Here is a 57,671-nt window from a genome sequence, read left to right on the forward strand (position 1 = left end):
GAAACACTGGAAGTCCCGCGAGTTCCTGATGCTGAATCTGGCATTGCTGTGTTTTATAGATCAGCTATACGTCACCTACCGCGCACAGGTGCCCCTGAACAACATCATGACCACCTGGAAGCAAAGCCATCAGTTGCCACCTAACTGGGAACACCTGCGCACAGAATGGCTTGCCATGATGAAGTATCACCTGGCACTCAGCGTGGTCGCATTTGTACTTCTGCTGACGGCCCACCATCGTCGTCATAAAACAGAATCAATTTAGTTTTCTTACTGATCTAAAATTTGCCATCGCCTGCCTCTGTGCTGACAATAAACACGATGGCCCAACTCCCGTTGCGAATTTGCATTTTTATCTGCGTTCTAAGCATCGGATTGTTCGCCGGATTCGTGCTGTACTTTGCAACGTTCGCCAGTCAGGTTCTGGCGCGCATGCCCTTGGAACAATATCTGGAATTCTATCGTGTGGCAGAGCCCTTGTTTGAACCCAAGGTGCGGCTGATCTATCTGACGATGATCGGTTCAGCCATCTGCTGGCTGATTCTCCGGAGCAGGAAATGGCGTTCGTTTGAATTTATCTGTGTGGTCTCGGCCCTTTTCTGCCTGCTGGACGAAATCATCCTGTCCTATCAGGGCCACTATAAAATCAATGTCATTTTACGCGAAGCGGGACGCACCGGAACCATTCCATCTCAATGGCTGTCGCTGCGTGAAGAATGGACTCAGTTTATGTTCATACATCTGCTGATTGTCACGGCGGGGTTCATTCTGATTTTGATGGCTTTGTACTTTTATATTGAAGGTGAAAGAAAGACTTCTGTAGAAACAAAAAACCCCGGGGGACACCCGGGGCTGAATAGTTTATTCCACCGTCACTGACTTGGCCAGGTTGCGTGGCTGATCCACGTCGTAACCCAGATTGCTTGCCAGATGATAAGACATCAACTGCAAAGGAATCACCGCCAGAATTGCGTTCACCGTCCAGTGGGCCTTCGGAATCGCCAGATAGTGTTCGCTGATCTCGCGCAGTTTTTCATTGTCACCAGTGCCGATAGAAATCACCTTGCCACCACGGGCACGGGCTTCTTCCAAATTGCTGATGGTTTTTTCGTACAGATGATCCGTCGGAGCCACCATGACAATCGCCATGCGCTCGTCAATCAATGCCAAAGGACCGTGCTTCATCTCGCCGGCGGCATAACCTTCCGCGTGCATGTAAGCCAGTTCTTTCAGCTTCAAAGCCCCTTCCATTGCAATCGGGAAGCTGGTGCCACGGCCCATGTACAGGAATCCGCGGAAAAGCTTCAGACTGGAGGCTGCTTCTTCAAAGTATTTATCGTAAGACAAAACACCTTCCATCTGACTTGGCACTGCCAGAAGGGATTTAACCAGCTCTTTTTCTTCCGCTTCGCTCATCACACCGCGAGTGCGCGCAATCGCGATCGCCAACGTATTCAAAACCGCCATGGTGCTGGTGAACGCTTTGGTGGAAGCCACCCCGATTTCAGGACCCGAGTTCATGTACAAGTGTCCATGAGCTTCACGGTCGATCGTGGAGTTTTTCACGTTACAGATACTCAAAGTCGTCGCACCCATTTCTTTGGCCATGCGAATCGCAGCCAAAGTGTCGGCCGTCTCTCCGGATTGAGAGATCGTGATCACCAGGCTCTTTGCCGGGATTACCGGATTGCGGTAACGGAATTCACTGGCGATGTCGCATTCAACAGGAACCTTGGCCAGCTGTTCGATCAGATACTTACCTACGTTGCCGGCATAGTTACTGGTGCCGCAGGCGATGATGAACACACGCTCAATGCTTTTGAAAACTTCCTGGGTTTTTGCCCAGTCAGCCTTGGCATCAAGCTCTTCCAGCTTTTGCACGGACTGCCCGCCGAAGCCCACGTTTTTCAAAGCGACCGAGAAGGTCTCTGGATTCACGTGGGGTTCGATCGCCGCCGCTACGGCGCGCGGCTGTTCGTAGATTTCTTTCAGCATGAAGTGGGCATAACCCTGCTTTTCCACCATTTCCGGATTCCAGTTCAGCTCGACAATTTTTTTCTGGATCGGGAAACCGTTGGCAGAGAAGAACTTAACATCAGCACCCTTGATAGAAGCCACTTCACGGTCTTCAAGATACACGAAGTGCTTCGTGTACTGAATCAGGGCCTGTACGTCGCTGGCAACAAAGACTTCGTCCTTGCCCATGCCCACAACCAGCGGCGGGCCGTCTTTGAAGGCCACCAGACGATCCGGCTCCTGCTCCCACATCACCAGGATCGAGAACGCACCACGGATCTTTTCAAGCACGTTCTGAACAGCTTTGAACAGATCCTTGGTCACTTCCACTTCATTGGCGATCAGATGAGCCACCAGCTCAGAATCCGTGTCTGACGTGATGTCAGCACCCTGGGCTTTCAGTTCTTCGCGGATATCCAGATAGTTTTCAATGATGCCGTTGTGAACCAGGCTGATCCCACGCACCTGATGCGGATGGGCGTTGCGCTCGGAAGGTTTGCCGTGAGTCGCCCAGCGAGTGTGCCCGATGCCGATATGACCGTCGAACTTTTCAGTCGCCAGTTTGTCTTCCAGGGCTTTCAGCTTTCCTTGTGCGCGCACGCGTTTGGTTTTGCCATGATCCAGAATGGCCACCCCGGCACTGTCATAGCCGCGGTATTCAAGTTTTTTCAAACCACTGACAATAATATCTTTAGGACTTTGTGGACCCAAGTAACCGACAATTCCACACATCTTACACCTGCTCTTTTTCTTCAGTTTCCGCAGTTTTCGCGGAGTAGTTTTCTTTTATAAATTGTTTTCCACGGGCCACGGCCAAAGCTTTCGCCGGCACGTTTTTGGTGATCGTGGAGCCGGAACCGATGATGGCATCATCACCCACTTCGATAGGCGCCACAAACTGAGTGTCGCTGCCCACGAAGACGCGGTTTCCGATTTTGGTTTTATATTTCTTTTTATCAGCAGCGTAATTGCACGTGATAGTTCCGCAGCCCACATTCACCTCTTCGCCGATTTCAGCATCCCCCAGATAAGTCAGATGACCGGCTTTGGACTTTTTCCCGAACTTCACTTTTTTCATCTCGACGAAGTTGCCAACGTGGGCTTCTTCGAAGATCTCAGTTTCCGGGCGCAGGCGCGCGTAAGGTCCCGCAGACACCTTGTTGTGCAATTTTGAGCTTTCCAGATAACTGCCGCCACGGATCTGCACACTGTCGCCGATTTCGCAGTCCGAAATAAAGGCGTTGGATTCAATCACAGTGAACGAACCGATTTTGGTGCGACCACGAATAAAGACATTCGGATAGATCACGGTGCCCGCACCGATCTCAACACTTTCTTCCACATACACGGTGCGTGGATCGATCATCAGCACGCCGTCTTCCATCAGACGCAAAGCCTTGCGCTTGAACAGCAGACGGGTGGCGCGCGCCAGCTCCAGTTGATTGTTCACGCCCACGGCCACTTTCGGAGTGGACTGAATCGCCTGGACACGGCACTTGTCCTGAATGCACAAAGCAATCAGATCGGTGATGTAGTATTCTTTTTTGGCGTTGTTATTGGAGATCTGCGGCAGGTACTCGGAAAGCACGGATGCTTTCACGATGTAAATGCCGGTATTGATCTCGCGGATTTTCAGAGCTTCAGCGGAAGCGTCTTTGGCTTCCACGATCGCGGCAAGGTCGCCCTTGTGGCGCACGATCCGGCCGAATTCGCCTGGGTTTTTCAGAACTGCCGTCACCACCGCCAGATCACATTTTTCGTCGCGGAAGATGCGCACGAAATCCTTGATGTCGGAAGCTTCGATCAACGGGTGATCCCCGTTCATGATAACCACAACACCTTCGATGGTTTCTGGTTTCGCACAACGAACCGCGTGGGCCGTGCCCAGCTGTTCATCCTGCACGTAACAGGCAACACCCATGGGTTCAACAACCTGACGAACCAGATTCTGACCATGACCAACAATCACGCGCACTTCGGCAGCGCCGGCTTGTTTGGAGGCTTGAATCACTTTTTCAATCATCGGACGGCCCGCTACAGGATGAAGGACTTTCGGGAGGGGGGACTTCATACGAGTTCCCTTGCCTGCCGCAAGAGCGATAACCGTCAACTTCTCAGATGCATTTGCTGACATTTCGAAACTTCCTTTTAAAAGCTTTTCTTATCTGAAAAAAACAGGCTTAATTGTCTCATGCAAGCAAAAATTTTTCACCAAACTTCTTGGGCCACCACCTCTCAGGGAACTTCCATTGAGCTGTATAAAAAATCACACAGCCTCAGTGACTTTTCCGAACGCCCGATTCTGTTTATTGGCGGTGTGCATGGCGACGAACCCGAGGGGGTCCGCCTGGCAGAAGAATTTTTGCACTGGCTAAAGCAGGAGGAAAGCGCCAACAGCGGTCGCCTGCGCCCCTGGATCCTCATCCCCTGCATCAATCCCGACGGCTACGGCAAGAATCAGCGCACCAACGCCAATGGCGTGGACCTGAATCGCAACTTCCCATCCCGCGACTGGAGCCCCGAAAGCAAAGCTCCCCGATACTATCCTGGCCCTTCGCCTGGGAGTGAGAGGGAAGTTCAGGCTCTGGTAAAACTCATTGAGGACGAAAAGCCACAGCTTATAGTACACTTTCATTCGTGGGAGCCTTGCGTTGTCTATACGGGAGCTCCGGGCAAACAGGCGGCCGAAACTCTGGCCACCGGGACCGGCTATGAAGCCCGCGAGGACATTGGCTATCCGACACCGGGCAGCCTTGGACAGTATGGATGGATTGAACATCAAATTCCTGTGATCTGCATCGAAGAGCAAGAGCACATCGATCTGAATCTGGTCTGGCCCCATTTCAAACCAGGCTTGGAACTTCTGATCACGGGACGGAATGCATAAATGACAAAGTACAAAAGCATCGCCTTCGATTTGGATGACACTCTGCTAGATACCTCGGGTTTGCTGGTGCCTCGTGCCTCCCAGCGGGCCTGCGAAGCTATGCTGGCAGCCGGTTTGCGATGCACCTTGGATGAATGCATGAGCGCCCGCGAAGAGCTGGCCAAGGAACTGTCCCACACCGAAATTTTCACACAGATTGCCAATCGCTTCGGAACCAACCAAAAAGGCAAAGCCATCCACGACGCGCTGGAAGAGTTTTACAATCCCCAGGTGCCGGAATCTCTGCCCCTGCTGGAAGGCTCTTTGCAAAATCTGGAAACCTTGCGCGGACGCTATAAGTTATTTCTAGTGACGATGGGTTCACGTCCGTCTCAGGAAAGAAAGATCAAAGCCCTGAACATCGCCGGTTTCTTTGACGGCATTTATATTCTGAACGGCTTTATCGGGGAAAAGAAAGACAGTGCCTTCCGTGAAATTCTGCGCACTCAAGGTCATGACCCGAAACATCTGCTGAGCATCGGCAACCGTCTGTCCAGCGAGATTCGCGACGGCAAACGTGTGGGGGCTGACACCTGCTATTTCGCCTATGGCGAACACACCGGCGAAAAACCGATGTATCCGGAAGATCATCCGGACTTTACCATCACTCACCACAAGGACCTGATCCCGACATGCGGACTTTGAAAGCCGGATTTCTGCTTATCGGCCCCTGGGATGCGCGCCTGCAAGAGCTGGGTGCCCACATCGCCACGGACTTAAATCAGGCCTGGCACTGGATCCAGGATTCCACCTATGATGTGGTGGCTTTGTCTGTGACCTTGATTCTGGGGAAAAAATTTCCGGAATTTTACGAAGAGGTCAAACGCGCCCATCCGGCCACGCAGTTTATCGCCGTGGTTCCAGCGGATTTTTCCGCCAACCAGCTGGCGCTGCTGCATGAGGAATTCACATTCCTGCGTGTGATGGAAAGCTTTCAAGATCCGGATCTGGAAACCCATCTGTTTTCCGCTTTGGAAGAAGCCAATCAGCGCAAGCAGGATGAAAATCTCGCCCTTTTGATTCGCGAACAGACAGCGCAACTCAAGCGGCTGCAAATCGAGCTGGAAGAACGGGTTCAGAAAAGAACCAAGTTCCTGACCGAAGCCCGCCGCAAACTTTTCCTGACCAATTCGCGCATTGAAGGCTTCAAACGCGCGCTGATGGCCGTGCACGAGGCCAGCTCGGTTGTTGAAATCGAACAGCTGCTGAATGATTCGCTGGCGGCCACGGTACAGACTTCGTGGATTCGCCTGTTCTTCCATCCACAGGACGAACTTTTTGCCAAACAAGTCCAGACCCAACTGAGTTTCACCCAGTTTCAGGTGCCGCTGTTCCGGCAGCATGAAAAAGTCGGTTCGATCTTTTTCTTGCGCGCCCCCGACCATCCTTTTTCCAAGGATGAAAGCGACTTTTTGACCCGCGTGGCCGAAGCTGTCGCCCTGGCGCTGGATCGCATCCAAAAGCTGAAAGAGTCTGAATCCATGAAAGAACAATGGGAGGCGACATTCAACTCGATGTCCGACCCTGTCGTTCTGATCGATACGAATTACGACATCATTCAGTCCAACAAAGCCCTGAATGAGCGCCTGAGTGAAAACAAGGAAGAGACCTCGCGCAAGTGCTTCAAGGTTTTATACAACCGCGAAGAGCCCTGCCCGGGTTGCCAGCGGGGTTCAAACTTCCGCGTCCAGTCGCGCAGTTCCGCGCGCACCTTTGAGGTCTATTCTCAAAGCCTGGTGCTGGATTCTGAAAAGCCACCGGTCTTTGTGAATCTGTATCACGACGTCACCCAGCAACTGAAGATGGAACGCCAGATCCTGGAATCCGCCAAAATGGCCGAACTGGGCACCATCGGATCGAGCATCGCCCACGAACTGAACAATCCCCTGGGTGGGATCTTGTCCTTTACTCAGCTGATCAAGATGGACATGGATCCGAAACATCCACTTTATCCAGACGTGGTGGAGATGGAAGCCGGCGTTCAGCGCTGCAAAGAAATCGTCCAGAATCTGCTGGGCTTCACCCGCGATCCCAATGCCGATCGCGAAGGCGCTGTCAGCCTGAAAGAAGTCTGCTTAAGGTCCCTGAAAATTGTCGAGCTTCAAACCAAGTCCCAAGGCATCGAGGTCAAGCTGCACTTCCCGGCCGATGATATCGTCATTCGCGGACACCTGAACATGCTGGCCCAGGCTTTGAAGAACATCCTGCAAATCTCGATTGACCGGGTCACCGACCGCATTCGCCACAACAAGAACTTCAAGGCTCTGATGGATATCGAAATCCTGATGACCGAGGCCGGGCCCGAAATCCTGATCCACGACAATGGTTCTCCGGAAAAAAGCACCTCCATGCCTTTGGGATTGGGACTTTCCGTTGCGTCCCAAATTCTGCGCGATCATGACGCCAAACTGGAAATTCTTCCTGACAAAACTGCCGGAAATGGTGTTAAGATTTCCTTCACTCCGACACACACGCCTTAGGTCTTAGGACACTTGTTGGAGCAGAGTCTTTCTCTTATCCTGAAGACTCGGAAACGAGGACCAGCTTGGCATTTAAAATGAATCGCACCCTGACACTATTGCTGTTCTCAACCGGTGTTGCGGCCACCCTGACGGTTTTCATCCTGAAATTCCTGGCCCTGAAGGAATATCGAGAAACCATTGCACTTTATGAAAAAACCGAAGCTCTTATTTCTATGATTCAGAACGTGGAAAAATCCACACTGGATCTGGAAACCGGCCAGCGCGGTTACGTGCTGACGCAGAACGAACAGTTTCTGAAGCCGTATCTGGATGCCAACGATGCGATCGAAAAGGAATTTGAACTCCTTGAAAAGAGTGCTCCGGCAACTCTGAAAGCCAGCCCTGAATATCAATCCATGTCCGCTCTGGTTCGCCAGAAAATGGAAATTTCAGAAAACGTCATCAATCAGGTGCGTGTTGGCAAACTCAGCTCCGCAATTGCTTTGGTTAAATCCGGCCAAGGCAAGGGTGTCATGGACCAGCTGCGTGAAGCGGTTAACACGGTCATCACTAACGAACGCGCCCGCGTACTGGCACTGAAAAAGGAATCCGAAATCACAGCCCAACGAAATCAATTGTGGCAGGTGCTGGGCACTGCTATGGCCTTTTTGCTGATCATCGTGGCTTATGTCATGACAGAATTTGAAGGCCGTCAGCGTCGCCAGCTCGAAAAGCAACTGGTCGAAGCCCGCAACGAAGCCCTTCAGGCTTCTCATATGAAATCAAGCTTCCTGGCCAATATGTCCCACGAAATCCGCACACCGATGAATGGAATTCTGGGCATGACCGAAGTTCTGCTGGATCAGAACCCTGAATCGGGAATCAAAAAGAAAATTCAAATCATCCGCGAATCCGCCCTGAACCTGCTGTCGCTGATCAACGGCATTCTGGATCTTTCAAAAATTGAATCCGGCAAACTGGAACTGGAAGAAAGCTATTTTGAGCCGCGCAAGCTGGTTCAGGAAGTCATCAACACCGTTGAATACTCTGCCAAATCCAAAGGACTGGATCTGCATGCCTCGGTCAGCGAACAGACGCCGGCAGCGTTTTCAGGGGATGTCCTGCGCCTGCGCCAGATCCTGATCAATCTTCTGGGGAATGCCATCAAGTTCAGCTCGGAAGGCACCGTCAGCCTGATTGTAAACTCTTTCCGCAGTGATCAGTCCCGCACCATGCTGCAGATTCAGGTCAAGGATCAGGGTCTGGGCATGGACGAAGCGACCTTGAAAAAAATCTTTTCTCCGTTTGAGCAGGCAGACAAATCCACCACCCGCAAATTCGGCGGTACCGGTCTGGGCCTTTCCATCACCAAACAACTGGTGGAGCTGATGAACGGCAAGATCGAAGTGGAAAGCAAACCCAACGAAGGCTCCATCTTCTGGGTGACCCTGCCTCTTGAGGCGATCAACGTGATGCCGGAAAACCAGCGTCCGAGGGAATCACAAAGCTATTCATCATCCCAGGCCCCTCTGAAAATTCTGGTGGCCGAAGACAACATGACCAATCAGGAAGTTGTGAGAGTCATGCTGAACCGACTGGGACACAAGTTTGACATCGTCAACAACGGGAAAGAGGCTTTGGAGAAAACCCTTTCCGGCACCTACGACATTATCCTGATGGACTGCCACATGCCCGTCATGGACGGTTATGTGGCCGCGCAAAAAATCACGGAACGTTTCCCGCAATGGTGTCAGGGGCCGGCCGTTATTGCCGTCACCGCCAACGCGATTCGCGGCGACAAAGAAGCCTGCCTGGCTGCCGGCATGTGTGACTATCTGTCAAAACCTCTGACCCTGGCAGAGCTTGATGAAAAACTGGCGCTGTGGTCACGGCATCTGAAATATGCGGCAACCCAGGTGGTTGATCCCAAAGCCATGGAAAACCTGCGCCAGATCAGCCCGGATATGGCTGACGACCTGATGAAGCAGATTCTGCAGGCATGGGGTAAAGAGGCCCCCGCCTATGTGGTGGAGATGATCGAAGCGGAAAAACGCGGGGATCTGAAAGACCTTGCTGACCGCGCCCACTATCTGAAATCAAGCTGTGTGAATGCCGGCCTGCGTGTCATGGGTCAACTGTGCAGCGATATCGAAAAGCAGGCCCGTGCGGGCACCAAAGAAGAGCTTCGTTATCTGCTGCTGCAACTTCGCTCTGAATACAAGATGGCCTGCACGCATCTGTGGCGCTCAGAAATGCTCGAAGTACCACAACAAGGAATTTCCACATGAGTTTTCAACGCATTAAATGTCCGACTCTGGTAATTGACGACAACAGCACCGACCGCATGATCATGGTGGCGGCGCTGGACACCCTGGGCTTTAAGAATATTCTTGAAGCCGAAGATGGATCCATCGCTTTGGGAAAATTGGAAAATGCCTTTGATACGCTGAACCCCGTGCAACTGATCTTTTTGGATTGGCGTATGCCCAAGCGTGATGGTGCCGCCGTTTTGCAGGAACTGAAACGGTCGCGAAAATTCAAATCCGTGAAAGTCATCATGACCACCAATGTGTCAGATGAAAACTCGGTGAAGTCCGCCTTGAAAGACGGTGTGGATGACTACATCGTTAAACCCGTCACTTTGGACCTGCTTCGCAAAAAGATCGAAAACCTGGGCTTCTAAGCCCTTGTGGCCTCACAAGGCAGGGGTTTTTGCGAATCCCTGTCAGGTCTGCCCGTCTTTTAATCAGTTCTTTCTGGTAAAATTGGAATACCCAAGTCTTCTTTAGCTGTTAGCAATTTCCATGGGTTTTGGCAGGCCTTGCTTCACGAGAAAAAGCTCGAATTTTCCTCGCCTCTGGGCTAGCAGAATCTGGCATTTTTTTCCCACCCCCGTCCAGTTTTATGGTCCTGAAAGCCTTGCCAGGCGCGGATTTTTTGACAGTCCCGTCAAAATCCCCTTATCCTGATTTTAGGCGGTTTATTCCGCCAAGAACCCACCATGGAAGGAAGGTTCATGCGTAGCCAACGTGTCCTGATATTAGATGATGAATCCTCACTCCGCACCGCTCTGTTCCGGGTGCTGGATCGCAAAGGCCTGAACGTCATCACTGCCAACAAAATCGAAGAAGCCAAAGTACTGTGCCAGGGTGACAGCCCGGTGGATCTGGCCATTGTCGATTTGAACCTTCCGGATGGCGATGGCATCGAGTTCATGACTTATCTTAAAGCGCTGACACCAGCGACCGAAGTGATCATCCTGACGGGTCATGCCACTATTGAGTCCGCGATTCGTGCGACTCAAAAAGGGGCCTTCCACTTTGTGACCAAACCCTTCAATCTTGAAGAGCTGATGAGTCTGATTGAAAAAGCCCTGACGCACAAAAAACTGCAGCAGGAAAATCAGCAACTGCGCTCTGAACTGAACAAGAAATACAAATTCGACCAGATCATCGGCACCAGCGACCAGATTCAGAATGTTCTGCGCATGATTGAACGCGTGGCAGATTCTGACTCGACAGTTCTGGTGACCGGGGAATCCGGGACCGGTAAAGAGCTGATTGCCCGCGCGATTCACTATAATTCCCCACGCGCACAAGGGCCATTTGTACCGATCAACTGCGGTGCGATCCCTTCTGAGCTTCTGGAAAGCGAACTGTTCGGTCATATGAAAGGGGCCTTCACCGGCGCCATTGCCAACCGTGTGGGCCGTTTTGAAATGGCTGACGGGGGCACGATCTTCCTGGATGAAATCGGTGATCTTGAACCATCCCTGCAGGTGAAACTTCTGCGTGCTTTGCAGGAAAGAAGTTTCGAGCCGGTGGGATCCACCAAAACTGTCAGCGTGAATGTAAGAGTGATCGCAGCGACAAACCTGAATCTGGAAGACGCTGTCGAAAACGGCCGCTTCCGTGAAGATCTTTTCTATCGCCTGAATGTGATTCCAATCACCGTGCCGGCTTTGCGCGAGCGCAAAACCGATATCCCTCTGCTGCTGAATCATTTCATGGATATCTTCAACAAAACCAAGGGCCGCGGTCTGACGGGCATCACTTCTGATGCTTTGGACTGTCTGGTGAATTACCCTTGGCCGGGCAACATCCGTGAACTTGAAAACCTGGTGGAGCGTATGACGATCCTGAAAGGCCAGGGTCAGGTGGATATTTCTGATCTGCCTTTGAAATACAAATCCGGCAAGACGGCCTCGACTGAAATCGGCGGTCTGGAGATCCCGGATATGGGCATGGACTTTAATTCGGCGGTGGACGCTTACGAAAACGCCCTGATTCTGAAAGCCCTGGAAAAAACCGGCTGGAATCGCAATCAGGCAGCGGCGTTGCTAAGACTGAACCGCACGACACTGGTGGAGAAGATCAAAAAGAAAGGTCTGACCCCGCCCAACGAAATCACCCCGATTTAAAACAAAAAACCCGCTGGCAAAATCAGCGGGTTTTTCTTTTCAGGGCTCTTTGTTCAGGTTTTCCATAATCAGCGGATACTTTGAAAGATCCCCGGTCAGCGCCTTTCTGAAGGCCTCTTCAATCCTGGAAAGATCAGGTTCAAATTTTCTTGCAAAGGTTAGATAGACCGGCACTTCATGAAAAACCGTCTTGCCCATAACCACCCGGCCCTTGGCTTCGGGATGGGAGTCCACCACACTCAGGCCCACTTCCTGAATCGCAACAAAATAGTCGATCTTGCCCCCCAGAAGATCCACCACACTTTGCAAGGGACTGGACGTGTTGATGTATTTCAATTTTCTGCGGGATGCTTCTTTGTTCAAAACGATGTTGTTGGTGGAAAATCCACCTTTGAATTTTTTCAGCTTTTCTTCGCTGAATTTTTTGTGATCGCTCAGATAAAACACCCGGGCGCGGGTACGGATGATCGGAAAAGAAACCGACACGGTTTTGTTCCTTCCCTCGGTCCAGCTTTTGTCATCGTACATGATGGCGTCCAGTTCTCCATCCACCAGCATCTGGCTGATCAACCTGCCTTGGGACGTCTGCACTGTGACTTTAAATCCGGCCTGAGCCAAGGTGCCAGTCAAAAAATCCTGGTACTGCTGGATGGCCTTCACACGATTCACATGAAATGGCAGACCCATAGTCAGAGGCCTCAGCTCTGCAGTCCGCGCATCGACAGAAATTGAACCTACAAGAAACACCAGAAGCACCAAAAGTTTCATGGCCTTATACTAACAGACTCCTTTGCCAAATTCCAAATTGCGAAAAGTAAAATTTAATCCAAGTGCCGGACATTAACGATGCTCAAGACTAATTCAAGATCCACCAGAGGTGGTGACTTCTTTGCAGCACAATTGGCTACAGGAGGATTCTCATGAAATTTGCGAGTGTATTCATTTTAATTCTGAGCTTTTCAGCTCGCCTTTTTGCAATGACAGAGCTGGAACCTGCGGCCAGCCTGAAGGCTCTGCGGACTGAATGCGATCGAGTTGAAGAATCGTTTCCAGACTTTGCGTGCCTGCGATTTGAATTTTATCAAAGCAGTGCGTCCGAACTGCAAAAGGATCTGGATGAACTGACCGAGCTCAACGACTGGCAGCTGCGCGCAGCCTCCTGGTCTTCCATGATGCAGGCTCTGCTTTCCTCCATGGAAGGCCAGATCCAACGTTACGACGATGCCGATCACATCCAGATCATGCAGCAGACCAAATCAAAGAATCATTGGGAACTATTGAGGCTGAAACAAGGCCTGGAAAATTTCTGGGTGGATCCGGACACCTATTGGTTTCCGAGCGTCAATGCGGTCAGTTTTGTCGCCGTGAACATCACCAAATTCCAGATCCTGGTGATATCTCACGGCGAAAGAAATTAATTATTTCTTGGTCGGAAACAAGTGCAGCATTTCAAAAAGCGCATCCATACCGGCCAATGCGGTGATGTCGGCGTGGTCAAACGGAGGTGAAATCTCTACCACGTCGCCGCCCACTAAATTTGGAATTTTCAAGGCGCGGAAGATGCGCTGGACTTCATAAGTCGTCAGGCCCCCCGGAACCGGTGTTCCCGTTCCCGGCGCACAGCTGGGATCCAGATTGTCGATGTCATAGCTGATATAGGTCGGTGTTTCGTCAAATGTCGGCAGGGTTTTCAGGAACTCCGTGATCGGCTGATTGCGGATTTCATCCACGGTGATCACACGAATGCCGTGTTTGTTCACGAAGTTCAGATCATCCCCGCCGGCCAACGGCCCACGAATACCGATCTGTACCATTTTCTTTGGATCCACCAGCCCTTCTTCCACGGCATGACGGGCAAAAGCTCCGTGATGGTATTCCTGACCCCAGGCCGCCGGATAGGTATCCAAGTGCGCATCAAAGTGAATGAACGCCAAAGGCTTGCCGTACTTTTTTCTTAAAGCACGCAACACCGGCAATGTCGTGGAGTGATCCCCACCCACCGCCAGAAAACGTTTGTTGTGACTTAGAACCTCGCCCACAAATTTTTCAATTTTTTCGTAAGTCTGTTTTTGATCAATCGGCACCGTTGGACAGTCGCCGATGTCGGCCACCTTCAGATTTTCAAAGAAATTTTCCATGCGGGTCATATGGAATCCCCGGCCCAAACTGGAAACCTCACGCACTTTCGCCGGAGCAAAACGACCGCCCGGACGGTAAGAAACGCCACCGTCATACGGGATGCCAAAGATACCAACTTCATAGTCGGCTTCGATAGTGACATACGGCAATCTGAAGAAAGTTTTAATTGCGGAAAAACGCGGGAACTCGCGCCCGCTCAACGGTTTGTATTCCATGGTGCTCCTCACGGACTGAACCAGCCCGGTTACAGCCTTATTCTACCCCCGTGTCGAGCCTTGGGCAATGACGCCCCTTGACTCTGCCTTGGGCTGTTGACTACATTACCGCGCATGGCGGCCCAACACGATTACAAGACAGATCACAAGCAACTGACCCAGTGGTACAACAAGAACAAACGTTCCCTGCCCTGGCGGGAAAATAAAAACCCGTATCGTATCTGGCTTTCGGAAGTCATGTTGCAACAGACCACTGTTGTTGCCGTCATTCCCTACTTTGAAAAATTCCTGCAAAAGTTCCCGACCGTTCAGGATCTGGCCAACGCCCCCGAAGCCGACGTGATGGAAGCCTGGGCCGGCCTTGGCTACTATTCCCGCGCCCGCAATCTGCACAAGGCCGCCAAGGCGCTGGCCGCCGGTGGTTTTCCAAAAACCGCCGCTGAATTACTGGAGCTTCCGGGCTTTGGCCCTTACACCTCCCGCGCGGTGGCCAGCATCGCCTTCGGTGAAAAAGTCGGTGTGCTGGACGGAAACGTCATTCGTGTTCTGTCCCGCCGCTATGGCCTGAAACTGGAATGGTGGAACGGCAAGGGTCGTGATCATCTGCAAAAGATCTCGGACGAGCTGTCCCTGCTGGGGCAGGCGGATGTCGTCAATCAGGGCCTGATGGAGCTGGGTGCGACTGTGTGCACTCCACAGAAGGTCATGTGCATGCTATGCCCGTGGGCCGCGACTTGTGTGTCCCGCGAAAAAAATCTGGTGGAAAAGCTGCCGCTGAAAAAGCCACGCAAAGAATCCGAGGTCTGGGTCTGGAAACCATTGGTCGCGATAAAAAACCAAAAGGTGGCTTTGGTACAGAATGACTATGCGCCCTTCCTGAAAGGCCAGATGATTTTCCCCGGGGAAATCAGCATGGAAAAAAACAAGCCCAAAGCCTATGATGCCAAACACAACATTACCCATCATGATATCTTTATTCAAATCACTGAAAAGAAATCACTGACGGGGAAAAACCTGCAGTGGGTGGATTTGAAAGAATTGAAGAAGGTCAATCCTTCTTCCTTACTCCAGAAAGTACTGCACAAGGTTAAACTATGAAGTGGATGAATCCGGCGATCGTGGCCCTTTGTATTCTTGCAACGGGTTGTTCACATTTGAGTGTCACCAAAGACGTTCTGACTCCGGATTATCTGCTGGCCAAAGGCTCCAAACAAATCACGTTCCTGGGTGACAATGATCACCCGCGTTTTTCCGAAGACAACGACAAACTGATTTACACCAGCCGTGGCCGTTCATCCCACAAAGGCTCGCAGATTTACGAAATGGATCTGGCGAAGAACAAAGAGCGCCGGGTGACGTTCTCTGACGGTGATGCCTTTGATGCGATCTATATCAGTGCTTCCGAGATTCTTTATTCCTCCACCACGGATGAAATCAAAGAAAGCCCGCTGCTGAACAAAACCTTCGACAAAGAATATCCTCCGTCAGATCTGTACATGAGTGATCTTTACGGCACCGAGATTGTGCGCCTGACCCAGCAACCGGGCTATGACGGACAAAGTCTGTTCATGACCCATGCTTTGAAGCCTGCAATTCTGTTCACCTCCCGCCGTGGTGGCCTGACGGGCATCTATCGTCTGGATCTGAAGAACCTGCCGGTCAGTTTAATCTCTGCAGAAAAAGACAAAGAAAAACGCTTTGCCACCCTTTCCCCTGACAGCAAACAACTGGTGTGGGTGGAAAAGGATCTGAAAGCCAACACCCAAAGCCTGGTGGCCTTCAAACTGAATGAAAAGATCCCCGTCGTTCTGAAAAGCCAGGAGGGCGAATACCGCGATCTGCAATTTGCGCCCAGATCCCCGGCCCGTCTGTTTTACAGCATCCTTCGCAAGGGTGACAAACACTGGCAGCTGGAGGTCTATGACCTGGAAAAGCAATGCACACAGGTCGTATTCAAAGGCCGTGACTCCCTGGCGTCCCCGGTGGTTTCCAATGAACCCCAAGAGCGTCTGGCATTTACTCGCAGTTTTCAGGACAAGAAACAAATTTACATTGTCGCCTTACCGACGGATTTAGGCCCTTGCCTGGAAGGCGCCCCTTCAGATACCCTGAAGAAGTGAGAAATCTGCTTGGTTTGCTGATCCTTTTACCGATGTCTGCCCTGGCGGCGCCTTATCCGGCGACGAGCTCTTCGGCATTGACCAATCCGGAAAAGGGTCTTTATTTCCTGCACAAGGGTTTCACCCTTAAAACCGAAGGCACATCCTGGGTCCCGGTTGCCACCTCTGAACAAAGCCTGCTGGACACGGTCCGCTTTGCCGCCAAAGACAACGGCAAAGGAGTCTTGAGCATTCGCACCGACAAGGTGGCTAAAACCGCGTCGCTGGAGCTTTACACGCGCAAATGGATGCGGGACTACCCGAACTATGGCTTTGAGGTGATCTCGGCCAAGAGTTTCGAATTGAACGGCAGCCCCGCTTTGGTGGTGGATATGCTTTCCCGCTCCAAGAACAAACAGATCCGTCAGGTGATCCTGAAAAATCAGGACCGCGTGGCGATCATGACCTGCCTGGATGACAAAGCCAGCTTCAGCAAGTCCCTGCAAAGCTGCAATCAGATCATGAAATCGTTCTCTTGGAATGAAGAGGAAAAAAAGCCGGTAGCGGCTCCCGCTGCCCCTGCTCCAACCACTCCGACAACGAAACAATAGCCCCTTTGAAAGCCTTCACTGGCGCGTGTTCCACGTAAGTCCACGTCATTGCGAAGTTTAACCGGCTGAACTTTAGACGACCCCATAGAAAAAGGTGAATCGCCTGGCCCCTGTCTTGTGAATTGCCCACTTGTGCTTTAACTCTATTAAAAATTCGCAAGGTGGATTCATGATTTCAAAAAGATGGGGCTCGTTGGTTCTTTCTTCCGTTCTTGGTCTTTCTTCAGTGGCCCATGCTGAAGAATTCTGGAAGTTCCAGGATCTGTACTCCGAGAACACGCAGCCTGATATCTTCAGTCATAAATATTCTTACAACAACGCCGCTCGCCCGGAAAAACTGGGTGGTGTGATCCACATCCGATTCAAAGACGCCCGCGATGTTCCTGAAATGTTCAGACAATTCCTTCCAGGTGAAGACTTTGAACGCCCGCGTGGCATCAGCGTTTATCTTGCCGTCACCAACGACTACAACCTGCTGAATCCAATTGCGGTGGGCGCTGACACTGATGACAACGGTTACACTCATGGATCAAAACTTTCCATCGGTGGCTTCCTGCCGACGGGTCATTACCTGCAGTTTGATGCGACCTCTGATTTGTACACTCGCGAAATCGAAGGCACTGCCAAACAACTTCCTGACGGTGGCCGTGGCATCGACCAGCACTTCACCAACGAAAACGTTCTAAAGTTCGTAATCGACAATATCGACAACGCACGCTCGGAAACTTTCTACTGGAAAGCCGAAGCTGGCTGGCAGCAGCTGCAGTCTGATTCCCGCGGCAACGTTCTGACCGCGGCGACCCAGCAGGACAAATTCCACCAGATGGTGAACAACCTGAAACCAGGTCAGACGAAGACACCTACCTACGTCAGCGACGGTCAGAAAACCCGTGATGGCCTGATTATGGGTCTTTATGTTGGTATCGCCAAAGAGTACGTGAACACCAAAAACACCTGCCGTGCCCGTGCGTTCACCGAACTGGGCGGCCATGGTTCCACCATCGATGGGGCCAGCTACGTGGCTGCCAACGTGGGTGGGGTTTTGTGGTGTCAGGCCGGCCCAAAAACGCTGACTTACAGAGCAGAGATCGGTCACAACTCCAAAGGTTTCCAGAATGGTTATCTGGGCTCAGGTTACGTGGATCTGTCCACGGGTAAAAAGAACTGGCGCATTGGTTTCCGACTGGAACAATCTCACGGAACTTTGCACAACTATCAGACCTACAACGGTCGCAACGTTGAAACCGGCAAAATCGATCCCACTTTCACGATCTATTACCGTCACTATTTCCAATAAAATTCAAATTTTGATTTGATCTAAAGCCAAGACGTCTTCACGACCTCTTGGCTTTTTTTTCTTCCGTCCAGTGTCGAAGGACAGCGTGAATGCCTGTCAAGAAATGATAAAGTAAGGGACGGGAGATCCTGATGAAAATTTCGCTGGCTTTCTTTCTGGTCCTGTTTTCCATGACTGTGGCAGAGTCCGCCCCAGCAGTAAGCCATTATCAAATCAGCACGGAAGACTATCCCCCTTACAATCACTACGACAAAAACAAATCCATCGTCGGCTTGGCCACCAACAAAGTCAGAAAGATCATGGAGACGTCCGGTTTCCAATACGAGATCAGATTGTATCCCTGGCTGCGGGCCTACAACCGGGCTTTGAGCGGTGCCCGCCACTGTGTTTACTCCACAGCGCGAACAGTGGACCGGGAGGCCTTGTTTCACTGGATCGGTCCTCTGGTCACCGTGGAATGGGCTCTGTTTGCTAAGAGAGGAACACCTGCGGCCTCAATTAACAAACTGGAAGAAGCCCGGCAATATGTGATTGGTGGTTTGGAAGGTGATGCCTCGTTAAGCGAGTTGAAACGTCAGGGATTCAAAACAGAGTCTGTCGTCACAAACTGGCTCAACAAAGACAAACTCGAGGGACAAAGAATCCAGCTGTGGATTGATGATCCGGTTTACATCGAGTTTGAAAAACAAAAGGGCACCGAGTTTTTTGACTACGTCAAAGTCGTTCACATCGCAAGTGTGGACCTTTATCTCGCGTGCAACATCAGCACACCTCTGAACGAAGTCGAACTTCTGCATAAATCGGCCGGGGGCTTTTAATCCCAGGCCGTAAATCCTGCGGGCGGTCCATAAACCAGCTGACTGGCTCCCGTCAGCAACTGAATTTTTGTGACCGTATCGTTGGCAATACTGGCCGCCGGGAAGACATCTCCCGCCGGCAAAGATGAAAACTGCCCTTGATAAACGCCGTTCTTATAGTACGACAACGTGCCGGCGGCAAAGTCGGCCGCGATCCCCATGACATCGCCCGCAGTCAGAGCAGGTTTGGAGCCGGTGTAAGTGGCGCCGTAAGTAAAACCGCCCTGAACCTGATACCCGCGCCCAGCGACCGAACTTCCGATATAGGCCCCCGCCAATGTCGCAGCACTGCTGGCCACCCCCACCATGGCCTCGGGGGTTCCACTTTTGACCTGAACCACCTTGCATTCAAAGTACCACTTGCCACTCGCCTTGCTGCTGTTGCCGCGAACCGAATTCCAAGAACCCCCTGTGCTGGTGACATCTCTAAAACTGTTGGAAAGTACCAGTGCAGAGGCCTTGTCCAGGGGATTCCAGCTCGTATAAAGCGGCGGCACAGTGACACTGTCAATCTGGGTCACCACCCAGCCATAGGTGGGATTTTGATATGTAAGAGTCAAAGAGCGCCCTTGCTCTGACTGAATCCAGTCCTTCGCCGCCCCTCCGGAAAAGCGATTCCCGTTGGGATTGATGGTCAGGGCATTCAGGTTGAAACTCTGACTGTTGTCCACAATCCGCACAACATCATTGGCGCTGGGATTTGCCGGAAGTGTGATCGTAAAAGGTCCGCCACTGGTGTTGGCAAAAATATGATCACCACCGCTGGCGGTATAGTTGCTGGTTTTTTCAACCCAGGAAACAGTGTTCCCTGCTGGCGGAGCCTGACTGACCCACGCTGTGCCATTCGAAGTCAGAACTTGGCCACTGGCCCCGGGACTGACAACGGCACTCAGAGAGATGTTCACACACGAAAACTGGTCCGTCACCGAGCTGTACGAAAGCGTCTGAGCCGCAGTACAGGAGACTGCAGGGAACTGAGCCGCCGCTGTGGCGGTGCGAAGATCCGCCACATTAAGAAAGGACGGAACATACTGAGTCCCGCCATCAAAGCGCAGAACCTGACCGGCGGAAGAGGGCGCTGTGGCGCTGACCGGAGTCGTTTGAATTTTGCTCACCAGCGGATGAGGGTAGTTTCCACTCAAGTCCCCACCCGCCGCTCCAGCGGGCGCACGCGCATCACTGAAACGAAGATCATTCCCCTGCGCCACTGTTCCTGCAGACGAACCAAAGGCCACCGACACGGTTTTAATGGTCGTGCCCGAAACACTGATGCCTGTCCCGGCCTGTACATCTGAAATTCCGCCTGCCCCGGCGGCATCCATCACACAGCTAAAGTTGCTGCCATCAAAGGTGATAACCTGCCCGGCCAGGCACCCCGCCGCGGGTACATTGTTTTTCTGAACAAAGTCATTGGGTCCCAACGATCCCAATTTCGAGGCGGAATGGGCCGTCAAAGAAAAAGGAACGGACCGAATCACGTTCGAAGGACTGATCTGCCTCCAGGCCGTCCCATCATAGAACTGCACCTTTAGCACACGCACATCGCCGTCCAAAGCCGTGTAAGTCGCGCCCCCGGCACAGGAATGGATGACTGAATTCACAAATGCATCTGAAAGTTTGTAAAGGGGATCGGCTGGATACTGACGGCCGCCGAGCCCGATGGGAACATCAAAGACTCCCAGGGAGTTGGCCATGTTAATGCCTTCAACCAGCTCCCGATAGATCACACAAGTGCCCGTGGGATTGGCGATCTCAAACAAAAACTTCACGTTGTTATGCTCTAAAGGCACGCCGTCAGAGGTCAGAATCCGCCCTTGATAGGTCAGACTCAAAGGACTGGCCACCGCCACTGGCAGAGCTCCGAAAAACAAGAAAACAAAAACGCCCAGAGTTCTTGAACGAAGTAGAAAGTTCTTCATGTTTTACAATTCGGACTGCCGAGGGCGCCTCTTGAACCCCCGCCAGGGCTATATTCCATCTGGAAAAAGAAAATGTTGCGAGTGTTGCACAAGCAACGCTCGCAACCGAAAGATGTCACCCCCGTTGTGGCCTAAACAGGCGCCACACCCCAGGAGCCAATGTATTTGCTTTCTATTCTGGCATATTCCGCGCAATCCCTTGTTTCGACACAAAAAACAAAGGAGCTTTTATGCGCAAGTTTATCGTTCTAGCGGCCCTGTCCCTGATGTTCTCTGCTACGGCACAGGCCAAACAAAAGGCCGTTATTATCGTCAGCGCCTACAACGAAATCACCATCATCGACAAGGCGACAAAGATTCCCGCCAATTTTCTTTTCACCGATAAAATCTGCTACACGGGAACTCCGGAAGAAGCAGAACAGATCATCCAGAAAACAATCAAGAACAGAACAGGCTTTACACTGGTTGATTTCAGAGCCTGGGACAATTTGGGCAAAATTATATTGTTTGCGCAGATCGAAACTGACAGACAGGCGACAGTCGAAATCGTGCTAAAACCTTGCAGCAAATAAACGACTGAAAAGAAAATGCCGGCAACAGTTCTGTCGCCGGCATTTGTTTTTTAATTGCGATTATCGCGAAGCCACTGGGCCATATCCAGGGCGAAGTACGTAAAGATCACATCTGCACCCGCCCGGCGGATGGAATAAAGAGTTTCCACCATACCGCGGGTTTCATCCATGATGCCGGCCTTGTGACCGGCCTTGATCAAACTGTATTCACCACTGACATTGTAAGCCGCCACTGGCAAGTTGGTGTGGGCTTTCACTTTCGCGATCACATCCAGATAACTCAAAGCAGGCTTCACCATGACCATGTCGGCACCCTCGGCCACATCCAGGTCAATCTCACGCAAAGCCTCACGCGTGTTACGATAATCCATCTGGTAGGTTTTTTTATCGCCGAATTTTGGCGCCGAATCCAACGCCTCACGGAACGGGCCATAGAAGCAGGACGCGTATTTCACCGAGTAAGAAAGAATCCCCGTGTTGGTGAAACCCTCGTTGTCCAAAGCTTCACGAATCGCCCCCACCCGGCCATCCATCATGTCCGACGGGGACACGATATCAGCCCCGGCGCGCGCATGAACCAAGGACATCTTCGCCAGCAGCTCAACGGTTTCGTCATTCAGGATTTTGCCGTTTTCCACCACACCATCATGACCGTCAGAGGAATACGGATCCAAAGCCACGTCGGTGATTAAAGTCACGTCCGGGAACTTGTCGCGAATCATTTTGAGAGTCGTGGGCATTAAGCCATTCGGATTCAAAGATTCAGTTCCGTACTTGTCTTTTTTGGACTCTGGCAGGGCTGGGAAAAGGTCGAAGGACTTGACCCCCAATGCCACGGCTTTTTCGATCAGTTTCAAGGTCAGGTCCGGGCTCAGGCGATAGATCCCCGGCATTGTGGAAATGGCCTGCTGTTGGTCCTTTCCATCCACCAAAAACAGCGGTAAAACCAGCTGCGATGCACGCAGCTCTGTTTCAGCCACCATTTGGCGCAAAGCTTCTGTCGTACGATTTCTTCTCGGTCTTTGAGTGAGTTTCATAATCGGCCTCCACCCTGGGGTCTTAAATTGGGTCATCTGCTTAAATAACAGGCAGACTTTTGCATGAGCCATGACATTTCGATGACACTTTAATGAAAGGTTAGTGATAAACCTAATCCTACATGGAAGATATACTTCTCGTTCACAGAAAATCCAATAGAAACTTCTCTGAAGAATTCGCAGCTCTGCAAGACGCCGCGATCTTCAAGACGTGTCTGCGCAAGATCCTTTTCTGCACAGAAATGGAACTGGGCAACTATGCGGATGTGATTGAACCGGAAGACACTGTTCTTCGTGGCGAAAAGGCACTGAGTCTTTTGCTTGAGATTCTGTGCGGCCTTCACTCCCCGATCGTGGGCGAGACTGAAGTCTTCGGTCAGTTCAAACTTTTCGTCGATTCCCGCAAACAAATTCAGGACCCCTTGTTCGGAGATCACCAGAAATGGCTGAACTTCATCATGGCGGAAGTGAAGAAAACGCGCGCCCAGCATCTTGTGGGCCTGGGATCCCAAAGCTACGGCAGTCTTTTGCGTCGCTACACAAAAGACATGGACTCTGTCACCATCTGCGGTTCTGGCCATCTGGCTCAGGAAATCCTTCCGTGGCTGGCTTTGAAAAAGTCCGTTCAGGTGATCTGCCGTGAACCTGCAAAAATGCAGGCCTTCGCCGATAAATACGACAATCTTACCATTTCCACTTACAATGATGCTTTTATTCACGGCGAAGCTTTGGTGATTGCTGCACCACTTACTGATGAGCGCATTGTGGAGCTGATGAACAAACAAGACACTCGCCCTCACGCGGTCTATGACCTGCGCGGGGAAGCGAACGCCCTTTCGGACATCGTTGCATCGCAATTCTCTCATGTGGGTTTCATGGGTCTTAACAAATTCTTTGCTGAGATCGAGGAAACCAAAAAAGACACCACCACCAAACTGGAGGCTTTGAAAGCCGCTCTGCTTGAGCGCGCATTGGCCTTCACACAAAGGACAGAGCTTCGCCCACTTGGTTGGGACGACATATGCGCTTAAGAATTTCCGCAAGGAAAAGTGATCTGGCCCGTCTCCAGGCCTACATGGTCGGAGACGCTCTGAAAGAAAAAAATCCACAGATCGAAATCGACTACCGTTTTCGCGAATCCCTGGGTGATAAGAACCTGACCGATCCTCTTTGGAAGATTCCGGAAAAAGGCGTCTTCACCGAGGACTTCTTCGGCGAGCTTTTGCGTGATGAAACCGATCTGGTCGTGCACTCCTGGAAAGACCTGCCAACAGAGCACAAATCCGAAACAGTGATTGCCGCGACATTGCCGCGTGCGGATCAGCGCGACCTGCTGCTGGTGAAAAAGTCCCATTTCGACAAAATCAAGACCAGCAAAACACTGAAAGTGTTCAGCTCGTCCCCACGCCGCGAATACAACCTGACAGGGTTCTTCAAAGAACACCTGCCGTTTGGTTTGCAGGACGTAAAATTTGAAAGTGTGCGCGGAAACATGCTGACTCGCGTGCGCAAGCTGATTGAGTCCCCGGAAACCGACGGCCTGATCGTGGCCAAAGCCGCCTTTGACCGTTTGTTCTCTGCGACCTTGCCGGAATTCCTGGAAGGCCAGCAGCAGCTGCGCCAGTATTTCAACGAACTGAACTGGGTGGTTCTGCCACTGAGTGTGAATCCCAATGCCGCAGCCCAAGGGGCCTTGGCGGTGGAAGTCCTGAAGTCCCGTCAGGACCTGCAGGATCTTTTGCAGTCCATCCACCATGCTGACACCTTCCATTGCTCCCAAAAAGAGCGTGATGTTCTTTCCAGCTTCGGCGGCGGCTGCCACCAGAAAATCGGCGTTGCCGTGCTGGCCCGCCCTTATGGTCAAATCACCCTGCTAAAAGGGTTGACTGACGCAGGCCAGGTTCTGGACAAACGCGAGCTGAAACTGAACAATCCAGCGCCACAATTTGCTGCACAGGACCTGTGGTCTTCTGAAGTGACGGCCGAGCGTGAGGCCCTTAAAAGCTATCAGATTCCAGCTGGCACCAACGGACTGTTTGTCGCCCGCAGCGAGGCTTGGCCGGCGGACCTGAAGTGGTCTGATTTTGTATGGACAGCGGGCCTAAAAACGTGGAAAAACCTCTCTCAAAAAGGTATATGGGTGCACGGATGTGCGGAAAGCCTGGGCGAACAGGAAGAAGCCCTTATGGATATCCTGGCCGGCAAGAAACTGGCTTGGGCCAAACTGAGCCACGAGGACGGTTACGCTTCTGATCAGGAAAACATGACTCTGGTACCGACCTATACGCTGAAAGCGCAACAGGAATACCAGAATCTGTCGGGCAAGAAGTTTTACTTCTGGAGCAGCGGCAGTCAGTTCCTGAAAGCGGCCGAACAAGAGCCGGGAATTTTATCCCAGCACCACGCCTCCGGACCGGGCAACACCCACAAAGTGATCCGATCCTATCTGGAAGAAAACAAGAATTACGATCCCAAACGACTGCATGTCTTTTTGGATCAGGAAGACTGGAGAAAACAATGCACAAAGTAACTTCTGAAGAACTTTTCCAACGCGCCCTGAAAGTCGCTCCGGGTGGAGTTCACTCCCCGGTTCGTTCGTTCAAGGGTCTTGACCGCGCTCCGGTCTTCTTCAAAAAAGCCGAAGGTGCTTACCTGACTTCCGTTGAAGACAAAAAATACATCGACTTCTGCCAAAGCTTTGGCCCGCTGATCCTGGGTCACCTGGATGCGGAAGTGAAGGAAGAAGTTCACCGCATGGTGGACACGGCTTGGACTTTCGGTGCCACTGAAATCTATTCCCTGGAGCTGGCGGAATGGATCACCAGCACTTTGCCGTTCATGGAAAAACTGCGCTTTGTATCTTCCGGCACTGAAGCCGTGATGAGTGCTTTGCGTGTGGCGCGTGCGGCAACAGGTCGCACTAAAATTCTGAAATTTGAAGGCTGCTATCACGGCCACGTCGACAACCTGCTGGTCAAAGCCGGCAGCGGTCTGGCGGGAACAGCGGCTTCTTCCAGCGCGGGCATCCCGGCGGAAGTGGCGGCTCACACTGTTGTGGCTCCATTGGACGACGAAGCGAAATTGGCTGAAGTGTTTGCCGCTCAAGGCAAAGACATTGCCGCTGTGATCATTGAACCACTTCCAGCCAACTATGGTCTTTTGGTTCAGCGTCCTGAGTTCCTGAAGAAAGTGGCTGAACTTTGCGAAAAGAACGGCAGCTTGCTGATCTTTGATGAAGTGATCTCGGGCTTCCGCGTGGGCTTGGGTGGCATGGTTGAAAAAACGGGCATCCGCCCGGACCTTGTGACCTACGGTAAAATCATCGGTGGCGGCTTCCCTGTGGGTTGCTACGGCGGCAAAGCCGAACTGATGAACATGGTGGCCCCAAGTGGTGACGTCTATCAGGCCGGAACTTTGAGCGCGAATCCGATCGGTATGCGTGCGGGTCTGACGACGCTTAAGAAAATGCAGCGTGTGGATGGCTGGAACGTACTTGAACAAAGAACCAAAAAATTCACTGACGCCATCAAAGCCGGTTTCGTAAAAAAAGGCGTAAACCTTGAGATCAGCCAGGTGGCTTCCTTGTTCTGGATCCACGGCCCGACGGCAAGTCCGATCCGTTCCATCGACCATATCCCGGCAAACCAAGGTGGCAACTTCAAGAATCTGTTCCTGAAAGCCCTGGATAAAGGTGTTTATCTGGCGCCAAACGCTTACGAAGTTGGTTTCGTTTCTTTGGCTCACTCTGATGAGCTTTTGGAGCAGGCGGCACAAATTATCGTGGATGCGGCGGAGTAAATGACTAAATCCTTCCTCAAACCCCATATCAAGACGGCATTGGCGATCCTGTGGTTCGCCTTTACCTTCTCGCTGGTGGGTTGGTGGTGGGTTTACTTCCTGCTGAAACTCAGCCCTGAAAACGCTTCACTTGAACAGATGAGAACCTCTCACCGCATGTTTGCGTGGGAAGGTTCGATCCTGCTGGCGGCGATCCTGTTTGGCGGGATTGCTTTGGTGATCTTCACCTACCGCGATCAAAAGCGCCACCAGCGCCTGCGCTTCTTCTTTTCAACGTTCAGCCATGACATCAAAACCTCTATCGCCCGTCTGCGCCTGCAGGCCGAAGTGCTGGAAGAGGATTTGAACACAACATCGCATCCGGTGATGAAACGCCTGATCCAGGACATTCAGCGTCTGGATCTGCAACTTGAAAATTCCCTGCTGCTGGCCAACCTTGAGGCCGGTCAGCTGTTGAAAGAACAGGTGTCTTTAAGTGATCTTCTGTCCAGTCTGCGCAGTGAGTTTTCCGAACTTACTGTGGAGCTTGAACGCGAAGCCAAAATCCTTGGCGACCGTCGCGCGCTATTAAGTGTTCTGCGCAATCTTCTGCAGAATTCAGTCTTGCACGGCAAAGCCACCACGGTGAAAATCCGCGTGCGCCCCCACGGCGAGGGCCACATCGAACTGGTGATCCAGGATGACGGTCTGGGCTTTAAGGGTATTCTAAAAAAACTAGGCTCCGAGATTCTGATGTCCCAGGATGTGCGCAGCAACGGCATAGGTTTGCTGCTGACAAAACGTCTTCTGGAAAAGATGAACGGCGACATCTGGTTTGAATCGAAGGAAAACGAAGGCTTCAAATCCCATATTGAACTTGAAGGGACTTTGCCATGAGAAAAATCCTTCTGGTTGAAGATGACATCTCTTTGGGTGAAACCCTGAATGCACGCCTGCAAAGGGACTATGAAGTTTCCTGGGCAAAATCCTTGAGCGAGGCCTGGTCCCTGTTTTCAAAAACCAAGGACTATGACCTGGCAATTCTGGACGTGGGCCTGCCTGATGGCAGCGGTTTTGAGCTTGCGGCAAAACTAAAAGCCACCGCTCCCATCCTGTTCCTGTTCCTGACGGCACAAGCCGATGCGGAATCCCGTCTGCAGGGATTTGAGTTGGGCGCAGAAGAATACATCCCCAAGCCTTTCCATTTGAAAGAGCTTTTGATTCGCGTAAAGCATGTGCTGGATGCCCATGCCCCGACCCGCGAACTGCAACTGGAATCCTGCGTGGTGAACTTCACGCAGATGTCCGTGACGAAGAAAACCGGTCAGATTGAGTACCCGCCGGTGACGGATCTGAAGATCCTGCAGCTTTTGATTGAAAAATCACCACGGGTGCTAAGCCGTGATGAAATTATGAACGAAATCTGGGGCGTTGATAAAAATCCCAGCCATCGCACTATCGACAACATTATCGTACGCCTGCGCCAGCTTTTGGGCGATGACGGAGAAAAACACATCCGTTCTGTTCGCGGCGTCGGTTATCAATGGTCCACTGAGGAGGCAACATGAACACTTTATTCCACAACGCACTTAAAAGAACTCCTCAGGCTGTTCCACCCATCTGGTTCATGCGCCAGGCGGGCCGCTATCACAAACACTATCAGGGCATGCGCGCCAATCATTCTTTTGACCAGCTTTGCAAACGCGCGGAGCTGGCGGCGGAAGTCGCCCGTGGCCCGGTAGCCGAATTTGATTTCGACGTTTCCATCCTTTTCAGCGATATTTTGTATCCGCTGGAAGCTCTGGGCATGGGCTTGGAATACACCGATCACGGCCCGCAACTGGGTTTCAAACTGACTCCGGAAACCATCGGCACGTTGGGTGGTGTGGAAGAAGCAGTTAAGTTTATGCACTTCCAGAAAGAAGCCGTGCAAGCGACTCGCGCGGTTCTGCCTTCCAATAAAAGTCTGATTGGCTTTGTGGGCGGTCCTTGGACCTTGTTCGTTTACGCAGTGGAAGGATCCCACGCAGGTTCTTTGATCCAGTCCAAGAAACTGGCTCCGATGTTCCCGCAGTTCCTGGAAAAGATGTACCCGCTGCTCAAAGAAAACATCCGCCTGCAACTGGAAGGTGGCGTTGAGATCGTGATGATCTTCGACACCGCTGCCGGCGAAGTTTCACCTCTGTTCTTCCAGGAATGGATCCAGCCGGTATTGGCCCGTCTGTCTCAGGACTATCCGGGCAAGATCGGTTACTATTCCAAAGGCACCCAGGCGGTGTTCTTCAATGACGCCTTCAAGGCACTGCCATGGGCAGGTCAGGGCTTCGACCACAGAAATTATCTTCCGGATTGCTTCAACATCCAGAACAAAGGCTTCGTTCAGGGCAACTTCGACCAAAGCTTGCTGTTCATGGATGAGGCTGACTTCAAAAAGGCGATGCACACCTACCTTGCGCCAATGAAGAACATGAGCAAAGAACAGCGCGCCGGCTGGGTCAGCGGCCTGGGCCATGGTGTTTTGCCGAAAACTCCTGAAAAGAATGTAAAACTGTTCGTAGATACTGTCCGTGAGGTGCTGTCATGATGAAAGATCTGCTGGCTAAATACGACGTACCGGTTCCCCGTTACACTTCCTATCCGACCGTGCCTTACTGGGAAACCAATCCCACCACGGATCAGTGGGTGCAGCATCTGCGCGCCACTTTGAAAGAAGGCACTGGCGGCTGGTCCCTGTACCTGCATATTCCTTTCTGCGAAAGTCTTTGTACTTTCTGCGGTTGCAACAACATCATCACCAAAGACCACAAGCGTGAAACACCGTACGTGGATATGGTTTTGAAAGAATGGCAGCTGTATCTGGATCAGGTTCCCGAGCTTTTGGAAAAACCGCTGAAACACATCCACTTGGGTGGCGGCACACCGACGTTCCTGTCGGCGGAGGCTTTGACCCAGTTGCTGAAACCGATTCTTTCCCGCGTAAAAATCGATACCCATGATTTTGAAGGTTCCATCGAAGTGGATCCTCGCCGCACCAATGCGGCTCAGTTGAAAGCTTTGCGAGAGCTGGGCTTCAACCGTGTCAGCATGGGTGTTCAGGATTTCCATCCCGAAGTGCAGCGTCTGGTAAACCGTATTCAGCCTTTGGAAATCACCCAGAAGCTGACTCAGGACGCGCGCGACATGGGTTATACATCCGTGAACTTTGACTTGATCTATGGATTGGCTCGCCAGACCCCGGAATCCATCACAGAAACGGCAAAGGCAACCGTGGCTTTGCGCCCGGATCGTATTGCTTTGTACAGCTTTGCCCTGGTTCCTTGGATCAAGCCGGCGCAGCGTCTGTTTAAGGACGAGGACCTGCCAAAGGCTTCTGAAAAACGCAGACTGTATGAAATCGCCCGTGGCATCCTGATCGAAGGTGGTTACGTGGAAGTGGGCATGGATCATTTTGCCCTTCCAACCGACAACCTTTGCATTGCGATGAATGAAAAACGCCTGCACAGAAACTTTATGGGTTACACCGATCAGCGCACGGATGTATTGCTGGGCATGGGTGTGTCTTCGATCTCTGAAACTCCTTACAGCTTCCATCAAAACGAAAAAGTTCTTCCGCTTTATGAAGCGGCTTTGAACGAAGGCCGCCTGCCAACTTTGCGCGGGCACATTTTGACTGAGGAAGACAAAGTCCGTCGTGAGCAGATCTTGAATCTGATGACGAACTTTGAAGTGCCATTCGTCAGTGAGGCGCAGGAAAACCAATCCAAGGAATTCCTGGCTGAAATGATCAAGGACGAACTGGTTGAGATCAAGGACCACAAGCTGATGGTGAACGAAGCCGGACGCCCATTCCTGAGAAATGCCTGTGCATTTTTCGATGAGCGCTTGAAAACCAAACAACCACAGACCAAAATCTTCTCTCAATCCATATGAAAACAGTGCATGTAATCGGCGCGGGCTTTGCGGGACTGACAGTGTCCCTGAGGCTCGCCCAAAAAGGCTTTCAGGTAGAACTTTATGAATCCTCGGACCGTGTCGGGGGATTGCTGGGTACTGACCAGACACCTTATGGCATCGCCGAACGTGCCGCCAACGCCCTGATTCGCACCGAAAAAGCCGAAGGCCTTTTCAGCGAACTGGGGCTGACTCCCAGTTTTCCCCTGGAGTCCTCTAAAAAACGTTTCCTTTTCCGCAATTCACCGAAGGCATGGCCGCTGACCTTCCTGGAGACACTGACCCTGATCGGCCGTGTGCTTCCCCGTGTTTTGATCGGCGGAAAAAAAGTCCTGCGCCCTCAGGCCGGAGAAACCCTTCTGAACTGGGGCGAGCGCAGAATCGGCAAAGCTCCGACAAGATTTCTGCTGGGCCCTGCGATGCAGGGAATTTACGGCAATGAGATCACCCATCTTAGCGCCAGTTTGATTCTGGGTCCGCTCTTTTCCGGTGCCAAGCGCAGCAAATACAAAGGTCTTCTGACCGGCCCCGGCGGAATGCAGGACCTGGTGGACCATCTGCAAACCCGACTGCAGGAATTGGGTGTAAAGATTCACCTGAATTCCAATGTGAACCTGGCCTCTCTTGAAGGGCCGGTGGTTCTTGCGACCTCTGCAAAGGCCGCAAGCGTGCTGCTGGCGGAAAAACATCCTGAATTTTCCAAAGTTCTTTCCAAAATTCAGATGTCTTCACTGATGAGTGTGACCTTGTTCTTCACCAAGGCTCAGGAAGAATTCAAAGGTTTTGGCTGCCTGATACCACGCGGATTTGATCTGAAGGCCCTGGGGGTTCTGATGAATTCCTATATCTTCAAGGACCGCGACAAAACCTACAATGAAACATGGATTCTGGGCGGTCAGCAGGAAGAGGCGTTACTGGATCTTCCTGACAACGAAATTCTGAAACTGCTGGCCGACGAACGCTTCCGCATTCTGGGCCAGAAAGACACCCTGCTGGATTACCGTATCAACCGCTGGAAAAAGGCTTTGCCATTTTATGATCTTAATCTGGAAAACGCCCTGGCGGACCTGGCGGAAGTGCCCGAGCCAGCAGGCTTCTATCTGCATGGAAATTATCTAAGCGGTATTGGATTAAGCAAAATTCTGGAACGCAGCGATTGGATCGCCGAAAAGATTGCGAGTGAACATGGGTAAAAAAGGTCTGTTGCTGATCAATATTGGCAGCCCGAAGTCCTATCAAGTCAACGATGTGAAAAAGTACCTCAGTGAATTCCTGATGGATGAAGATGTCATCACTCTTCCCTATGTTTTGCGCTGGCCGCTGGTTAATCTTTTGATTGTTCCCCGCCGCGCGCCGTTTTCAGCGGAAAACTACAAAAAAGTCTGGATGAAAGAAGGCTCTCCGATCGCGGTTTACACCCGCCGATTTGCCGCGCTTTTACAGGAAGAATTGAAAGACCAGTTCGTGGTCAAAGTCGGCTTGCAGTACAGCGAGCCTTCCGTAGAGTCCGCCCTTAAAGACCTGCAACAAGCCGGTGTCGACGAGATTCTGGTGGCCCCGATGTTCCCGCAGTATGCCGAAGCCACCAATGGCAGCTCATTCAAGCTGGCCGAGCGCATGGCGAAGAAACTTCACCTGACCGCACCGCTTCGCCGCCTGCCTGCATTCTTTGACGACGCCTCTTTCGTCGGGACCTCTGTGAAGCTGGTCGAAGAAACCCTGCAGGACAAAGAAGTCGATCACTATCTGTTTTCATTCCACGGTCTGCCTGAAAGCCACGTGCGCAAGATCCCTGGCTGCCTGACCACCGAAGACTGCTGTTTTGAGAAAAACGCCTGCGCCAAGAACTGCTATCGTGCCCAGTGCTTTGCCACTGCGACGGCGATTGCTGAATCTCTCAATCTGGCTCCAAGTCACTGGAGTGTCGCCTTCCAGTCCCGTCTGGGGCGTGCAGAATGGCTGAAACCAGCAACAGATCACAGCCTGGAAGTGCTGGCCAAAACCGGCAAAAAGAATATCGCCGTGATCTGCCCGTCTTTTGTGGCTGATTGTATTGAGACCCTGGAAGAAATCGGCATCGGCGGGCAAGAGACCTTCCACGAACACGGCGGTGACCAGTATTATCTGGTCCCTTGCGTGAACGACAACCCGAAGTGGGTTCAGGGCTTTGCCGATCTGGTGAAAAGCATCTAAGGAATCAAAGAAAGTATCAAAGGCACAATGATGGCGGTCATCAAACCGTTGAGCGCCATCGCCAGCCCCGCAAAGGCTCCGGCCATCTCGCCGATCTGAAAGGCCCGGACTGTTCCCAGTCCATGGGCCGCAAGTCCCATCGCAAACCCCTTCACGACCGGATCTTTCACCCGCACCAGTTTCATCACGGTGGTCGCCACCAAAGCACCCACAATCCCGGTGATCATCACAAAGACTGTCGCCAAAGAAGGAGCTCCCCCGATTTTTTCGGCGATGCCCATGGCAATCGGAGTCGTTACAGATTTCGGTGTCAGCGACAACAGCACTTCATGCGGAAGCCCCATAAAGGCCCCGATAAACACCGCGCTTAAAATTCCCACGGCCGAGCCAATCACCAAAGCCACCATCAAAGGCACCAGCACCCGGCGCAAACGATCCAGTTGATTATATAGTGGCAAAGCCAAAGCCACCGTTGCCGGACCCAGCATGAAATGAATCGGTCGGACCGCCTGGAAGTATTCACGATAGGGAATTTTAGCAATCAGCAAAACCGCGATGATCGCAAACATGGAAATAACCGGCGGACTTAACAAAGGATTGTCCTTTCCCCACGCACTGATGCGTCGGGAGGCCAGATAAAACCCCAGGGTCATGATCAGGGCCCCCAATTCGATCATGGGGCCCCCTTGGTGCCGACTTTCATCAGTTGATGAAACACGAAGGCGGTCATACCCAAAGTGACAACCGTGCTGATCAGCACCGTCACCACCATGCCCACACCGTATTTGCCGAAAAGGTCGAAGTATTCAATGACCCCGACGCCTGCCGGAACAAAGAAAAGGGCCAGATGGGCGGTAATGGACCGGCTCAGGATTTCGACCTTGTCCTTTAATGAAGGGCGCACCAGCAGGGCTATAAAGAAGAAGACCATGCCCAGAACCGGGCCCGGGATAAAGAGCTTAAACAGGGCCACCACGGCTTCCCCGAGCAGCTGGAACACTAATAGGATAACAAAGGCCTGAATCATGCCCCCGACTGTATCCTCCCCCGTTCGGGCCGTCAATTTGCGGCACCCCTGACAAAGACCTGAACAGCTTCATGGTCTCCAAACCATTTAAAGCCATCTCAAGGTGGTACAAATCATGAAATACAGCCAGTGTCTCAAAGGAGAGGTAGTGATGATTCCAGCTTTGGCCAAAAAAATTCTGCACGTTACTGTTGGTACGCTTCTAGTCAGTTCCGCCGCTTCTGCGAAAGTTTACTTGAATTCCATGTGCCATATGGCCGCCAATTCAAAAACCCAGCAGATCCAAGGCGATGACAACAAAGACGACAAGTTCCCTTTGGCTTCAATCTCCAAGGTTGTAACCACCTTATGGGCTGTAGACCGTCTGGGTCCTGACTATCGCTTCAAAACCAAACTGCATGTCACACCAACTGCCAACGGTTCTTACGATATCCATATCGAAGGCAGCCGAGATCCACTGTTTGGGCGTAACATGTCCTATTTCCTGATTTCTGAACTAAACCGCATGAAAATCACCAAGATCGAAAAGCTGACTTTCGATGAAAACTTCCTGTTGGCGTGGTTGGCGGAAGAAAAGCCGATGATCGGCGGAACGACACCTAAATATGACACCGTTGAACAGCAGGCCTCTATCGTGCGTGCGACTTTGACGTCCTCTTTTGCGACGGCTATCAGTCCAGGCTATTACACTATTCTGAAAACCAAAGCGGCTCGCATTGGCGTGCAAATGTCCAATCGTCCGAAGATTGACGTGCGCACGATCAGTTTTGTGAAAAAAGCTGAGTTCCAGAAAAACGAAAAGTCCACAACGATGGTTTTGATGTCTGCGCCACTGAAAACAATCCTGAAACGCATGAACAACCAGTCCAACAACTATATCGCCGACAATCTGTACTGGAATCTGGGTGGCACTGAGGCTTTCAATGCTTACATCGCCGGTAAAATGCAGGCCGACACATCAGATATCGAATTCCACAACGGCTCTGGCAACAACGAAGGTTCTGTCGCCAAACCGGTTTACAATGAAGCCACTTGTGAAATGATGATCAAGGTTCTTTACTCTTTGGATAAATCCCTGTCTGCAAAAGGCTACGACCTTTCTGACGTGATGGCGGTTGCTGCGAAAGACAAAGCCTCCACTGTGGGCAGCTATGGCGGCGTGATGGCTGGTTCAACAACGGCAAAAACCGGAAGTGTCAACAAAGCCAAAACTCTGATGGGATCTGTATCCACTAAGAACGGCGAAATCTACTTCGCAGTTCTGATGCACACGGATTATGACAAGTCCCGCTCTGACTGGGGTGTGGCTTCTCAACAGATCAAAAACAAGGTCAGCCAGTTGATCAATCAAAACGGCGGACCAAAAGCAATCAAGTACACCGAACAATTGCCATTGCCGTTTGATAAGTATTCTTACCTGACAAAAGCGAACACTATCACGACAGAGAAGAAATAGGTGACGTATGAAAAAATCCTATCTGCTGGCCGCTCTGATCTTTTTCCTCGCGGGCCTTCTGCATGGAACAGCTTTCGCGGCGTCAGGGAAGTCCAGCAAGGCCTTGAATGAAGCGGCGGAACAAGGTGATCTGGCCAAGGTGAAAAACCTGGTTCAGAAAAACAAGATTGATCTGAACGCTCAGGACGAAACCGGCATGACCCCGCTGATGAATGCAGCGATGGGTGGAAATCTGGATATCGTCAAATTCCTGCTTTCCAAAAAAGTGAATCTGGAACTTAAAAACAACGGCGGCGAAACCGCTTTGGCCTTCGCGGTGACCAACGACGCTTACGATGTGGCTGAAGAGCTAATCAAAGCCGGCGCCAATGTGGACATCATCGTGGCGGGCGACGAGGGTGACACTCTGTTCATGCGTGCGGCCCAGAACAACAAAAAAACCGCGGAATCCATTCTGGCGAAAAATAAATCGCTAATCAACAAGGCCAACACTCTGGGTGAAACGGCCTTGTTCGCAGTGGCTCGCTACGGCACTCCTGCAGACATCGACTTCCTTATTAAAAAAGGCGCTGATCTAAAACTAAAAAACAAAAAAGGCCAGACTGCTCTGGACGTGGCAAAAGAAGCCTCCAACCAAGACACGGCAAAAGCTCTCTCCAAAAAGAAATAAGACACAAAGACCCTTTCAGGGCATAAAAAAAGCCTGCTTCCATAACGGAGCAGGCTTTTTGCTTTTTCAGGGATTTGAAATACCTGATTAAGAGAACAGACGTTTGAAGAATCCTGCGACCTTCTGGCCGATGGATTTTTGCGCTGCCATTGGCACACGCTTCTTTGCAGAAGCCCCCTGGCGCGGCTGTTGTTGACCGTGCGGCTTGCGAGCCTGGTCGTTTCTTGGTTGTCTTTGTTCGCCACGTTTTGCATCGTGAGGACGCTTCGGACCACCCTCTTGTCTTCTTGGACGGCTGTCCGGACGCTGACCGCCACCTTGAGTCTGCTGAGCACCTGCACCCTGTGCAGATTTCTGCTGACCCTCTGGACGAGGACCGCGATCCTGACGAGGTCCGCGATCACCGCGCTCGCGACGAGGACCACGGTCACCTTCACGGCGAGGACCTCTGTCACCACCACGTCCACCTTCACGAGGCGCACGCGCACGGTCCAGAGACTTTGGATAATGACCGTCATAGCTGGAAGTCATCGGTTTAAAGTCTTTCAGCAACTGGTCGTTTTCCAGATAGCCGATTTCGATTTTGTGTTTCAGATAATCTTCAATGCGACCCAAAGACTCGATGTCCTTGTCGCCCACCAAAGAAAACGCCTGACCCGTTGTGCCCGCACGGCCGGTACGACCGATACGGTGAACATAGGATTCAGAGTCCATCGGCAGTTCATAGTTCACAACCATGTCCACGCCTTTGATGTCCAGACCGCGGGCCGCAACATCCGTTGCCACCAGCACGTTCATGTCGTTTTCAGCCTTGAACTGCTCAATCACGCGGTTGCGCTGAGCCTGGGTCAGAAGGCTTGAAATCGCCATGGCTGGGACACCGTTTTCGACCAGGAACTTCGCGATGCGCTCGACGCTCATTTTGAAGTTGGTGAAGATGATGGCTTGTTTTGGATTGTGCACTTTCAGCAAAGACAGAAGATGCTGAGGCTTTTCATCAGAGCCCACGTGGAAGATCTGGTCTTTCACGTTGTCCGCTTTGGCCTGGTCACGGCTGATGTTGATTTCCACCGGCTCGGAACCGAACTGATAGATGGTGTTCAAAACATCAAAGTTCAAAGTCGCACTGAACACCAGCAACTGACGCTCACGAGGAACGCGCTGAAGGATGTACTTCATGTCGTCCTTGAAGCCCATATCAAACATTCTGTCCGCTTCATCGAAGACGATCGCACGAACCTGTTTCAGGTCCACCAGATGTTCTTTGTACAGATCGATCAAACGTCCCGGAGTCGCCACGATGAATTCAACACCGTTCTTCAACGCCTCTTTTTGTTTGTCGTAACCTGTACCGCCATAAATCGCGAAACCACGAAGGCCGGAATCAACGCTCAGTTTGTTGATGTTGTCCTGAACCTGCTCTGCCAACTCGCGCGTGGGAACCAGGATCAATACGAAGTTCTGAGGCTTCCAGTCTTTGTAAGCTCTTTTTTCGATCAGGGCTTTTTGCTCTTCGGTCACCTCACCCTGGATCGGGCGGGCTCTGAGGATACGTTCCATCACTGGAATCACGAAAGCAGCGGTTTTACCTGTTCCGGTCTGAGCAAGGCCGGCAACATCTTTACCGTCCAAAACCGGCGGGATGGCCTGTTCCTGGATCGGCGTGCAATCATCATAGTTCAACTTCTGGATTGCAGATAACAATTGGGAATCTAAATTCAATTCTGAGAATTTCAAGTTTCTATACTCCGGTCTGAAGCTCCCAAACTACTTAGCAGGGAGCCAAATGTCAAAGCAGGCGCTTAAAAGCCGCCCACAAACAGTTTCACGGCCTCCGAAAAGGCCTGAGGTTGATCTGAGTGGACCCAATGTCCAGCTCCAGGTATTACGACGCCCTTAATCATAGGGTTGCTAGCCAGCATTTTGTCGTAGTTCTCCTGACTGAGTTCCTTGGAGTTTCCTCCGCGAACCAGCAGGGTTGGCACTTTCAGGGACTTCACTTCATCCCAGCGGTCGTCTGTGCGCCCCAGGCGGACAGAGTCCAGAATGCCTTGTTTCGAAAACCGCCAATCCACAGTTCCGTTGGCTTGCTCCACCATATTCGAATAGAAGTAGTTCGCCATCACCTGGATGTTTTCCCGAGTCTTCGCCGTTTTGACAAAGTCCTCGAAGAAATAGCGCTTGGCCTCGTCTCGGGAGGCAAAAGGGCTGGGAACCAGATTCAACAAATACTCGTAATACTCATGGGCCGTGGGATTGGCCTCGGGCCCAATGTCTTCGATCACCAGGTGGGACACATACTCGGGGAATCTGGAAGCAAAGTTCAGGACGTTACGGCCCCCCATCGAGTGCCCGACCAGAACAAACTTCCCCCACCCCAACTCATCCACAATCTTTTTGAGGTCGTCCGCATAGTCTTCGGGACTGTAACCCTCGGGCGGCTGGAAGGATCTTCCGTGCCCGCGCTGGTCATAGGCCAAACACCGTTCGGTCGCCTCAATCCCCTGTATGATCCGGCGCCAGTTCTGCCCATAGCCCATCAGACCATGAACAAAGACCCATTTGCGCCCGTCTTCGGGACCATACAAGAGATGATAGAAATTATTGAGGTAAGACATATCCTTTTATACTCCCGGGCGAGGGTGCCGTCATGTTGATTTATTCAAAAGACCCTCAATTATTTCAAGGACTTAAGATCAAAGACTTGTCCTGCCGGTCTTTTGTTATTCAGGTTTGAATTTTGATGCGAAGGGATGTAGATTCAGCCTCAATGACTGCCCAGCAAAAACCCCAGCTCCACGAGGACTGGATCGACTCCTACGCATTAAGAATTGTCCGTAACCTTCAAGACGCCGGTTTTGAAACCTATCTTGTTGGTGGTTGCGTTCGTGATTTGCTTGTTGGGATTCATCCGAAAGATTTCGATATCGCCACCAGCGCTCACCCCAATCAGGTGCGCAAAAAAGTTCCAAACGCTTACGTGATCGGCCGTCGTTTCAAGCTGGTGCTTGTTAAGCGGGGCGATCAACAGTTCGAAGTTGCAACTTTCCGTCGCAATGTGACCCAGGAAGAACTGGCTGATCAGGGTGATGACTCTGTTGAAGGCGACAATTACTTCGGCACAGTGGAAGAAGACGCCGTTCGCCGCGACTTCACCTGCAACGCTGTCTTCTACGATCCGGGTCAGCACAAGCTGATCGACTATTGCGGCGGCATTCAGGACATTGAAAACCGCGTCCTGCGCATGATCGGTGACCCGAAGGCGCGTTTCATCGAAGATCCGATTCGTATTTTGCGTGCGATCCGTCTTTCTCACAAACTGCATTTCTCGATTGAAACCACCATGCGTGCGGCGATTGCTGAATGCAGCAGTGAACTGAAAAAATCCGTTCTTCCGCGTCGCCGTGAAGAGTGGCTGAAGTTCCTGCGCCTGAAAGAACCCCACCTGGCTTTCATGGAATTGTTTGACCTGCACATTCTGGAACAGATTCTGCCGGGCCTGCATTCCGTGTTTGTTGACGCCCATAAAATGGAAATCTTTGAAATCCACCTGGCGCGTATCAATCTTTCCGGCATCGACAAGAATGATCCGATCGAATTGTTTGCCGGGTTTATGATGGCCTTCATGAAAGCCCAGTACGGCGAAGAGCCCTGGAATCATGACGACCTTTCCAATGATGCAAAGCTTGCCTACTTCATGCGTGAAGAGATGGGTATCTTCAAACAAGAGATCGCCATCTTCTTCAAAGCTCTGTATCTGATGCAGGGCCTGCATAAGATTGAAAGCTACAGCCGCAAGGGCGAACGCCGTCAGGCAGCCTTTGTGATGAACGAGTCCTTCCTGCTGGCGATGAAGCTTGCGAAGATGGATTATTCCCTGTCACCTTCTCAGATGCACTACTGGGAACAGCAGTATGAAAAGTTCTCGCGTGGACCGGCTCCGCGCCAAAAACCTGAGGAAACCCACCACTAAGTCCGCTAAGGGTCTCAGTTCAAGACATCCACGATTGAATTGAGACCGGTCTATTGAAGCCACCATTCAAAAGCCTGATAATAAGACAATGTCACCCAGCGTGGATTGTCTTAAAAATCCACGTAAAACAACGGAAGGTTTTTGATATGGGACGGAACGACCAAAAGAAGAACACTTTCCTGATTATCAGCGGGGATAAAACCCGGATCCATAAATGCACTGACACCCTCAATCGAAACTTTGAAAACTGCTCTGTGTTTCATGGCTCTGAGTGGTTTGAAGCCAAGTACAAGCTGGACAACGTTCATCCCAAAGCGGTGCTGGTGGATGAGTATCTGCCCAAGGGCTCAGGCTTTGACATCGTCGCCAAAATTCTGAAAGAAAAAAACAACGACGACATTGCGATCATCATCATGTCCTATGTCGCCGACCACGACATCTTCAAACACGAAGTCGCTTCCGGGCGCATTCAGTTTCTGACTGAACCCGACCGCGAAAAAGCCCTGGTCGACTGTGTTTCAAAAATCATTTCCCCGAAAGTCGACAGCAACCAAGCCCAGTACGAGCTCAAACAACTGCAACCGGGCGACGTGCTGTTTAAAGAGGGCGACATGACCGAGGTCGCCTACATCGTGAAAAAAGGCAGTCTGCGCGCCTATTCCGAGGGCCCGGACGGAGAAAAGATCATGTTCGGAGAAATTCTGCCCGGCGAATTCGTGGGCGAGATGGGGCACTTCAATCACGAACCCCGATCGGCCACGGTGGAAGCCATCACGGAAGTGGAACTGATCGCGATTCCGAATGGCTCGTTGGACAATGTCATCTTTGCGCGCCCCTCGTGGGCAAAAGCTCTGGTCAAGACCCTGTCACTGCGGCTGAAGAAAGCCAACAAGGCCCTGACCGGCTGACAAACTACTTCAGCTTTTCCCAAAGATAGGTGTACTCGAGAGCGTTCCACAGGATCGCTTGTTCGATGTTCGCGCTGCCTGCGTGGCCGCCTTCCATGTTTTCATAATAGTAAACCGGATGCCCCTGTTCTTTCATACGTGCCACCATCTTGCGTGCGTGGCCCGGGTGAACGCGGTCGTCCTTGGTGCTGGTCATGATAAACACTTCCGGGTACTTTGCCTCTTTGCTCAGGCGCTGATACGGCGAGTATTTCAGAATGGCTTCACGCATCTTTGGATCATCCGGATCGCCGTATTCGGCCATCCAGCTGGCGCCTGCCAGCAGCTTGTGATAGCGAAGCATGTCCAGCAAAGGCACACCCACAATCACCGCATTGTACAGATCCGGACGCTGCGTGAAGGTCGCCCCCGTCAGCAGACCCCCGTTGGATCGGCCCGAAATACCCAGATGCTGTGGCGACGTGAAACCGCGTTTGATCAGGTCTTCTGAAATCGCGATGTTGTCTTCGTAAACCTTGTAGCGGTTTTCTTTCAGCACGGATTGATGCCATGCCGGACCAAACTCACCCCCGCCGCGCAGGTTGGAAATCACATAGACCCCACCCTGTTCCAGCCACACTTTACCGACCGTGCCCAGATAACTGGGCTGCATCGGCGACTGGAATCCGCCATACCCGTAAAGCAGCGTCGGATTTTTGCCATCCATCTTGATGTCCGCCTTGGAAGTCACAAAGTACGGGATCTTCGTTCCATCTTTGCTGATGGCCTCAAAACGCTGGGTCTTCATGCCCTGGTTGTTGAAACGATCCGGAGATTTCTTCAAAAGCTTGAGCATGTTTTTGCTATCACTCGCATCACCCAGGTAGGTCGATACCGGAGTGAAGAAATCCATGTACTGAGCCAGATACAGATCACTTTCCTCTTCCGTGGAGGTGACATAGGCCATGCCGTTTTCACCCAATGGCACGGATTCGGTTTTGAAGGTGTCCTCATTGGTGAAGGTCACTTTTTCGATTTTGGAAAGCACGTTGTCTGTTACATGCAGCATGATGTGGTTTTTGGTTGGATTCATGCCTTGAATGAATCTTTTGTCGGTCGGGACAAAGATCGCCTTCAGGGACGCTTGAGCCTTTTCGCCTTCGAAGATTTTATCGAATGGCATGAACACGATGCTGCCCGTTTTAAGATTTCCCAGATCAGACTTCAGCTCAAAGAACAGTTTGTTTTTGAAAACACCCCAGAACTCGGAATCCGTCGGCATCGGCAGACGCGTCTTCACACCCTTGTCATCTTCGTACCAGTTTTCGCTGGAATAGAAGCCAGTGCGGATGGAATGGAAGACATGTTTGTTGTCGCCGTCCAACTGCACATAGCTGTACACGGACATGTCTGTAGGTTCGCCTTCCATCACCAGCTTGGCCTCGCTGACTGGTGTGCCCCGCTTCCAGATTTTGGTGATACGCGGGTAACCTGAGTCCGTCATACTGCCCGGACCGAAATCCGTTCCCACATAAACGGTGTTATCGTCCTTCCATTGAACATTGCTTTTTGCCTCAGGCAATACAAAGCCGTTCGTCACAAACTGGCGGGTTTTCATATTGAATTCACGCACCACAGTGGCGTCCTTGCCCCCGCGGGACAAATAGACCAAAGCTTTTTCGTGAGCCGGTGGCAAAGTCATTGCCCCCTTCCACACCCAGTTTTCATTTTCTTTTTTGGCCAAAGCATCAATATCCAGGATCACGTCCCAGTGCGGGTGTGAGGTCATATAGTTCTGCAGGGTGGTTTTTCTCCACAAGCCGCGCACGTGCTTTCCGTCCTGCCAGAAATTATAAAGCTCGCCATTCTTCAGATGCACAGCCGGCACGCGGTCTTCCGCCAGCATGATCTTTCTTAAGTCATGCTCGATGGTTTTAAAGCGTGGATTTTGTTGAAAGTGCTCTAGTGTGCGTTTGTTTTCCGCCTTGGCAAACTCCAGGGCTTTTTCGCCTTCCACTTCTTCCAGCCACAAATACGGATCGTGCATGAGGGACTCCTTCTTGAATTGATTCGTTGTCGTACAAGCCACCAGCAGCAGGGGGCCCAGGATCAAACTTTTGCGGAAATTCATTGATGTCTCCTGACGGATTTCAGGGACTTATTCTAACCGGACGGCGGAATGAAGCAAGAAGGACAATAAAAAAAGCCCGAAGTTTCCTTCGGGCTTGGGTAAAACACTTTTTTAAAATTTGCTGGACTAAGCGGCGTTACGCGTCTGCAGCTGTTTCAGCAGATCCCCTGCGATGCGATCCAGCGGCAGAACTTTGTCTGCGGCCCCCAGCGCCACCGCTGCGGCTGGCATGCCGTACACCACGCAGGTTTCTTCATTCTGAGCCACTGTATAGGCACCGGCATTTTTCATTTCTAAAAGCCCTTCAGCGCCGTCCTTACCCATACCGGTCAGAACAACACCCATGGCATTCTTACCCACGTATTTAGCCACAGACTTCATCAGATAATCCGCCGCGGGACGAACACTGTGCAGGGCCGGGCCCTGATGCAGCTTTACGTAATAGAAGGCACCACTGCGCGTGATTTCCATGTGATAGTTGCCTGGGGCAATCAACACACGCCCTGGCACAACCTGATCGCCTTCCTGCGCCTCTTTTACCTCAAACGGGAACATCTTATCCAGATTTTCAGCAAAGGACTTGGTGAAACCCGGTGGCATATGCTGCACCACCAAAGTTCCCGGAATATCCGCCGGCATGCCGCTCAGAAAGACTTTCAGGGCTTCAGTACCACCCGTAGAAGAAGCCACCGCCAGCAACTGGTGCGTGGTTCTTGCCAAAGAGGTGCTGGCCACCTTCTGCACGGGAGCACCCGGATTGGGCACCACTGCTTTGATCGGATTGATGCGGGCTTTCGCCACGGCTTTTACTTTCTCAATGATCGCCGCCGACAGTGTTTCCAGGGACTGGGACACGTCGATGGACGGCTTTTCCATGATTTCAATCGCACCGGCTTCCAGAGCACGCAGGTAGGTCTCAGAGCCGGTCTTCGCCAAACTTGAGAAAATGATCGTGCGGGTCGGGAAATGCTGCATGACTTTTTCCAGGAAGCTGATGCCATCCATGCGCGGCATCTCCACATCCAAAGTCATTACATCGGGCTTAAGTGCCACCAGCTTGTCGCGGGCGATGTAAGGATCTGAAGCGGTGCCCACCACTTCAATGTCGGCGCAGGAGGAAAAGATTTTCTCCAGCAGCTTTCTAATCACCGCAGAGTCATCAACAATAAGGACACGAATCTTTTGTGCCATTAGGGCCTTCTTTAATTAAAGTTTTTGATAAACTGCGCGAGACATCGGCTTCAAACCTGGATGTTTCACGTTGCCTGATTCGGAGTGCCCCAGAACCAGATAGCCACCCGGCGCCAAACAGGACACCAGATTGTCGATCACACGTTTTGTTGTCGGCTCATCAAAATAAATCAGCACGTTACGGCAGAAGATCACATGGAACTTGTGCTGGAACTCGTACTTGGGATTCATCAGATTGAATGGTGCAAAACGGATCATGTTATGAATCTGATCCTTGGCTCTCCAGTACTCGTCGCCGTCAGCTTTGATTTTCTCAAAGTACTTCGTACGCTGCACAGGCGGCAGCCCCTGCATCTCGCGTTCCTCATAAGTCCCGGTAGAGGCCTTTTTCAGAACCTGCAGGTCAATATCCGTCGCCAGCAAACGAGGTTTGGCTGATGGCATTTCAGGCTGTGCTTCACACGCCGTCATCGCGATCGTGTATGGCTCCTGACCCGTACTGGCCGCCGCACACCACATGCGCAGATCCGCGCCAAACTTGCGGTGCAACTCCGGCAGAACGGACTTCAGGAAGTCGAAGTGATTCGACTCACGATAAAAAGACGTCATGTTCGTGGTCAGGGCCGAAATAAATTCAGACACCATTTCGTTGCCACCGGATTCAAGCTTGGACCAGTATTCTTCATAGGTCTTCAGGGAATGACGACGCAACAGTTTTACAATTCTATTGCGGATCAGGGCATGATTCTTTGGTGTCAGTGGCAGATCCACCCCGGCCAGGTCATACATGCGCTCAGCAAACTTCATGAACATTTTGTCCGTAAGTTTGATGTCTTCAAAGTCATATAGAGCGCCTGTGGCCTCGTTCTTCTTTACAGCGGTCATGCGGCCATTCCTCTTCCATTAGCAACGTTATTTACCAAAGCACCTGGCTCCAAAATCAAAACCGTACGGCCATCACCCAGGATCGCGGCACCCGCCACTTCCGGGATGTCCTGACCGGTGGTGATTGGTTTTACAACCACCTGCGCCTGCCCCAGGACGTCGTCCACCGGGAAAGCCATCTGACCAGTCATGGATTCAATGATCACCAGCATGGTTTCCTCACGGCGGGCACTCAAAGAGTTTTCACGGCGTTGAGCCAACTGCTGGTCTTTTTTGTTCAGACTCCAATTGATAGACCCCAGAGTTTTAGAAACATCAATCACCGGCAACAAGTGACCACGGATGCTGGCCACTTTCCCTGCGCCGGAGATGTTCGTGTAGTCCTTTGGAAGGACACGCACGATCTCGCGGATCGAATGAATCGGCAAAATGTAACGAGCGCCATCCAAAGCCACAATGATACCGTCAGTGATTGCAGTACTCAGAGGAATTGTCAGACGGAACGTCGTTCCCTGACCGGCCTTGGAGTAAATATTGATCTTACCGTTGATTTTATCCAGATTGGATTTCACCACATCCAGCCCCACACCACGACCGGACAGATCCGAAATCTTATCCGCAGTCGAGAAGCCCGGATAGAAGATGTATTGGAACACCTGTTCATCAGGGATGGACGCCGGGTCCACACCTGCAGGCACAAAGCCTTTTTCAATGGCTTTACCCAGAACCTTGTCACGGTTGATACCACCACCGTCATCTGAAATATCGATGATAACGTTACCGCCGGATTGTTTCGCCGACACGGTGACTTTGGCCGTTGCGGGTTTACCGCGCTCTTGACGAAGTTCTTTCTTTTCCACCCCGTGGTCCATCGAGTTACGAACCAAGTGAACCAAAGGGTCCCCCAGAAGCTCGAACACCGTTCTTTCAACCTCGGTTTCTTCACCGATCAGTTGCAGGTCCACTGGTTTATCCAAAGTCAAAGACACGTCACGCACAATACGCTGAATCTTGATGAACATGGATTTCAGCGGGGTCATGCGGATGCTCAAAGTTTTTTCATACAATTCACGAACAGCCTTGTCGAGCTGATCAACAATGGCTTCCAGGCGCAGATTCACACCGCTGCGAACTGTTTCGTCATGCACCAGCTGATTTTTCAATACAACCAGCTCACCCACGGCATCCAGAACCGAATCCACACGACCGGTGTCAACTTTGATGGCGCTGGTCGCATTCTTGGCATTCTTGTTATTGCCACCACCACTTCCAGATGCGGCTGCCGCCGCTGCTGGTTTGGCTGCCGCAGCTGGAGCTGCTTTTGCAGCTGGTGCCGAAGCTTCAACCGGTGTTTCCACCACCTTCAGAACCGGAGCCGTTTTTACTGCCTCTGCTTCCGCCACCGGGGCCGCTTCTGCAATGGCCGTTTTAAGTGCAGCCTCTGCTGCCTCTTTGGCATGGAATTCAGCCTGATCTTCAGGAGACATTTGAGCCAGCAGTTCAGCCAGCAGATCATGATTAATCAAGTCGTCTTCAGCTCCCGCAGAAGCTTCCGCCGCAGGTGCCTGGGCAAAGAAGTCATCCGGAGCTTCCACTTTGGGTTCATCTGCGGATGGCGCCGGAGCATGAGCATGCTTGGAGGCTTTCCCGGAAAGCTGCTCCGTGATCGCAATCAGTTCCGCGGTCAACGCGGATGGATCCCAAGGACCACCCTGTTGCTGCTGAAGGGCCGCCACGCGGTTCTTCAATTCGTCACCAGATTGCAACAACAAAGATATCACCGTGGAATTCACCAGTTCGGGACGTGATCGCAGAAGATCCAAAAGGTCTTCCATCACATGGGCAAATTTACACAAGTCTGCAAGACCGACAGCCGCAGCTCCCCCCTTAACAGAGTGGGCCACCCGAAAAATATCCGTAAGGTCTTTGGCTGGGTCTTCACTGTTTTCCAGCCTCATCATGTATTCCTCGTACTGCTCCAGCATAAATGCGGACTCATTCAGGAAATCCATTTGTAGTTCTTCAAAGAAAGAATTGTCACCGCTCATGTGCGCTCCATACAGATTAGAAAATCACATGAACATATCGGTGATCGAACATCTGAGCTATTTAGACCCTTGGTCCAGAATGAGAATCAATCCACCCTCCGATGTAAAGAATTAATGAAAGGCCCGACCATTGTCCCGCAATGAGGCGCTAAATATCTGAGAATATTATTTTTTCATGCCAGCGAGAAATTCTCTTAAGTCACCTTGGTTTTTTCGCGAAGAGTCTGTTGTTAAGATTTTAATCACGACTTTGAAAGGCGTATACAATGAGCGATGTATCTATGAAAGCAAAACCCGGTCAGTACCTAACTTTCCAATTGATGGCAGAGCAGTATGGTGTGGCCATTGAAACAGTTCGCGAGATCAATCAGTTCGGCGAAATCACGCCGGTACCACGCACCCCTGACTATGTGAAGGGTGTGATGAATCTGCGCGGTAAGATCATTCCGGTGGTCAACCTGCGTATTAAGTTCGGCATGTCTTCACAGGACACGACCCGCGACACCTGTATCATTGTCATCGACACTGAAATCGGCCAAGTGGGCATGATTGTGGATTCCGTGAAAGAGGTTGTGGACCTGCAGGAAAACCAAATCGAGCCATCCCCGGTTCTGGGCAACGAACATGCGATGTCTTTCGTTCGTGGCATGGGTAAAGTCGACAACAAAGTCGTTATCCTTGTGGATATCGTGTCTGCGTTCAATCAGGACCAGATGGGTCAGATGGCGCAGTTCTCTCACCACGACGAAGCCAAAGCCGCTTAAGAGCTTTTTTAAAAGATTCCAATACAAAACCCGCGGGCTCCAAGGCCTGCGGGTTTTGCTTTTTAAAGCCCCCAAAACCATTTAAAAACAGATACTTAGCCAGACCCCCACCCTCGTCCGCTCCGCCAGGTTCCATCTTGGACTTGGGCAATTTCTTCACTTTCAGAAATCAAACAATAAAATCAAAGACTTTTCGCTCTAAACGAGATAGCAAGACGCCATTAAACAAAGGACAAAATCATGAAATCTATCTTTTTTGTGACTGCGATGCTTTTCTCCAGCCTGTCTTTCGCCGGCCAGAGAGTTTTTGACTGCCAAGCTACCAAACTTTCCAAGAGCCCGGATGTTTCTGAAGATTTCAACATCCAAAAAAACCCAACTGTTCTTCTGATCGAAGACGCGAAGAACTGGTCTTTGAATGTTGGTGATTACTCTGTTTCCACTCTGGACAAAAACGGTCCGGCATTGGCAAGAGAATCCAGCGCCGCTTCTGACACTGAAGTTCGTTATGATTTCTGGGTTGAAGCTTCTTACGAATTCGAACTGGTGATCAACGTTGTAGACCACACTGCCAAAGTTTACTGGTGGGGTCTGGGCGAACAAACCGAAATCGGCACCTTCCAGTGCGAAGTTTCCGTTAAATAAAAAGGTACCTGCTTACATTTGCATAAACGCTGCGTAAATCGGCGTTCATTAAAGGCCCTTGGGATTTCCCGGGGCTTTTTTATTTTCTTTCGCTGACGGGATTAAACTTCAGATATAGTCCCCAGGCTTCGATCATCGAGCCGTCTTTAAACAGGCAATAGTCAAACTCGCCACCCTTTTCTGATTTCGCGATGCGGTTTTCACCGCCGGCATCCAGGCAATATCTGGCGGCAGGATTTCCCGCCAGGGCTTGGGGCAGATTCGCCCGTGGGGCCTGCTTCTGAGCCGCACTCCAAGCCTCACAGGTCGGAGTCTTTCCCTTAAAACAATCCACTGACAGTTTCAGATTCTGGTATTCTTGGACCTTCAACGGCTTATACACTTTGCCATCATAAATCTTCAGATCTGCAAAGGCTGCTGAAGCCACCAAAATCCAAACTGAAATCATCGCAAATATTTTCATTATTTGTCCTTTGGTTTGTCTGAAAGCCAGGCCAGCATTTGTTCGGGATATCCCGTATAGTTCAACAGCGTTTCAGCATCAACCCAGCCACCGTTGTAAGTGTCCTGCCACGCCTGCCCCCAGCTGTTATGAATATGAACTGCATCATAGCACTTGTTGGCTTTGTCACACATGCGGCGATAACCCGAAATCACCGCCGCATGTTTGTTTCCACCCTCAACGCCCGGAACGGGACAGTCATCGGAGTATTTTTCATTCAGACAAATATTTGAAAGCAGTATGGGATGCCCGGCAGACAATTGCTTTTTAATCTCTGCAATAGAGTTCGCATAGTTCGCCTTCTGCCCCTTCTTGGGAAACAGACTTATCTCAGTGGAGCCCATTCCTTCAAAATAAACACGATTCTTGGCCCGGGCACATTCTTTCGGGGTCACCAGTCGATCAAAGAACTTTTCATAGGTCTCTTCGCCGAATGCCTTTAGCAATCTAGCCGGATCTGTGTCGACAGCAAAATCCTTGTCCACTTCGGCCTTGGCCGTGGCAAAAAAATCAGACAGACAGGTCTGGCAGTTTTGATCAATCTTGCGGTATTCATCGTATTTTTTGCGCAAACGCTTGAACGCCGCCACCTGAGCCTCGGTCCCCACCTGCGCTCCGCCAATTTTCGTCAGAACTTTATCCAGAGACATGCACTGCTGAGAAGCCGAGTTGCCGACAAACGTTGCCGCCACTTCCAAAGTGAAAGCCCCCGGACCGCCCTCGCGAATACCACGGTAAGACGACTCGTAGGTATTCTCTCCGTCCGGATCATTTCCAAAGCGTGCCACGTCCAGCGGGGAAAACACCTCTGAATCCGGCAGATTGTTACAATCCTTTTTTTCGATTCGGCATTTTTCCGCAGTCATGATCGCGGCGGCAGCAAAAGAATAACAAAGCCCCAAAGTGTCCTGGGACATCACTTTGGGCATCGTGACTTTTTTCTCGGTCTTGGGTTGAACCGAGAAGCCTTCGCCAAAACGCGTGAAGGCCGGCATTGTTGCCGCCACTGCTGACTGTCCAAAAATCACAAACACAATCACGCTGGTCAGAAGTTTCATGAACCCCTCAGAAGTTTGGATATATATCCATTTTCACCGAAGGGATTGACACCTACTAGTGGCAATATCTGTTTACGGACCTTGGACCTGCCAATAAAAAAACCCCACAGCCATTCGACAGTGGGGTTTCATTTTATTTCACATTGCCTAACGCAGTGTCGGCCCAAAAACTGCGGGGGGCCCTCCTGTTACCAGGCGCCGCTTTTTTGGAAGAAGGTGCCTGTGGTCTCAACGATCGCGGACGCATCCACCTTGTGTTTGCGATAAAGGTCCGCCGCCGTGTAAGCACTTTGACCGAACTCCCCATGCACACCCAGGCTTTTCACCTTGAATGTCACATCGGCGTTCATCAAGGCGTGAGTCAAAATCTGACCGAAGCCCCCCAGCAACTGATGGTCTTCCACCGTGATCAAGTGGCCTTGAGTTTTTTCCAGAACCGTTTTGAAAGTCGCGATGTCCACGTGATTCACACAGGCACAGTTCACAACAACCGCTCCCACACCTTTGGATTCAAGATCTTTCGCAGCTTGCAAGGCCTGAGGAACCAAAGAGCCTGTTGTCGCAATCGCCACAGACTTCGTTTTACCCGCTGTCGTGTCGGCCAGAACCTGCGCTTTACGCAAGTCATAGGAAGTACCAGCCACATAGGTCTTAGGGAAGTTTTCACGCCCCAGGAAGAACACCGCTGAATTCGGAACTTTGCCTTCCTTGCGGGCCTTGGCGAAGTTTTCAATCACCGTGTACATCAAAGCGTCGGCTTCTTCACTGCAAGACAGGGAATACACATCCACATGCGGGATGGAAGAAACCATCGCCACATAGCTCAGCGCCTGGTGGGAAGCCCCGTCCGCCGCATCCTGGAAGCCCGTGTGAGAAAACACCGCAATCACCGGCGCTTCGGACAACGCCCCCATGGTCAAAGGCAACGCCCCTTTGGTCACACCGAACTGAGCGAAGGTGTCCACCACTGGGATGTAACCCAGTTTCGACAAACCTGCCGCCGTAGAAACCATGTTGGATTCGGCGATACCGACGTCGAAGGAATCTTGAGGGAATTCTTTACGGAAGCCCGCCACCCCTGTGGAGCCTGGCAGATCCGAAGTCACACTCAGAACCGGGAAGCCGGCTTTGCGTGCACGCACCATCGCGGAAGAAATACCGACTTGAATTTTTTCACCGGAATCTTTGACACCACTGGCTTTGATGTCGGCTTCCCATTTGTTCAGTTCGGCAATCCAGGTGTTGAAAACATCCGGCAACGCCGCGCCACCCAGAATCTCACCCAGGAAGGCTGGCAGCTCCGAAGGGCTTTTCAGAGGGAAACCGTGACCGCCCGTTGCGGATTCCGCAGTTTTCTTGGTGCCGATACCCTTTACGGTCTTAGCGTGAATAATTACAGGCGCAATCGGGTTGGCTTTCGCCTGCTCGATGGCACTGACGATCGTGTCGTAACACTTTTGCAGATCATTGCCTTCAGCCAGGTTGATCACATTCCAGCCCAGGTCTTTCAAAGAATTGAAAGTCGGAGTCATGGAGAAAGATTCCGCATCGATACGCCCGGAAAGTTTCGTGTTGTTATCGCTGATGATCAAAACATAAGGACCCATTTTGCCGGTCTTAGCCAGGCCCGGGATCGCAGCGAAAGCCTCTTTCGCTTCACCTTCCATGCACGCACCGTCAGAGATCGTGGTCACCGTCACGCGGTTCTTGCCAGAGATCGCCTCGCCCATGGCCACACCTTGAGTTTGCGGGAACGCAGAACCCAAAGGACCGTTGGAGATAAAGACACCTTCCGGGAAGCAGTGAACTTCGCCGTGACCGGTCAGACCGCTTTCGATCGAACGGAATTTTTTAAGGCTGTCCAAAGTCAGACCCGCCATTTTGTAATTGGCTTTCAAAGCATACAGACCGTTTTCGCAGTGACCGGCATCATTCACGATGTGGAACAGGTCATACCACTGCTTGTTTTCACGAGCCGCCACATCAAACACGTGACCGTGCAGTGCGGACATAAGTTCCGCCAAAGCGGCAGGACCGCCATAGTGAGAAGCCGCGCCACCAAGGACGGCGTTCATATCCATCAAAGAAACAAGGGCGCGAGTCGCGTTAGGATCGGCCACTGGAATCTGACGTCCGTCTTTGCTTTTAACAAAGCTTTTGAATTGAGGTTCTTGGGAAGGATTGCCTGCGAGTTTTGTTTTGATCTGAATCGGTTCTGTCATAGGATATAGTTTTACTGCCCAGAGCGAGGAACATCAAATGGAAAGGCTCTATTCTCACAATATTCGCGACATCCTGAAAGTGGATCTGCACCGGCATTTGGACTGCTCAGTGCGTTGGAGCACCATTCTGGAACTGGCTCCGCAAGTCGGTATTCCGCTGGCCCCCACCTCCCAGGGGCAAAAGGATCAGTTTTTGATTACGGGTCCCATGAAAGACCTGGGTTCGGTGCTCAACAAATTCATGAATGCACAGAAAGTTCTGGCCAGCGAGGAAATCCTGACCCGCGTCGCCTATGAAGCTTGTGAGGACGCCTTCAATGACGGAGTCCGTCTTCTTGAGTTGCGTTATGCGCCGACCTTCATCGCCGACGGCCACAAATCCCTGACTTTCGAAAAAATCCACCGCTCTTTGCTAAAAGGCATCGAACAGGCCCGCAAACAATTCCCGATGCTGATCGGTCTGATCTGCATCGTTCAAAGAATCAAGTCCTTTGAGGTTGCGGAAAAAGTTGTGGATTTCGCCATTGACCATAAAGACAGCTTTTTGGCTCTGGATCTGGCGGACAACGAGGAAGGCTTTGATCCAAAGGTCTTTGCACCGCTTTTCCAAAAGGCCAAAAAAGCGGGTCTGCGCATCACTGTGCATTCCGGCGAAACTCCGAACCCAGTTTCAGCCAAGTGGGTTCATGACAGCATTGAGATTTTGGGTGCTGAGCGCATCGGTCATGGCATTCAGATCATCAACGACCCGGCAGTGCTGGAGTTGGTGAAAGACCGCCGCATTCCTTTGGAGATCTGCCCGATCAGCAACTATCTGACCCAGTCCTTCCCGACCTACGAGGACCACCCCATCCGCAAACTGATGCAGGCCGGAGTTCTGGTCACCATCAACTCGGATGACCCCGGTGTGTTTGCCACGACATTGAGTGATGACTACGAAGTCCTTCACCGCGTGCACGGTTTCAGCAAAGAGGACTTCCACAAGTGCAATCAGATCGCGTTTGATGCGAGCTTCATTCCAGATATTGAAAAGAACCGCATCATGGGGGAATTCTTCGGATGAGCTATGCAGAAGAAATCCTGCATCTGATACGCGAAGACGAAGCCGTGCGCGAAGCTTTGGCCGCCACGGGCGAATTGTTTCAGGGCTATAACGCCCACATGGAAAAGGTTCATCTGCGCAACGCACGCAAGCTGAACGACCTGATCGTTGAAAAAGGTTTTCCAACTATTGATCTTGTCGGTGAAGAAGCCTGCACTGCCGCACTCAGAATCATATTGCATGCGATCAGCTGGCCGGAATTCATGCGGATGCAAGAACCCGTTCTGATGGATCTGGCGAAGAACGGAAAAGTCCCAAAAAGCTATGTCGCCATTCTTATCGACCGCATTCGCTTCTATGAAGGCCGAAAGCAGGTTTACGGCACCAACGCCGACTGGGACGAAAACGGCATCCTGCGCATCACCGATGTTGAAGATGAAAAGAATCTCAACAAAAGAAGAGCCGAGATGGGACTGGATCCCGTGGAAAGCCTGGTGATCACCCCGATGGACGGAGAATATCACCCACCAGACCCTGAAAAAAGACACAAAGAATTCATTGAATGGACCTTTAAAACCGGATGGAGAAACAATGACTAAAACAAAACTTCTTGCACTCTCGATTTCTCTGCTGGCACTGGGATGCCAGTCAACTTCAACCTCGCCAGTGATCCGCACCGCCAAAGAACGTCCGGATCATTCCACGGCAGAAGCCTTTGGCAGTCAGTACGCTATTTCCACTCAAGGGCGCTATTCAAGCAAAGCTGCCGAAAGAATGTTTGCTGAGGGCGGAAACATCATCGATGCGGTCGTTGCCGCCTCTTTCACTGTTTCAGTTGAACGCCCACAATCCACGGGCATTGGCGGTGGCGGCTTTATGTTGTTTCATGAAGCCAAGACCGGCGACACTTACGCGATTGACTTCCGCGAGCGTGCGCCACTGAAAGCGCATCAGAACATGTACATCGGAAAAGACGGCAAAGCCGATTCAAAACTTTCCCAGGATGGCATTTTGGCTGTGGCCGTTCCGGGCCTGGTTGCAGGTCTGCTGGAGATACATCAGCGCTTCGGCTCTCTGCCCCTGAAACAGGTCATGCAGCCAGCAATTGAGCTAGCCGAAAGCGGATTTGAAATCTATCCGGAATTCCACCGCGCTCTGGAAAACCGCGCGGAGGTTCTGGCAAAAGACCCATCCGCCAAAGCCATCTTCCTGACCAAAGACGGCAAGGTTCCAGCACTCGGCACCATGCTGATTCAAAAGGACCTGGCAAAGACCCTGAAGCTGATCGCCGCCAAAGGTAAAGACGGCTTCTATAAAGGTCCGGTCGCCCAGTCCATCCTGAAGTATTCCAAAGAACGCAAAGGTCTTTTGAGCCAGAAAGATTTCAACGACTATCAGGTAAAATGGCGTAAGCCCGTAGAAGGGAAGTTTCACGGATACGAAGTGATCTCGATGCCACCCCCGAGCTCTGGTGGTGTGCATGTGATTCAGTTCCTGGATTTCCTTGAAAAAGACAATCTGGCAAAGTCAGGACCACTTTCCACCAAGTCCATTCATCTGGCGGCCTCCGCTTTACAATCCGCATTTGCGGACCGTGCGACTTATCTGGGTGATCCCGAGTTCACTGACGTTCCTGTCAGCGGCCTGCTGTCGGAAAAGTATCTGCAGGAACGCCGCTCTGAGGTCCCGGAAAACCGCGCCCGCAAAGCCGGTGAAGTTTCCGCCGGTCGCGCCACGGGTTATGAATCCACGGACACCACTCACATCTCGATGATCGATGCGAAAGGTAACGCGGTTGCCACCACCCAGACCATCAACGGCTGGATGGGGGCTGCGGTTGTGGCTCCGGGCACCGGGATCGTTCTGAATAACGAAATGGATGACTTCTCGGCGCAAGTGGGAGCTTCCAACTTGTTTGGCGCGATTGGTGGAAAACCCAATGCGATTGCTCCAAAGAAAACCCCTCTGAGCAGCATGTCGCCGACCATTTTGCTTGAAAACAACAAACCTGTGATGGCCGTGGGCGCTCCGGGCGGCACCCGCATCATCAGCTGTGTGGCGCAGACGATCTTGAATTACGTCGAGTTCAAGCTGCCCCTGTATGACGCCGTCACGATGGTTCGTTATCACCAACAATGGCAGCCGGATGTGCTGTACGTCGATCCTCCAGGCCCGAAGCCGGAAGTTTTAAAGCAACTGAATGCCATGGGCTATGATGTAAAAATCGAACCGGTGCCATGTTATGTGATGGCCGTCTCAAAAGAGGGCGACAAACTGCACGGTGTGGCCGACCCGCGGGACATCGGTATCAGCATCGCCAAGTAAACTGTCACACTCCGCCTCCACCGGAGTAGGGCGGTCCAGCTTAATTCTCAGTGGATTTTCATTGTTTGATAATTGCTCTCAATTAATGGATTCCCGTGAAACTTCCCGCTTATCCTGAATAGGCGGGAGGTGCTCAGTGCGTATCGTCCATTTTGTCTCCGGAACCGAATACCAAAGTGCTCTTTTGTCAGTGGATGCGATGAATCTGCTGCCGGCAATGATGACTAAAACCTACGACACAAAAGAACTGGCCAGACTGTGCTGCAAAGCCGGCCTCTGCCCCCTCATCTTTAAAAACAAACTCACCAAATAAGCTAGAAGGTCGACTGATCAAAAGTGTGCAGCCGCAAGGCGGAGGGCTGCCCTCGCAGCGCAGGCGTGCTCCAAGCACGTCGAAGCGAGAAGGCCGCCCGACAACGCAGCCGGATGCGCGCTTTTCATCAGTCGGGCGGCGCATTTTGACTTCGTGGCAGAACTGCGCGAGGCTTTGCTTTTCCAAGCGAGGTGCTTATGCGCGAATTTTATCCAGCTCTAGAGCCTTTCAATAAAGGCATGCTGAAAGTTTCTGATATTCACACCCTTTACTGGGAAGAGTGCGGCAATCCACAAGGCAAACCTGTGGTGTTCCTGCACGGCGGCCCGGGTGGAGGTGTTCATCCGGATCATCGTCGTTTCTTTGATCCAAAAGCTTATCGCATAATTCTTTTCGACCAGCGCGGCAGCGGTCAGTCTCTGCCATGTGCAGAACTGCGTGAAAACTCCACGTGGGATCTGGTGAAAGACACCGAAACCATTCGTGAAATGCTGAAGATCGACAAATGGGTTGTCTTCGGCGGCAGTTGGGGTTCGACCCTGGCGCTGGCGTACGCGATCACTCATCCAGAGCGCGTGAAAGCTTTGGTTCTGCGCGGGATCTTCCTGTGCCGTCCGTCTGAAATTCAGTGGTTCTATCAAGAGGGCGCTTCCCACATCTTCCCGGATGTGTGGGACGAATACCTGAAGCCAATTCCTGAAAATGAACGCCATGACCTGGTGGCTGCGTACTACAAACGCCTGACTCACGAAAACGCCGACGTCCGCCTGGAAGCCGCCAAAGCGTGGAGCAAGTGGGAAGCCGCGACCTCCCGTCTGATCGTGGACCCGAAAGCCGTGGATGAATTCGATGATCCTGAATACGCGTTGAGCTTTGCGCGCATCGAGTGCCATTACTTCACTAACAACGCCTTCTTTAAAACCAACAACTGGCTGCTGGAAAACGTGGATAAAATCCGCCACATCCCGGGGGCCATTGTTCAGGGCCGCTATGACGTGGTTTGCCCGGCGAAGTCCGCCTGGGAACTGCACAAGGCCTGGCCCGAGGCAAAATTTACAATCATCCCGGATTCAGGCCACGCCGCTGCCGAGCCTGGAACCCGCTCAGCTCTTATTGAAGCCACAGACAGTTTCAGAGATCTGTAAGACTTTCAAAGCCATAGGGGGTTTTTCCCCTTATGGCTGATATAAGCATTATCATCTTGTCACGTGGTGCCAAAAAGGGTTTATTCAGTCCCACGAACCACAAACTTTGTGGGACGAAATCCGGGGGGATTTTAGTGAAACTGAATAAGTTGCTAATTTCGGGGATCATGGCAAGTCTGGCACTTTCAGCCTGCGCGCCACAGAAAAACGACTCCAGCATTCTGACATCTGGAGACGGAATCATCGGGGGAACGGAAGTTAAATCCGAAGACTCCATCAGCCAAAGCATCGTGGCAGTTTATGACGCCTTCGAGGGTCAAATCTGCACAGGCTCTCTTCTTCCCAACAACATCGTTCTGACAGCCGCTCACTGCATCGGCCTTTTCCAGGAAGACATGTACGTCTTCTTCGGCACGACAATCACGTCCGCCAGCGAACACCGCAAAGTCGAAAAAATTGAAGTGTCCCAATACTGGGAAAACCGCCGCGGTGAAGAGTTCGACACGGGTGATATTGCTCTTATCAAATTCTCGGGTGAAGCTCCGAAGGGCTACAAACCAGCCACGTTCCTGACCAGCAGACGCAACATCAAAAAGGGCGCGGAGATCGTTCTGGCAGGTTATGGCATCGCTGATGGCAAAACCGGCGATGGCATCGGCACTTTGCGCACCACCAAAGTCAAAATTGAAAATACCAACTACAGCACCTCTGAATTCCTGGTGGACCAGACTCAAGGCACCGGGGCTTGCCACGGTGATTCCGGAGGGCCTGCGTACCTTGAACAAAACGGCAAACTGTACCTGATGGGCATCACCAGCCGTGGAGTGAAAGATGACGCCAACGACTGTTCTCAGTACTCGGCTTTCACCAGCACTCTTTACTACAAATCCTGGATC

General features: G+C 51.6%; 53 protein-coding genes (2 of these 53 only partly in view). 36 read left to right on the forward strand and 17 right to left on the reverse strand.

What is annotated here, in order from left to right:
* Positions 1-265, forward strand: the 3' portion of a protein-coding gene (locus BD_RS15660; protein ID WP_011165758.1) for a DUF1772 domain-containing protein. Its footprint begins 224 nt before the window's first position; the window shows 265 of its 489 coding nt (coding positions 225-489); the start codon falls outside the window, past its left edge; the stop codon is at positions 263-265.
* A 56-nt stretch (positions 266-321) separates the two neighbouring features.
* A complete protein-coding gene (locus BD_RS15665) occupies positions 322-879 on the forward strand; it encodes a hypothetical protein (RefSeq protein ID WP_041583628.1) in 558 nt (185 codons plus the stop codon).
* Here the strand turns inward: BD_RS15665 and glmS are convergent.
* Positions 862-2,748 (reverse strand): glutamine--fructose-6-phosphate transaminase (isomerizing), encoded by a 1,887-nt coding sequence (gene glmS, locus BD_RS15670; RefSeq protein WP_011165760.1) that lies wholly within the window; start codon positions 2,746-2,748, stop codon positions 862-864. The genes BD_RS15665 and glmS overlap by 18 nt on opposite strands.
* Position 2,749: 1 nt before the next feature.
* Complete coding sequence (gene glmU / locus BD_RS15675) at positions 2,750-4,150, reverse strand: bifunctional UDP-N-acetylglucosamine diphosphorylase/glucosamine-1-phosphate N-acetyltransferase GlmU (RefSeq protein WP_011165761.1); 1,401 nt, start codon at positions 4,148-4,150, stop codon at positions 2,750-2,752.
* Positions 4,151-4,207: 57 nt separating this feature from the next.
* Between glmU and BD_RS15680 the strand changes: the two genes are divergently transcribed.
* From BD_RS15680 to BD_RS15705, 6 genes are all read left to right on the forward strand, one after another.
* On the forward strand, positions 4,208-4,903 hold the full coding sequence (locus tag BD_RS15680) for a M14 family murein peptide amidase A (protein ID WP_011165762.1): 696 nt from the start codon (positions 4,208-4,210) through the stop codon (positions 4,901-4,903).
* The gene (locus tag BD_RS15685; RefSeq protein WP_011165763.1) at positions 4,904-5,587 is read left to right on the forward strand and encodes an HAD family hydrolase; all 684 of its coding nucleotides are present in this window, start codon (positions 4,904-4,906) and stop codon (positions 5,585-5,587) included. It begins immediately after the preceding gene.
* Positions 5,575-7,422, forward strand: a complete 1,848-nt coding sequence (locus BD_RS15690) for a PAS domain-containing sensor histidine kinase (RefSeq protein ID WP_041583629.1) — start codon at positions 5,575-5,577, stop codon at positions 7,420-7,422. Before BD_RS15685 ends, BD_RS15690 begins: the two co-directional genes overlap by 13 nt.
* 65 nt (positions 7,423-7,487) lie before the next feature.
* Complete coding sequence (locus BD_RS15695; protein WP_011165765.1) at positions 7,488-9,692, forward strand: ATP-binding protein; 2,205 nt, start codon at positions 7,488-7,490, stop codon at positions 9,690-9,692.
* Positions 9,689-10,087 carry a response regulator gene (locus tag BD_RS15700; RefSeq protein ID WP_011165766.1) on the forward strand — a complete coding sequence of 133 codons (399 nt, stop codon included), beginning with the start codon at positions 9,689-9,691 and terminating at the stop codon, positions 10,085-10,087. Before BD_RS15695 ends, BD_RS15700 begins: the two co-directional genes overlap by 4 nt.
* A gap of 333 nt (positions 10,088-10,420) precedes the next feature.
* Complete coding sequence (locus BD_RS15705; protein ID WP_011165767.1) at positions 10,421-11,824, forward strand: sigma-54-dependent transcriptional regulator; 1,404 nt, start codon at positions 10,421-10,423, stop codon at positions 11,822-11,824.
* 39 nt (positions 11,825-11,863) lie between these two features.
* Here the strand turns inward: BD_RS15705 and BD_RS15710 are convergent, their stop codons facing one another.
* Positions 11,864-12,592, reverse strand: coding sequence for a type 2 periplasmic-binding domain-containing protein (locus tag BD_RS15710; protein WP_011165768.1), 729 nt, complete (start codon positions 12,590-12,592; stop codon positions 11,864-11,866).
* Positions 12,593-12,744: 152 nt separating this feature from the next.
* Between BD_RS15710 and BD_RS15715 the strand changes: the two genes are divergently transcribed.
* The gene (locus BD_RS15715; protein ID WP_011165769.1) at positions 12,745-13,242 is read left to right on the forward strand and encodes a hypothetical protein; all 498 of its coding nucleotides are present in this window, start codon (positions 12,745-12,747) and stop codon (positions 13,240-13,242) included.
* Here the strand turns inward: BD_RS15715 and speB are convergent, their stop codons facing one another.
* On the reverse strand, positions 13,243-14,178 hold the full coding sequence (gene speB, locus BD_RS15720; RefSeq protein WP_041583630.1) for an agmatinase: 936 nt from the start codon (positions 14,176-14,178) through the stop codon (positions 13,243-13,245).
* A gap of 114 nt (positions 14,179-14,292) precedes the next feature.
* Between speB and BD_RS15725 the strand changes: the two genes are divergently transcribed.
* The 5 genes from BD_RS15725 to BD_RS15745 all read left to right on the forward strand — a co-directional run bounded on the left by BD_RS15725 (position 14,293) and on the right by BD_RS15745 (position 19,003).
* On the forward strand, positions 14,293-15,276 hold the full coding sequence (locus BD_RS15725; RefSeq protein ID WP_038448542.1) for an A/G-specific adenine glycosylase: 984 nt from the start codon (positions 14,293-14,295) through the stop codon (positions 15,274-15,276).
* Positions 15,273-16,298, forward strand: a complete 1,026-nt coding sequence (locus BD_RS15730; protein WP_011165772.1) for a TolB family protein — start codon at positions 15,273-15,275, stop codon at positions 16,296-16,298. Before BD_RS15725 ends, BD_RS15730 begins: the two co-directional genes overlap by 4 nt.
* A complete protein-coding gene (locus tag BD_RS15735; protein ID WP_041583631.1) occupies positions 16,295-16,888 on the forward strand; it encodes a hypothetical protein in 594 nt (197 codons plus the stop codon). The genes BD_RS15730 and BD_RS15735 overlap by 4 nt, the downstream gene beginning before the upstream one ends.
* A 169-nt stretch (positions 16,889-17,057) precedes the next feature.
* Complete coding sequence (locus BD_RS15740) at positions 17,058-18,185, forward strand: hypothetical protein (RefSeq protein ID WP_011165774.1); 1,128 nt, start codon at positions 17,058-17,060, stop codon at positions 18,183-18,185.
* Positions 18,186-18,316: 131 nt separating this feature from the next.
* Positions 18,317-19,003, forward strand: coding sequence for a substrate-binding periplasmic protein (locus tag BD_RS15745; protein ID WP_011165775.1), 687 nt, complete (start codon positions 18,317-18,319; stop codon positions 19,001-19,003).
* On the opposite strand, the gene BD_RS18000 is transcribed toward BD_RS15745, so the two are convergent.
* Entirely contained in the window at positions 19,000-20,961 is a 1,962-nt protein-coding gene (locus BD_RS18000; protein ID WP_011165776.1) for an SPRY domain-containing protein, read from the reverse strand. The genes BD_RS15745 and BD_RS18000 overlap by 4 nt on opposite strands.
* Before the next feature lie 230 nt (positions 20,962-21,191).
* On the opposite strand from BD_RS18000, the gene BD_RS15755 reads away from it, so the two are divergent.
* Positions 21,192-21,533: a hypothetical protein gene (locus BD_RS15755; RefSeq protein ID WP_011165777.1), complete on the forward strand. Its 342-nt coding sequence runs from the start codon at positions 21,192-21,194 to the stop codon at positions 21,531-21,533.
* Between the two features lie 50 nt (positions 21,534-21,583).
* On the opposite strand, the gene hemB is transcribed toward BD_RS15755, so the two are convergent.
* On the reverse strand, positions 21,584-22,570 hold the full coding sequence (gene hemB, locus BD_RS15760) for a porphobilinogen synthase (RefSeq protein WP_041583632.1): 987 nt from the start codon (positions 22,568-22,570) through the stop codon (positions 21,584-21,586).
* A 122-nt stretch (positions 22,571-22,692) separates the two neighbouring features.
* Between hemB and BD_RS15765 the strand changes: the two genes are divergently transcribed.
* Genes BD_RS15765 through hemH form a run of 9 tightly spaced genes read left to right on the forward strand, consistent with a single transcriptional unit; the run spans position 22,693 to position 32,491 of the window.
* Entirely contained in the window at positions 22,693-23,601 is a 909-nt protein-coding gene (locus BD_RS15765; protein WP_011165779.1) for a Rossmann-fold NAD(P)-binding domain-containing protein, read from the forward strand.
* Positions 23,592-25,100 (forward strand): hydroxymethylbilane synthase, encoded by a 1,509-nt coding sequence (gene hemC, locus BD_RS15770; protein ID WP_011165780.1) that lies wholly within the window; start codon positions 23,592-23,594, stop codon positions 25,098-25,100. The genes BD_RS15765 and hemC overlap by 10 nt, the downstream gene beginning before the upstream one ends.
* Positions 25,088-26,368: a glutamate-1-semialdehyde 2,1-aminomutase gene (gene hemL, locus BD_RS15775; RefSeq protein ID WP_011165781.1), complete on the forward strand. Its 1,281-nt coding sequence runs from the start codon at positions 25,088-25,090 to the stop codon at positions 26,366-26,368. Before hemC ends, hemL begins: the two co-directional genes overlap by 13 nt.
* Positions 26,369-27,244, forward strand: coding sequence for a sensor histidine kinase (locus BD_RS15780; RefSeq protein ID WP_011165782.1), 876 nt, complete (start codon positions 26,369-26,371; stop codon positions 27,242-27,244).
* Positions 27,241-27,915 (forward strand): response regulator transcription factor, encoded by a 675-nt coding sequence (locus BD_RS15785; protein ID WP_011165783.1) that lies wholly within the window; start codon positions 27,241-27,243, stop codon positions 27,913-27,915. Before BD_RS15780 ends, BD_RS15785 begins: the two co-directional genes overlap by 4 nt.
* Entirely contained in the window at positions 27,912-28,931 is a 1,020-nt protein-coding gene (locus BD_RS15790) for a uroporphyrinogen decarboxylase (protein ID WP_011165784.1), read from the forward strand. The genes BD_RS15785 and BD_RS15790 overlap by 4 nt, the downstream gene beginning before the upstream one ends.
* Positions 28,928-30,277, forward strand: coding sequence for an oxygen-independent coproporphyrinogen III oxidase (gene hemN / locus BD_RS15795; protein WP_011165785.1), 1,350 nt, complete (start codon positions 28,928-28,930; stop codon positions 30,275-30,277). The genes BD_RS15790 and hemN overlap by 4 nt, the downstream gene beginning before the upstream one ends.
* A complete protein-coding gene (locus tag BD_RS15800; RefSeq protein ID WP_011165786.1) occupies positions 30,274-31,491 on the forward strand; it encodes a protoporphyrinogen/coproporphyrinogen oxidase in 1,218 nt (405 codons plus the stop codon). Before hemN ends, BD_RS15800 begins: the two co-directional genes overlap by 4 nt.
* Positions 31,484-32,491 (forward strand): ferrochelatase, encoded by a 1,008-nt coding sequence (gene hemH / locus BD_RS15805; protein ID WP_011165787.1) that lies wholly within the window; start codon positions 31,484-31,486, stop codon positions 32,489-32,491. The genes BD_RS15800 and hemH overlap by 8 nt, the downstream gene beginning before the upstream one ends.
* Here the strand turns inward: hemH and BD_RS15810 are convergent.
* Together BD_RS15810 and BD_RS15815 are read right to left on the reverse strand one after the other, a co-directional pair.
* A complete protein-coding gene (locus tag BD_RS15810; RefSeq protein WP_011165788.1) occupies positions 32,488-33,168 on the reverse strand; it encodes an LrgB family protein in 681 nt (226 codons plus the stop codon). The genes hemH and BD_RS15810 overlap by 4 nt on opposite strands.
* On the reverse strand, positions 33,165-33,518 hold the full coding sequence (locus tag BD_RS15815) for a CidA/LrgA family protein (protein WP_041583633.1): 354 nt from the start codon (positions 33,516-33,518) through the stop codon (positions 33,165-33,167). The genes BD_RS15810 and BD_RS15815 overlap by 4 nt, the downstream gene beginning before the upstream one ends.
* 151 nt (positions 33,519-33,669) lie before the next feature.
* On the opposite strand from BD_RS15815, the gene BD_RS15820 reads away from it, so the two are divergent.
* Together BD_RS15820 and BD_RS15825 are read left to right on the forward strand one after the other, a co-directional pair.
* Positions 33,670-34,974 (forward strand): D-alanyl-D-alanine carboxypeptidase, encoded by a 1,305-nt coding sequence (locus tag BD_RS15820; protein WP_048349796.1) that lies wholly within the window; start codon positions 33,670-33,672, stop codon positions 34,972-34,974.
* 7 nt (positions 34,975-34,981) lie between these two features.
* A complete protein-coding gene (locus BD_RS15825) occupies positions 34,982-35,644 on the forward strand; it encodes an ankyrin repeat domain-containing protein (protein ID WP_011165791.1) in 663 nt (220 codons plus the stop codon).
* 87 nt (positions 35,645-35,731) lie between these two features.
* Here the strand turns inward: BD_RS15825 and BD_RS15830 are convergent, their stop codons facing one another.
* Both BD_RS15830 and BD_RS15835 read right to left on the reverse strand, forming a co-directional pair.
* On the reverse strand, positions 35,732-37,348 hold the full coding sequence (locus tag BD_RS15830) for a DEAD/DEAH box helicase (protein WP_226988065.1): 1,617 nt from the start codon (positions 37,346-37,348) through the stop codon (positions 35,732-35,734).
* A 98-nt stretch (positions 37,349-37,446) separates the two neighbouring features.
* Positions 37,447-38,262, reverse strand: coding sequence for an alpha/beta fold hydrolase (locus tag BD_RS15835; protein WP_011165793.1), 816 nt, complete (start codon positions 38,260-38,262; stop codon positions 37,447-37,449).
* A 152-nt stretch (positions 38,263-38,414) separates the two neighbouring features.
* On the opposite strand from BD_RS15835, the gene BD_RS15840 reads away from it, so the two are divergent.
* Both BD_RS15840 and BD_RS15845 read left to right on the forward strand, forming a co-directional pair.
* Positions 38,415-39,617 (forward strand): poly(A) polymerase, encoded by a 1,203-nt coding sequence (locus BD_RS15840; RefSeq protein ID WP_157865729.1) that lies wholly within the window; start codon positions 38,415-38,417, stop codon positions 39,615-39,617.
* 146 nt (positions 39,618-39,763) lie between these two features.
* Complete coding sequence (locus tag BD_RS15845; protein ID WP_011165795.1) at positions 39,764-40,525, forward strand: cyclic nucleotide-binding domain-containing protein; 762 nt, start codon at positions 39,764-39,766, stop codon at positions 40,523-40,525.
* A 4-nt stretch (positions 40,526-40,529) separates the two neighbouring features.
* Here BD_RS15845 and BD_RS15850 read toward each other — a convergent pair whose 3' ends face one another.
* The 4 genes from BD_RS15850 to BD_RS15865 all read right to left on the reverse strand — a co-directional run bounded on the left by BD_RS15850 (position 40,530) and on the right by BD_RS15865 (position 46,759).
* Positions 40,530-42,635 (reverse strand): prolyl oligopeptidase family serine peptidase, encoded by a 2,106-nt coding sequence (locus BD_RS15850; protein ID WP_011165796.1) that lies wholly within the window; start codon positions 42,633-42,635, stop codon positions 40,530-40,532.
* Between the two features lie 126 nt (positions 42,636-42,761).
* Positions 42,762-43,826, reverse strand: coding sequence for a protein-glutamate methylesterase/protein-glutamine glutaminase (locus BD_RS15855; RefSeq protein ID WP_011165797.1), 1,065 nt, complete (start codon positions 43,824-43,826; stop codon positions 42,762-42,764).
* 15 nt (positions 43,827-43,841) lie between these two features.
* Positions 43,842-44,711, reverse strand: a complete 870-nt coding sequence (locus BD_RS15860) for a CheR family methyltransferase (RefSeq protein WP_011165798.1) — start codon at positions 44,709-44,711, stop codon at positions 43,842-43,844.
* Positions 44,708-46,759 (reverse strand): chemotaxis protein CheA, encoded by a 2,052-nt coding sequence (locus BD_RS15865; protein ID WP_041583634.1) that lies wholly within the window; start codon positions 46,757-46,759, stop codon positions 44,708-44,710. The genes BD_RS15860 and BD_RS15865 overlap by 4 nt, the downstream gene beginning before the upstream one ends.
* Positions 46,760-47,025: 266 nt before the next feature.
* Between BD_RS15865 and BD_RS15870 the strand changes: the two genes are divergently transcribed.
* Complete coding sequence (locus tag BD_RS15870; protein WP_011165801.1) at positions 47,026-47,523, forward strand: chemotaxis protein CheW; 498 nt, start codon at positions 47,026-47,028, stop codon at positions 47,521-47,523.
* A 240-nt stretch (positions 47,524-47,763) separates the two neighbouring features.
* Complete coding sequence (locus BD_RS15875; RefSeq protein ID WP_011165802.1) at positions 47,764-48,168, forward strand: hypothetical protein; 405 nt, start codon at positions 47,764-47,766, stop codon at positions 48,166-48,168.
* 79 nt (positions 48,169-48,247) lie between these two features.
* On the opposite strand, the gene BD_RS15880 is transcribed toward BD_RS15875, so the two are convergent.
* From BD_RS15880 to BD_RS15890, 3 genes are all read right to left on the reverse strand, one after another.
* On the reverse strand, positions 48,248-48,631 hold the full coding sequence (locus BD_RS15880) for a DUF333 domain-containing protein (RefSeq protein ID WP_011165803.1): 384 nt from the start codon (positions 48,629-48,631) through the stop codon (positions 48,248-48,250).
* Positions 48,631-49,728, reverse strand: coding sequence for a hypothetical protein (locus tag BD_RS15885; protein WP_011165804.1), 1,098 nt, complete (start codon positions 49,726-49,728; stop codon positions 48,631-48,633). Before BD_RS15885 ends, BD_RS15880 begins: the two co-directional genes overlap by 1 nt.
* A gap of 188 nt (positions 49,729-49,916) precedes the next feature.
* Positions 49,917-51,950, reverse strand: coding sequence for a transketolase C-terminal domain-containing protein (locus BD_RS15890; protein ID WP_011165805.1), 2,034 nt, complete (start codon positions 51,948-51,950; stop codon positions 49,917-49,919).
* 37 nt (positions 51,951-51,987) lie between these two features.
* Between BD_RS15890 and add the strand changes: the two genes are divergently transcribed.
* The 6 genes from add to BD_RS15915 all read left to right on the forward strand — a co-directional run.
* On the forward strand, positions 51,988-53,013 hold the full coding sequence (gene add, locus BD_RS15895; protein WP_011165806.1) for an adenosine deaminase: 1,026 nt from the start codon (positions 51,988-51,990) through the stop codon (positions 53,011-53,013).
* Entirely contained in the window at positions 53,010-53,591 is a 582-nt protein-coding gene (locus tag BD_RS15900; RefSeq protein ID WP_011165807.1) for a DUF6624 domain-containing protein, read from the forward strand. Before add ends, BD_RS15900 begins: the two co-directional genes overlap by 4 nt.
* A complete protein-coding gene (gene ggt / locus BD_RS15905; RefSeq protein ID WP_011165808.1) occupies positions 53,584-55,317 on the forward strand; it encodes a gamma-glutamyltransferase in 1,734 nt (577 codons plus the stop codon). The genes BD_RS15900 and ggt overlap by 8 nt, the downstream gene beginning before the upstream one ends.
* 136 nt (positions 55,318-55,453) lie before the next feature.
* The gene (locus BD_RS18210) at positions 55,454-55,630 is read left to right on the forward strand and encodes a hypothetical protein (protein WP_011165809.1); all 177 of its coding nucleotides are present in this window, start codon (positions 55,454-55,456) and stop codon (positions 55,628-55,630) included.
* A 197-nt stretch (positions 55,631-55,827) separates the two neighbouring features.
* Positions 55,828-56,775, forward strand: a complete 948-nt coding sequence (gene pip / locus BD_RS15910; RefSeq protein WP_011165810.1) for a prolyl aminopeptidase — start codon at positions 55,828-55,830, stop codon at positions 56,773-56,775.
* A 134-nt stretch (positions 56,776-56,909) separates the two neighbouring features.
* Positions 56,910-57,671, forward strand: partial view of a S1 family peptidase gene (locus BD_RS15915; RefSeq protein ID WP_226988067.1) — the 5' portion only. It continues 63 nt past the right edge of the window; 762 of the gene's 825 nt are visible here — the first part of the coding sequence; the start codon lies at positions 56,910-56,912; the stop codon falls past the right edge of the window.

The sequence above is a fragment of the Bdellovibrio bacteriovorus HD100 genome (genome assembly GCF_000196175.1).
Lineage (GTDB): Bacteria > Bdellovibrionota > Bdellovibrionia > Bdellovibrionales > Bdellovibrionaceae > Bdellovibrio > Bdellovibrio bacteriovorus.

Coding starts and splice junctions, on each gene's coding strand:
- BD_RS15665 (WP_041583628.1), top strand. CDS start 322: ATGGCCCAACTCCCGTTGCGAATTTGCATTTTTATCTGCGTTCTAAGC.
- glmS (WP_011165760.1), bottom strand. CDS start 2,748: ATGTGTGGAATTGTCGGTTACTTGGGTCCACAAAGTCCTAAAGATATT.
- glmU (WP_011165761.1), bottom strand. CDS start 4,150: ATGTCAGCAAATGCATCTGAGAAGTTGACGGTTATCGCTCTTGCGGCA.
- BD_RS15680 (WP_011165762.1), top strand. CDS start 4,208: ATGCAAGCAAAAATTTTTCACCAAACTTCTTGGGCCACCACCTCTCAG.
- BD_RS15685 (WP_011165763.1), top strand. CDS start 4,904: ATGACAAAGTACAAAAGCATCGCCTTCGATTTGGATGACACTCTGCTA.
- BD_RS15690 (WP_041583629.1), top strand. CDS start 5,575: ATGCGGACTTTGAAAGCCGGATTTCTGCTTATCGGCCCCTGGGATGCG.
- BD_RS15700 (WP_011165766.1), top strand. CDS start 9,689: ATGAGTTTTCAACGCATTAAATGTCCGACTCTGGTAATTGACGACAAC.
- BD_RS15705 (WP_011165767.1), top strand. CDS start 10,421: ATGCGTAGCCAACGTGTCCTGATATTAGATGATGAATCCTCACTCCGC.
- BD_RS15710 (WP_011165768.1), bottom strand. CDS start 12,592: ATGAAACTTTTGGTGCTTCTGGTGTTTCTTGTAGGTTCAATTTCTGTC.
- BD_RS15715 (WP_011165769.1), top strand. CDS start 12,745: ATGAAATTTGCGAGTGTATTCATTTTAATTCTGAGCTTTTCAGCTCGC.
- speB (WP_041583630.1), bottom strand. CDS start 14,178: ATGGAATACAAACCGTTGAGCGGGCGCGAGTTCCCGCGTTTTTCCGCA.
- BD_RS15725 (WP_038448542.1), top strand. CDS start 14,293: ATGGCGGCCCAACACGATTACAAGACAGATCACAAGCAACTGACCCAG.
- BD_RS15730 (WP_011165772.1), top strand. CDS start 15,273: ATGAAGTGGATGAATCCGGCGATCGTGGCCCTTTGTATTCTTGCAACG.
- BD_RS15740 (WP_011165774.1), top strand. CDS start 17,058: ATGATTTCAAAAAGATGGGGCTCGTTGGTTCTTTCTTCCGTTCTTGGT.
- BD_RS15745 (WP_011165775.1), top strand. CDS start 18,317: ATGAAAATTTCGCTGGCTTTCTTTCTGGTCCTGTTTTCCATGACTGTG.
- BD_RS18000 (WP_011165776.1), bottom strand. CDS start 20,961: ATGAAGAACTTTCTACTTCGTTCAAGAACTCTGGGCGTTTTTGTTTTC.
- BD_RS15755 (WP_011165777.1), top strand. CDS start 21,192: ATGCGCAAGTTTATCGTTCTAGCGGCCCTGTCCCTGATGTTCTCTGCT.
- hemB (WP_041583632.1), bottom strand. CDS start 22,570: ATGAAACTCACTCAAAGACCGAGAAGAAATCGTACGACAGAAGCTTTG.
- BD_RS15765 (WP_011165779.1), top strand. CDS start 22,693: ATGGAAGATATACTTCTCGTTCACAGAAAATCCAATAGAAACTTCTCT.
- hemC (WP_011165780.1), top strand. CDS start 23,592: ATGCGCTTAAGAATTTCCGCAAGGAAAAGTGATCTGGCCCGTCTCCAG.
- hemL (WP_011165781.1), top strand. CDS start 25,088: ATGCACAAAGTAACTTCTGAAGAACTTTTCCAACGCGCCCTGAAAGTC.
- BD_RS15780 (WP_011165782.1), top strand. CDS start 26,369: ATGACTAAATCCTTCCTCAAACCCCATATCAAGACGGCATTGGCGATC.
- BD_RS15785 (WP_011165783.1), top strand. CDS start 27,241: ATGAGAAAAATCCTTCTGGTTGAAGATGACATCTCTTTGGGTGAAACC.
- BD_RS15790 (WP_011165784.1), top strand. CDS start 27,912: ATGAACACTTTATTCCACAACGCACTTAAAAGAACTCCTCAGGCTGTT.
- hemN (WP_011165785.1), top strand. CDS start 28,928: ATGATGAAAGATCTGCTGGCTAAATACGACGTACCGGTTCCCCGTTAC.
- BD_RS15800 (WP_011165786.1), top strand. CDS start 30,274: ATGAAAACAGTGCATGTAATCGGCGCGGGCTTTGCGGGACTGACAGTG.
- hemH (WP_011165787.1), top strand. CDS start 31,484: ATGGGTAAAAAAGGTCTGTTGCTGATCAATATTGGCAGCCCGAAGTCC.
- BD_RS15810 (WP_011165788.1), bottom strand. CDS start 33,168: ATGATCGAATTGGGGGCCCTGATCATGACCCTGGGGTTTTATCTGGCC.
- BD_RS15815 (WP_041583633.1), bottom strand. CDS start 33,518: ATGATTCAGGCCTTTGTTATCCTATTAGTGTTCCAGCTGCTCGGGGAA.
- BD_RS15820 (WP_048349796.1), top strand. CDS start 33,670: ATGATTCCAGCTTTGGCCAAAAAAATTCTGCACGTTACTGTTGGTACG.
- BD_RS15825 (WP_011165791.1), top strand. CDS start 34,982: ATGAAAAAATCCTATCTGCTGGCCGCTCTGATCTTTTTCCTCGCGGGC.
- BD_RS15835 (WP_011165793.1), bottom strand. CDS start 38,262: ATGTCTTACCTCAATAATTTCTATCATCTCTTGTATGGTCCCGAAGAC.
- BD_RS15840 (WP_157865729.1), top strand. CDS start 38,415: ATGACTGCCCAGCAAAAACCCCAGCTCCACGAGGACTGGATCGACTCC.
- BD_RS15845 (WP_011165795.1), top strand. CDS start 39,764: ATGGGACGGAACGACCAAAAGAAGAACACTTTCCTGATTATCAGCGGG.
- BD_RS15850 (WP_011165796.1), bottom strand. CDS start 42,635: ATGAATTTCCGCAAAAGTTTGATCCTGGGCCCCCTGCTGCTGGTGGCT.
- BD_RS15855 (WP_011165797.1), bottom strand. CDS start 43,826: ATGGCACAAAAGATTCGTGTCCTTATTGTTGATGACTCTGCGGTGATT.
- BD_RS15860 (WP_011165798.1), bottom strand. CDS start 44,711: ATGACCGCTGTAAAGAAGAACGAGGCCACAGGCGCTCTATATGACTTT.
- BD_RS15865 (WP_041583634.1), bottom strand. CDS start 46,759: ATGAGCGGTGACAATTCTTTCTTTGAAGAACTACAAATGGATTTCCTG.
- BD_RS15870 (WP_011165801.1), top strand. CDS start 47,026: ATGAGCGATGTATCTATGAAAGCAAAACCCGGTCAGTACCTAACTTTC.
- BD_RS15875 (WP_011165802.1), top strand. CDS start 47,764: ATGAAATCTATCTTTTTTGTGACTGCGATGCTTTTCTCCAGCCTGTCT.
- BD_RS15880 (WP_011165803.1), bottom strand. CDS start 48,631: ATGAAAATATTTGCGATGATTTCAGTTTGGATTTTGGTGGCTTCAGCA.
- BD_RS15885 (WP_011165804.1), bottom strand. CDS start 49,728: ATGAAACTTCTGACCAGCGTGATTGTGTTTGTGATTTTTGGACAGTCA.
- BD_RS15890 (WP_011165805.1), bottom strand. CDS start 51,950: ATGACAGAACCGATTCAGATCAAAACAAAACTCGCAGGCAATCCTTCC.
- add (WP_011165806.1), top strand. CDS start 51,988: ATGGAAAGGCTCTATTCTCACAATATTCGCGACATCCTGAAAGTGGAT.
- BD_RS15900 (WP_011165807.1), top strand. CDS start 53,010: ATGAGCTATGCAGAAGAAATCCTGCATCTGATACGCGAAGACGAAGCC.
- ggt (WP_011165808.1), top strand. CDS start 53,584: ATGACTAAAACAAAACTTCTTGCACTCTCGATTTCTCTGCTGGCACTG.
- pip (WP_011165810.1), top strand. CDS start 55,828: ATGCGCGAATTTTATCCAGCTCTAGAGCCTTTCAATAAAGGCATGCTG.